Annotated in this window: 37 protein-coding genes, 8 tRNA genes and 1 other RNA gene; 24 read left to right on the top strand and 22 right to left on the bottom strand. The window is 72.5% G+C overall.

The annotated features are described in order from the left end of the window. Positions 1-140: 140 nt before the first annotated feature. Positions 141-764 (bottom strand): LytR C-terminal domain-containing protein, encoded by a 624-nt coding sequence (locus ACZ4NT_RS13180; protein WP_467725490.1) that lies wholly within the window; start codon positions 762-764, stop codon positions 141-143. A 122-nt stretch (positions 765-886) separates the two neighbouring features. Further along, positions 887-1,183: a type II toxin-antitoxin system VapB family antitoxin gene (locus ACZ4NT_RS13175; RefSeq protein ID WP_003999914.1), complete on the bottom strand. Its 297-nt coding sequence runs from the start codon at positions 1,181-1,183 to the stop codon at positions 887-889. Between the two features lie 161 nt (positions 1,184-1,344). On the opposite strand from ACZ4NT_RS13175, the gene ACZ4NT_RS13170 reads away from it, so the two are divergent. Continuing rightward, positions 1,345-2,913 carry a helicase HerA-like domain-containing protein gene (locus tag ACZ4NT_RS13170; protein ID WP_467725232.1) on the top strand — a complete coding sequence of 523 codons (1,569 nt, stop codon included), beginning with the start codon at positions 1,345-1,347 and terminating at the stop codon, positions 2,911-2,913. Between the two features lie 105 nt (positions 2,914-3,018). On the opposite strand, the gene ACZ4NT_RS13165 is transcribed toward ACZ4NT_RS13170, so the two are convergent. The 5 genes from ACZ4NT_RS13165 to ACZ4NT_RS13145 form a co-directional block, all read right to left on the bottom strand. Further along, a complete protein-coding gene (locus ACZ4NT_RS13165) occupies positions 3,019-3,162 on the bottom strand; it encodes a hypothetical protein (protein ID WP_183116955.1) in 144 nt (47 codons plus the stop codon). Between the two features lie 69 nt (positions 3,163-3,231). Further along, entirely contained in the window at positions 3,232-3,621 is a 390-nt protein-coding gene (locus ACZ4NT_RS13160) for a hypothetical protein (protein WP_121404882.1), read from the bottom strand. Positions 3,622-3,836: 215 nt separating this feature from the next. Beyond that, positions 3,837-4,523: an HdeD family acid-resistance protein gene (locus tag ACZ4NT_RS13155; protein WP_121404881.1), complete on the bottom strand. Its 687-nt coding sequence runs from the start codon at positions 4,521-4,523 to the stop codon at positions 3,837-3,839. Between the two features lie 114 nt (positions 4,524-4,637). Further along, the gene (locus tag ACZ4NT_RS13150) at positions 4,638-5,240 is read right to left on the bottom strand and encodes an HhH-GPD-type base excision DNA repair protein (protein ID WP_467725229.1); all 603 of its coding nucleotides are present in this window, start codon (positions 5,238-5,240) and stop codon (positions 4,638-4,640) included. A gap of 104 nt (positions 5,241-5,344) precedes the next feature. After that, the gene (locus ACZ4NT_RS13145; RefSeq protein ID WP_121404879.1) at positions 5,345-6,088 is read right to left on the bottom strand and encodes a siderophore-interacting protein; all 744 of its coding nucleotides are present in this window, start codon (positions 6,086-6,088) and stop codon (positions 5,345-5,347) included. Between the two features lie 85 nt (positions 6,089-6,173). Here ACZ4NT_RS13145 and ACZ4NT_RS13140 point away from each other — a divergent pair, with 85 nt between their 5' ends. The 5 genes from ACZ4NT_RS13140 to ACZ4NT_RS13120 all read left to right on the top strand — a co-directional run bounded on the left by ACZ4NT_RS13140 (position 6,174) and on the right by ACZ4NT_RS13120 (position 12,571). Continuing rightward, positions 6,174-8,285, top strand: a complete 2,112-nt coding sequence (locus tag ACZ4NT_RS13140; protein WP_467725227.1) for a penicillin acylase family protein — start codon at positions 6,174-6,176, stop codon at positions 8,283-8,285. Further along, on the top strand, positions 8,275-8,901 hold the full coding sequence (locus tag ACZ4NT_RS13135; protein WP_121404877.1) for a GNAT family N-acetyltransferase: 627 nt from the start codon (positions 8,275-8,277) through the stop codon (positions 8,899-8,901). Before ACZ4NT_RS13140 ends, ACZ4NT_RS13135 begins: the two co-directional genes overlap by 11 nt. A gap of 9 nt (positions 8,902-8,910) precedes the next feature. Further along, positions 8,911-9,390 (top strand): cupin domain-containing protein, encoded by a 480-nt coding sequence (locus tag ACZ4NT_RS13130; RefSeq protein ID WP_121404876.1) that lies wholly within the window; start codon positions 8,911-8,913, stop codon positions 9,388-9,390. Beyond that, complete coding sequence (locus ACZ4NT_RS13125) at positions 9,378-10,199, top strand: SDR family NAD(P)-dependent oxidoreductase (protein ID WP_467725225.1); 822 nt, start codon at positions 9,378-9,380, stop codon at positions 10,197-10,199. The genes ACZ4NT_RS13130 and ACZ4NT_RS13125 overlap by 13 nt, the downstream gene beginning before the upstream one ends. Positions 10,200-10,555: 356 nt before the next feature. Then, positions 10,556-12,571 (top strand): copper resistance CopC/CopD family protein, encoded by a 2,016-nt coding sequence (locus tag ACZ4NT_RS13120; protein WP_467725223.1) that lies wholly within the window; start codon positions 10,556-10,558, stop codon positions 12,569-12,571. Between the two features lie 21 nt (positions 12,572-12,592). Here ACZ4NT_RS13120 and ACZ4NT_RS13115 read toward each other — a convergent pair whose 3' ends face one another. Beyond that, complete coding sequence (locus ACZ4NT_RS13115; protein ID WP_121404873.1) at positions 12,593-13,468, bottom strand: DUF72 domain-containing protein; 876 nt, start codon at positions 13,466-13,468, stop codon at positions 12,593-12,595. An 81-nt stretch (positions 13,469-13,549) separates the two neighbouring features. Between ACZ4NT_RS13115 and ACZ4NT_RS13110 the strand changes: the two genes are divergently transcribed. Next, the gene (locus tag ACZ4NT_RS13110; RefSeq protein WP_121404872.1) at positions 13,550-14,386 is read left to right on the top strand and encodes a hypothetical protein; all 837 of its coding nucleotides are present in this window, start codon (positions 13,550-13,552) and stop codon (positions 14,384-14,386) included. 84 nt (positions 14,387-14,470) lie between these two features. Here ACZ4NT_RS13110 and ACZ4NT_RS13105 read toward each other — a convergent pair. Continuing rightward, positions 14,471-14,558 (bottom strand) — tRNA-Ser (locus tag ACZ4NT_RS13105). Between the two features lie 72 nt (positions 14,559-14,630). On the opposite strand from ACZ4NT_RS13105, the gene ffs reads away from it, so the two are divergent. The 6 genes from ffs to ACZ4NT_RS13075 all read left to right on the top strand — a co-directional run bounded on the left by ffs (position 14,631) and on the right by ACZ4NT_RS13075 (position 24,385). Continuing rightward, positions 14,631-14,725: signal recognition particle sRNA small type (ffs, locus tag ACZ4NT_RS13100), an RNA gene on the top strand. A 121-nt stretch (positions 14,726-14,846) separates the two neighbouring features. Then, positions 14,847-17,108 (top strand): DNA polymerase III subunit gamma and tau, encoded by a 2,262-nt coding sequence (locus tag ACZ4NT_RS13095; protein ID WP_467725220.1) that lies wholly within the window; start codon positions 14,847-14,849, stop codon positions 17,106-17,108. 204 nt (positions 17,109-17,312) lie between these two features. Beyond that, positions 17,313-18,566: a phosphoribosylamine--glycine ligase gene (purD, locus tag ACZ4NT_RS13090; protein ID WP_121404870.1), complete on the top strand. Its 1,254-nt coding sequence runs from the start codon at positions 17,313-17,315 to the stop codon at positions 18,564-18,566. Between the two features lie 354 nt (positions 18,567-18,920). After that, positions 18,921-20,708 carry a M48 family metalloprotease gene (locus tag ACZ4NT_RS13085; RefSeq protein ID WP_467725488.1) on the top strand — a complete coding sequence of 596 codons (1,788 nt, stop codon included), beginning with the start codon at positions 18,921-18,923 and terminating at the stop codon, positions 20,706-20,708. 1,079 nt (positions 20,709-21,787) lie between these two features. Continuing rightward, on the top strand, positions 21,788-23,311 hold the full coding sequence (locus ACZ4NT_RS13080; protein WP_467725218.1) for a N,N-dimethylformamidase beta subunit family domain-containing protein: 1,524 nt from the start codon (positions 21,788-21,790) through the stop codon (positions 23,309-23,311). Positions 23,312-23,485: 174 nt separating this feature from the next. Continuing rightward, positions 23,486-24,385: a phosphoribosylaminoimidazolesuccinocarboxamide synthase gene (locus ACZ4NT_RS13075; protein WP_467725217.1), complete on the top strand. Its 900-nt coding sequence runs from the start codon at positions 23,486-23,488 to the stop codon at positions 24,383-24,385. 45 nt (positions 24,386-24,430) lie between these two features. Here ACZ4NT_RS13075 and ACZ4NT_RS13070 read toward each other — a convergent pair. The 4 genes from ACZ4NT_RS13070 to ACZ4NT_RS13055 form a co-directional block, all read right to left on the bottom strand. Continuing rightward, a tRNA-Gly gene (locus ACZ4NT_RS13070) sits at positions 24,431-24,506 on the bottom strand. A gap of 151 nt (positions 24,507-24,657) precedes the next feature. Continuing rightward, a tRNA-Gly gene (locus tag ACZ4NT_RS13065) sits at positions 24,658-24,733 on the bottom strand. 79 nt (positions 24,734-24,812) lie between these two features. After that, positions 24,813-24,884 (bottom strand) — tRNA-Gly (locus ACZ4NT_RS13060). 167 nt (positions 24,885-25,051) lie between these two features. Next, positions 25,052-25,369 (bottom strand): histone-like nucleoid-structuring protein Lsr2, encoded by a 318-nt coding sequence (locus ACZ4NT_RS13055; RefSeq protein WP_121404866.1) that lies wholly within the window; start codon positions 25,367-25,369, stop codon positions 25,052-25,054. A 361-nt stretch (positions 25,370-25,730) separates the two neighbouring features. Between ACZ4NT_RS13055 and purS the strand changes: the two genes are divergently transcribed. The 7 genes from purS to purM all read left to right on the top strand — a co-directional run bounded on the left by purS (position 25,731) and on the right by purM (position 33,482). Further along, a complete protein-coding gene (purS, locus tag ACZ4NT_RS13050; RefSeq protein WP_121404865.1) occupies positions 25,731-25,982 on the top strand; it encodes a phosphoribosylformylglycinamidine synthase subunit PurS in 252 nt (83 codons plus the stop codon). Continuing rightward, positions 25,979-26,659: a phosphoribosylformylglycinamidine synthase subunit PurQ gene (gene purQ / locus ACZ4NT_RS13045; protein ID WP_121404864.1), complete on the top strand. Its 681-nt coding sequence runs from the start codon at positions 25,979-25,981 to the stop codon at positions 26,657-26,659. The genes purS and purQ overlap by 4 nt, the downstream gene beginning before the upstream one ends. Beyond that, on the top strand, positions 26,656-28,914 hold the full coding sequence (gene purL, locus ACZ4NT_RS13040) for a phosphoribosylformylglycinamidine synthase subunit PurL (protein WP_121404863.1): 2,259 nt from the start codon (positions 26,656-26,658) through the stop codon (positions 28,912-28,914). The genes purQ and purL overlap by 4 nt, the downstream gene beginning before the upstream one ends. A gap of 197 nt (positions 28,915-29,111) precedes the next feature. Beyond that, entirely contained in the window at positions 29,112-29,909 is a 798-nt protein-coding gene (locus tag ACZ4NT_RS13035) for a maleylpyruvate isomerase family mycothiol-dependent enzyme (protein ID WP_121404862.1), read from the top strand. 74 nt (positions 29,910-29,983) lie between these two features. Beyond that, entirely contained in the window at positions 29,984-30,781 is a 798-nt protein-coding gene (locus ACZ4NT_RS13030; RefSeq protein WP_467725213.1) for an META domain-containing protein, read from the top strand. A 61-nt stretch (positions 30,782-30,842) separates the two neighbouring features. Next, positions 30,843-32,369, top strand: a complete 1,527-nt coding sequence (gene purF / locus ACZ4NT_RS13025) for an amidophosphoribosyltransferase (protein WP_121404860.1) — start codon at positions 30,843-30,845, stop codon at positions 32,367-32,369. Between the two features lie 45 nt (positions 32,370-32,414). Further along, positions 32,415-33,482 carry a phosphoribosylformylglycinamidine cyclo-ligase gene (gene purM, locus ACZ4NT_RS13020; protein ID WP_121404859.1) on the top strand — a complete coding sequence of 356 codons (1,068 nt, stop codon included), beginning with the start codon at positions 32,415-32,417 and terminating at the stop codon, positions 33,480-33,482. A gap of 114 nt (positions 33,483-33,596) precedes the next feature. Here the strand turns inward: purM and ACZ4NT_RS13015 are convergent, their stop codons facing one another. Continuing rightward, the gene (locus ACZ4NT_RS13015) at positions 33,597-33,851 is read right to left on the bottom strand and encodes a DUF3073 domain-containing protein (RefSeq protein WP_121404858.1); all 255 of its coding nucleotides are present in this window, start codon (positions 33,849-33,851) and stop codon (positions 33,597-33,599) included. Between the two features lie 291 nt (positions 33,852-34,142). Continuing rightward, entirely contained in the window at positions 34,143-35,225 is a 1,083-nt protein-coding gene (locus ACZ4NT_RS13010) for a Glu/Leu/Phe/Val dehydrogenase dimerization domain-containing protein (RefSeq protein ID WP_121404857.1), read from the bottom strand. 245 nt (positions 35,226-35,470) lie between these two features. Here ACZ4NT_RS13010 and ACZ4NT_RS13005 point away from each other — a divergent pair, with 245 nt between their 5' ends. Then, positions 35,471-36,322: a DUF8083 family protein gene (locus ACZ4NT_RS13005; RefSeq protein ID WP_467725210.1), complete on the top strand. Its 852-nt coding sequence runs from the start codon at positions 35,471-35,473 to the stop codon at positions 36,320-36,322. Between the two features lie 547 nt (positions 36,323-36,869). Continuing rightward, a complete protein-coding gene (bldC, locus tag ACZ4NT_RS13000) occupies positions 36,870-37,076 on the top strand; it encodes a developmental transcriptional regulator BldC (RefSeq protein WP_003949541.1) in 207 nt (68 codons plus the stop codon). Positions 37,077-37,559: 483 nt separating this feature from the next. On the opposite strand, the gene ACZ4NT_RS12995 is transcribed toward bldC, so the two are convergent. The 3 genes from ACZ4NT_RS12995 to hrpA all read right to left on the bottom strand — a co-directional run bounded on the left by ACZ4NT_RS12995 (position 37,560) and on the right by hrpA (position 42,054). Beyond that, positions 37,560-37,751: a DUF6274 family protein gene (locus tag ACZ4NT_RS12995; protein WP_121404855.1), complete on the bottom strand. Its 192-nt coding sequence runs from the start codon at positions 37,749-37,751 to the stop codon at positions 37,560-37,562. Between the two features lie 166 nt (positions 37,752-37,917). After that, positions 37,918-37,992: transfer RNA gene (locus ACZ4NT_RS12990), tRNA-Asp, on the bottom strand. Positions 37,993-38,085: 93 nt separating this feature from the next. Beyond that, a complete protein-coding gene (hrpA, locus tag ACZ4NT_RS12985; RefSeq protein WP_467725208.1) occupies positions 38,086-42,054 on the bottom strand; it encodes an ATP-dependent RNA helicase HrpA in 3,969 nt (1,322 codons plus the stop codon). Positions 42,055-42,194: 140 nt separating this feature from the next. Here hrpA and ACZ4NT_RS12980 point away from each other — a divergent pair, with 140 nt between their 5' ends. Further along, positions 42,195-43,244: an ABC transporter permease gene (locus tag ACZ4NT_RS12980; RefSeq protein WP_121406309.1), complete on the top strand. Its 1,050-nt coding sequence runs from the start codon at positions 42,195-42,197 to the stop codon at positions 43,242-43,244. 61 nt (positions 43,245-43,305) lie between these two features. On the opposite strand, the gene ACZ4NT_RS12975 is transcribed toward ACZ4NT_RS12980, so the two are convergent. The 4 genes from ACZ4NT_RS12975 to ACZ4NT_RS12960 all read right to left on the bottom strand — a co-directional run bounded on the left by ACZ4NT_RS12975 (position 43,306) and on the right by ACZ4NT_RS12960 (position 45,317). Next, positions 43,306-43,382: transfer RNA gene (locus tag ACZ4NT_RS12975), tRNA-Phe, on the bottom strand. 24 nt (positions 43,383-43,406) lie between these two features. Further along, positions 43,407-43,481: transfer RNA gene (locus tag ACZ4NT_RS12970), tRNA-Asp, on the bottom strand. A gap of 47 nt (positions 43,482-43,528) precedes the next feature. Further along, positions 43,529-43,601: transfer RNA gene (locus tag ACZ4NT_RS12965), tRNA-Glu, on the bottom strand. Positions 43,602-43,727: 126 nt separating this feature from the next. After that, entirely contained in the window at positions 43,728-45,317 is a 1,590-nt protein-coding gene (locus ACZ4NT_RS12960) for a metallophosphoesterase (protein WP_121404853.1), read from the bottom strand. Positions 45,318-45,420: 103 nt separating this feature from the next. Here ACZ4NT_RS12960 and ACZ4NT_RS12955 point away from each other — a divergent pair, with 103 nt between their 5' ends. Beyond that, complete coding sequence (locus tag ACZ4NT_RS12955) at positions 45,421-45,771, top strand: metallopeptidase family protein (protein WP_121404852.1); 351 nt, start codon at positions 45,421-45,423, stop codon at positions 45,769-45,771. The last annotated feature ends 906 nt before the right edge of the window (positions 45,772-46,677 follow it).

The following is a 46,677-nucleotide window of genomic DNA, read 5'->3' as shown; positions in this document are numbered from 1 at the left end:
TAAAAACCCGGCCAACAAACCACGCCCCCCCTCTCCAATCCTGTGTGGGTACGTACGATCGGGGTGCGGGCGCAGGCGCGGCTCCTTCCCCTCCCCCCCCCCCCCCCCCCGGGACCGGGCTCCCGCGGGAGCCCGGGGCTTCAGCAGGCCTTCTTCGTGGCGGAGGGCGTCGGCTCGGGCCTGGCCAGGACGGCCAGCGCCTTGCCGGCGTCCTCCTTCTCGGTCAGCGCGGTGAAGCCGGTGCCGATGATGAGGTCGACCTCGGTGGCCTTGCTGCGGCCGTCGGTCTTCAGCTCGGCGCCGGAGAGCTGCGTGTTCAGCACCGGCAGCGCGGCGGCGGACGCGGCCTTGGCGCCGAGCAGCAGCCCGGGGCCCTCGACCTTCTTGTCGTACGCCTTCGTCGCGTTGCCGACGTCACCGATGCGGAACCCGCGCTTCTTCAGCTCGTCGGCGGTCTTCTTGGCGAGCCCGCTGCGGGGCGTGGCGTTGAAGACGTTGACGGTGATCGTGCCGGGCTCGGGCAGCGCGGCCGCCGCCGGGGACGCCTTGGCCGGGTGTGCCTTCGTGGCGCACTCCGCCTTGGATCCCGCCGCCGCGGCCTCGTCGCCGCCCCCGGTGAAGACGTCGATGAGCTGCAGTGTTCCCCAGCCGATCAACCCCAGCGCGGTGACGGACGCGATGACGAGGAACGCAAGCCTGCGGCGCCCCCGCGGTCGGCGCATCCGCGGGTACTTGTCCCCCGTGATGCGGTACCGGCGGCCCATGCCCGGGGGAGTCAGCATGCTCATGGGCGCAGCGTAGTGCGACTTGGCGACGATAACTACTAAATGATCATTGACGGGGGCTCAGTCCAACCCGAAAGGGTCAACCGGCGGGCCCCCGGCGCTCAGTCCAGCTCGAGAACGCGGGCGTGCAGCACCTGGCGCTGCTGCAGCGCGGCGCGGACCGCGCGGTGCAGCCCGTCCTCCAGATACAGGTCGCCCTGCCACTTCACGACGTGCGCGAAGAGGTCGCCGTAGAAGGTGGAGTCCTCGGCGAGGAGGGTTTCCAGATCCAGCTGGCCCTTGGTCGTCACGAGCTGATCGAGGCGGACCGGGCGCGGCGCGACGTCCGCCCACTGCCGGGTGCTTTCCCGGCCGTGGTCGGGGTACGGCCGGCCGTTTCCGATGCGCTTGAAGATCACACGGAAAGCCTACCGGTCAAGACCTTCCGGGCGCAGCCATGGCGACGGAGTGCAACGCTGGAAAAGACGCCGTATAACCGGGCAAACCGGTAACCGTTCGAGGTTCGCAGGAAGCTGCCGGCGGGGCACGGACCGGCGGGGACCGGGAACAGGGGCCTGACATGACCGACCGCGAGACCGGGCCGACGCTGCCGCCGGAGGCGCAGGAGATCGCCTCCGGGTACGCGTTCGACGGCCCCGCCCTCGACCTGGGCGCCGTGCTCTGGGACGGCCGGTGCCTGCCGGACGCGCAGGTCCGCGTCCCGCTGGCCGTGCTCAACCGGCACGGTCTGGTCGCCGGGGCCACCGGCACGGGCAAGACGAAGACCCTCCAGCTGATCGCCGAACAGCTGTCGGCGCAGGGCGTCCCGGTCTTCCTCGCGGACATGAAGGGCGACCTGTCCGGGATCTCCGTGCCCGGCGAGCCCGGTGGGAAGGTGCGGGAGCGGGCCGGGGACGTACGCCAGGCGTGGACGGCGACCGGGTTCCCGGCCGAGTTCTACGCGCTCGGCGGCCTCGGCCACGGCATCCCGGTCCGCGCCACGGTCACCGGCTTCGGTCCGGTGCTCCTGTCGAAGGTGCTCCAGCTCAACCGGACCCAGGAGCAGTCGCTCGCCCTGATCTTCCACTACGCCGACCAGAAGGGCCTGGAGCTGGTCGACCTGAAGGACCTGCGCGCGGTCGTCACCTTCCTGACCTCCGACGAGGGCCGGCCGGAGCTGAAGGGGATCGGCGGACTGTCGTCCGCGACGGCCGGCGTCATCCTCCGTTCCCTGACCGCCTTCGAGGCGCAGGGCATGAGCCCGTTCTTCGGCGAGCCCGAGTTCGACACCGGCGAGCTGCTGCGCACGGCTCACGACGGCCGCGGGACCGTCTCCGTGCTCGAACTGCCCGGGGTCCAGGACAAGCCGCAGCTCTTCTCGACGTTCCTGATGTGGCTGCTCGCCGACCTCTTCCACGACCTGCCCGAGGTGGGCGACGCCGACCGGCCCAAGCTGGTGTTCTTCTTCGACGAGGCGCATCTGCTCTTCGACGGCGCGTCGAAGGCGTTCCTGGACTCCGTCGCGCAGACCGTCCGGCTGATTCGCTCGAAAGGGGTCGGCGTCTTCTTCGTGACGCAGACGCCCAAGGACGTGCCGGCCGATGTCCTCGGCCAGCTCGGCAACCGGGTCCAGCACGCCCTGCGCGCCTTCACGCCCGACGACCAGAAGGCCCTGAAGGCCACGTCGAAGACGTTCCCGGACTCCCCGTACGACCTGGAGGAGCTGCTCACCCGGCTGGGCACGGGGGAGGCCGTCGTCACCGTGCTGAGCGAGAGGGGCGCCCCGACCCCGGTCGCGGCGACCCGGCTGCGGGCTCCGGAGTCGCTGATGGGCCCGGTGGACCCGGCGGCACTGGACCGTACGGTGCGGGCGTCCTCCCTGTACGGGCGGTACGCGCAGTCGGTGGACCGGGAGTCCGCGTACGAGAGGCTCACGGCCGCGCGGGAGACCGCCGCCGGGGAGGAGGCCGGGACGCGGGAGCCGCGGGCCGCGCGCCCGCAGGGGAGGCGGGGATCCGAGCAGGACACCTCGGTCGTCGGACAGGTCATGGGCAGCGGAGTCTTCCAGTCCCTGGCCCGCTCCCTCGGTACCCGGGTGGGACGCGAGATCACCCGGTCGATCTTCGGCACGGCCCGGCGCCGCCGCTGACCGGGGCGCGTCCACCGGACCGGGCCGGAGCCCGCCCGCGCACGCCCCGAGACCTGTCCCCGCACGCCCTGGGCGGCCGTCCGGGGGAGGACGGCCGCCCGTCGCTCAGTGTCGTCCGTGCTCCTTCCGGGACGTCTGCTCCCGCCGCCGGTCCGGCCCCGGCCGGGACTCGGCCTTGGCCTTGGGCGTGTTGCGCACGGCCTCCGCGCGCAGCAGGGCGTGCAGGATCGCGTAGGGATCGTGGGTCATGGCTGTGTCCTTCGCTCGGTGCTCGTGTTCGCTGATGAGGGATGCGGAACGGTCCGGAGACCGGGCGTCTCAGCAGCGCAGGACCACGCAGCGCAGGACGTGCAGCGCGAGGGCGTACGGGGGTGGCGACGGTACGGCCGGGGGGCCGGCCGCCGGGTCCCGGCGGGCGTCGTCGGCCAGCGGCGCGGGGCGCAGCGGGATCACCAGCCGGTGCCCGTACCGGGCGGGAGGGCGCAGTGCCGTGTCGAGGACGTCGTTCTCGGGGCCGCCCGTCTCCACGGCGGCGGTGGCGGGCGGCTCGGCCGCCGACCCGGGGTGCGGGCCGGCCGCGAGCATCGCGACGACCAGGAGGAGGAGGATCCGCAGCCAGGTGCGCCGGGCGGCGGCCGGGGGCCGCGGCGGGGGAGCGAGCGGTACGGCGGGCGGGTCCGCCCGGTCGGGAGCGCCCGCCGTGCCCACCCGAGTGCACGGCGGGGCGCTCGTGGGAGTTCCGGTGGGAGCCCCCGTGTGAGCCCCGCCCCGCGCTCGTACGCACCGGCGCAGCGGGTGCGGTGGCGGCGGGGTGGGGCTCATGAGAGGTGATGTCCCCCCGGGAGGCGGTGGCTTCATCGGTTCGGCGGCCGGAACCGCCCTCTTGGCCTACGGGGCCGGCGCCCGTCGGCGGGCGCCGGCCGTCAGAGGGCGCGGGGGACCAGGCGGGCCCGTGAGCGGATCCGGAACGCCGTGACGATCTCCGTGACGCCGACCGCGAGGAGCCAGCAGCCGCCGACGACGGCCAGGACGGCGACCGACTCGAACGGCGAGACGATCAGCACGATGCCGGCGAGAAGGCTGACGATCCCCAGGAAGATCTGCCAGCCGCGGGCCGGCACGGTCGGGTCCGAGGCGGCGGCCAGCGTCTGGGTGATCCCGCGGAACAGCCAGCCGATGCCGATCCACAGCGCCAGCAGCAGGATCGACTGCATCGCGCCGCGGAAGCAGAACAGGCCCAGCAGGATGGACAGCACGCCGCTGATGAACGCCATGACGCGCAGCGAGGTCGCCGCGTGCGTCCCGAAGGCGGCGACGAGCTGCAGGATCCCGCTGAGGACCAGGTAGATGCCGAAGAGCACACCGGCCGCGAACAGGGTCGCCTCCGGCCAGGCCAGCACCATGATGCCGAGGACCAGCGCGGCGATGCCCGCGACCAGGACGGCCTGCCAGGCGGCCCGCGACAGGAAGTGCAGGGGGCCTTCGGTGCTCTCGGGGCGGCCGGGGGTGTCGCCCGGGGGCAGGTGGTCGCCCCTCGGGTCACGGGCGGCGTGGACCCGGCGGTCGTCGTACTCCGGACCCCGTGGGGAGCCGTTGGGTGCCTCGGTCATGCCTCATGCTCCGGCCGGGTACGCGCGAGCCGCCACCGGACGCGGTCCAGGCGACTGACGCCGCCCCCGCGCCGGGGGTGCCTCGGCCGGGGAGGACGCCGGGACGGTCCCCGGTCACCGCCCGGTGGAGCCGGCCGCCTTCGCCGCCTTCGCCGCCGCCTTCATCTCCTGCTTGTGGGCCCGCACCTTGGTCAGCGACTCCGGGCCGGTGATGTCGGCGACCGACCGGAAGGCGTCCGGCTCCCCGTACGCGCCCGCGGCCTCGCGCCAGCCCTCGGGGCGCACGCCCAGCTGCTTGCCGAGCAGCGCGAGGAAGATCTGCGCCTTCTGGGTCCCGAAGCCCGGGAGTTCCTTCAGCCGCCGCAGGAGTTCCGCACCCGTGCCGACGCCCTCCCACACCGCGCTCGCCTCCCCGTCGTAGTGCTCCACGAGGTACTGGCACAGCTGTTGGATGCGCTTGGCCATCGAGCCGGGGTAGCGGTGCACGGCGGGCTTCTCCGAGAGCAGCGCGGCGAAGGCCTCGGGGTCGTGCGCGGCGATCTCGTGCGCGTCGAGGTCGTCCTTCTCCAGCCGCTGCGCGATCGTGTACGGGCCCGCGAACGCCCACTCCATCGGAACCTGCTGGTCCAGCAGCATCCCGACGAGGGCGGCGAGGGGGCTGCGCCCGAGCAGCTCGTCCGCTTCGGGCTGCTGGGCGAGGTGAAGAGTGGCGTCCATGCCTCGATGATCGCCCGCCCGCCCGCCGCACGCCTCTCCGGGTCGGGGCGGGGCGCCCTCCCGCCGATCCGTCCGCCGATCCGTCCGGTCCGCGGGTCCGCGGTTCAGACCGTGGCGCGCCAGTACCCCAGCGCGTTCACCCGTTGCTTGGGCACGGCCAGCTCTTTGCGCACGTACGCCGTGAGGGCGCGGGTGGTGGCCGTGTCGCAGGCGATCCAGACGTACGGCTCGGGCTCCTCCCGCAGGACTCCGGGGAGGTCCTCCTTGACCCGGTCGACCAGTCCGGCGCCCCCGTCGAGGCGCGGCACGGCGTGCAGTTCGTGACGCCCGGGCACGGTCCGCACCGGGAGCCCGCCCGTCCCGGCGGAGGGCTCCTCGTCCGTCTCGAACCAGATCGTCGCCGGGGTCCGGCCCATCGCGTCGAGCAGCGAGTTGAGGGCGGGCAGCGACGCCGGGTCGCCCACGGCGAAGACGCGCGAGGGCGTCGGCCGGGGTGCGGTGAAGCCCGTACCCTGCACGGTCGCCTCGATGGTGTCCCCGGGCTTCGCGGCCCGCGCCCAGTCGCTCGCGCGGCCCTCGTGCAGGGCGAACTCCAGGCTGAACGTCCCGGCCGCCGGATCCGGGTCGACCAGGGTGTACGCCCGCTGGTGCGGCTTGCCGGCGTTGTCGAACCACAGCCGGACCCACATGGTCGGATGGACGCCGGTCGCCGCGAGCAGGCCGCCGTCGGTGAGGTGCACCCTCCGGTACCGCGGGGTGACGTCCTCCGCCCCCGTCACCGTGCACTCGAAGTTCTTGGCGCCCAGCAGCCTGAGCACCGCACCCTCCCAGCCGTGCCCCTGCCCCATGGTGTCTCCGCTCTTCACGCTTCGCGTACGATTCCGCCGCAATCGCAGTTAGGTTAGCCTAACCTGAAGAGACTGGGGATGGACCGTGAGCAGCGAGATCTACCGTGACGCCTGGGGCATCCCCCATCTGCGTGCGGACAGCGCGCGCGAACTCGCCCGTCTCCAGGGGCGGGTCACCGCGAGGGACCGGGCCTGGCAGCTGGAGGTCGAGCGGCACCGTGCCCAGGGCACCTCCGCGGCGTTCCTCGGGCCCGAGTCCCTCGGCTGGGACCGCTTCGTCCGCCGGGCGCGCGTCGACGACACCGCACGCCGCTGCTTCGCCGCCCTGGCGGAACAGGACCCCGAGACCGCCGACTGGATCCGCGCGTACACCGACGGCGTCAACGAGGGCCTGCCCGAAGGCGCCCGCCGCGCACCGGAGTTCGCGGCCGCGGACCTCGCCCCCGGCCGGTGGGAGCCCTGGACCCCGCTGGGCGTCTGGCTCGGCGCACACATCCTCTTCGTCGGCTTCCCCGCCAAACTGTGGCGCGAGGAGGTCGTGCGGCGGCTCGGCGCCGACGCGGTCGGTCTCTTCGCCACCGACGGCCCCGCCACCGTCGGCAGCAACGGCTGGCTCCTCACCGGCGAACGCACCGCCACCGGCCGACCGCTCATCGCGGGCGACCCGCACCGCTTCATCGAGGAACCCGGGGTCTACCAGCAGATCCGCCTGGCCTGCCCGGAGTTCGACGTCGTAGGCCTCGCCGTGCCGGGCGTCCCGGGCATCGCCCACTTCGCCCACACCGGCACGGTCGCCTGGGCCATCACCAACGCGATGGCCGACTACCAGGACCTCTACCGCGAACGGCTGCGGCGCACCCCTTCCGGCGTCGAGGCCCTCGACCCGGACGGTGCGTGGCGCCCGGCGTCCCGCCACGTCGAGACCGTCGAGGTGGCCGGCGGGCAGCCGGTGGAGGTCGAGGTCGTGGAGACCCGGCGCGGCCCGGTGGTCATCGGGGGACCGGACGCCGAGGGTCCCGAACAGGCCGTCAGCCTCCGCTGCCCGCCGCGCGTGACCCGCGACCTGGGCTTCGGCGCGCTCCTTCCGCTGCTGCGCGCCCGCCGCGTCGCCGACGTGGACCGCGCCCTCGACCGCTGGGCCGAACCCGTCAACGTCGTCCAGGCCGCGGACACCGAGGGCGGCCTGCTGCACCGGGTCGCCGGAAAGGTGCCGGTGCGCGGCGCGGACAACCGCACACGACTCGTGCCCGCCTGGGAGCCCGGCCACGAGTGGCGGGGCTGGCACCCCATGCCCCGCGGCACCGTCGACGACGGCATCGCCGTCATGGCCAACCAGCGGGGCCCGGCGGCCCCCCTCGGCACCGAGTTCGCCGCGCCGCACCGCGCCGACCGCATCCGCTCCCTGCTCGGCGCCCGCAGCACCTGGTCCGCGCCGGACATGGCGGCCGTGCACACCGACACGCTGCTCCCCTCGGCCGCCCCGCTGCTGGCACGTCTCGCCGCCCTCGACGAGACCGCCCTGGGCCCGGGCGCCGCCGCCGTGCGCGAGCAACTCCTCTCCTGGGACCGGCACATGGACGCCGACAGCACCGGCGCGGCGGCCTACGCGGCGGTCCGGGGCGCGGTCGTACGGCGGCTGGCGGCCCACCCCGCCCTGGCCTGCCTGACCGATCCGCCGGCCTACCCGGAGATCTTCCGCCCCTGGCTCGCCCTCACGGTCCGCGTCGGCTACGCCCTGGAACACCTGCTCACCGCACCGGAGTTGTACGGGGTCGACCGTGCCGCGCTCGTCCGGCAGGCACTGGAGGAGACCGCCGCCCCGACGTCCCGGACGGACCCGGCCGGCAGCACGGCGGGTGCCCGGGACACCACCTGGGGCGACACGCACCGCCTCGCCCCGTGGCGTGCGCTCCCCACCGGCGCGGACGAGGAACCCGGCCTGTCCGGGGACCACGACTGCGTGCTGTGCACCTCCGCCGTGCCCGGCGTCACCGACCGCGCCGCGCGCGGGCCCGCCGCCCGTTACGTCTGGGACCTCGCGGACCGCGAGAACAGCCTCTGGGTCGTCCCCTTCGGCGCCTCGGGCGTCCCCGGAACACCCCATCACCGCGACCAACTCCCCTTGTGGCTCAAGGGAGATCTCGCCCCGGTCGTCACCGACTGGAACCGCCTGACGAAGGAGAACGATGACCACTGAGCCGTACGCGGCCTCCCGCGAAGCCGTCCACGAGCAGCACGTCGAGGGCTTCGGCACCGTCCGCATCCTGCCCCTCGACCCGCATGCCGACCTGGACGTGGTGCACGCCTGGGTGACCGAGGAACGGGCCGCGTTCTGGGGCATGACCGGGTTCACCGCCGAGCAGGTCCTGGAGACCTACGTCCACCTGGACTCGCTCGACACCCACCACGCCTTCCTCGCGGTCAAGGACGGCGAACCGGCCGCGCTGCTGCAGACGTACGAGCCGGACGCCGACCGGGTCGGCGAGTGCTACCGGGTCGAGCCCGGTGACATAGGCGTCCACGTGCTGATCGGCCCGGCCGGAGCCGACGGCGCCCGGCCGGGCCACTCCACCGGGCTGCTGGCCGCCTTCACCGCGTACGTGCTGACCGGCCTGGACCGCACGCGGATCGTGGTCGACCCCGACGAGCGCAACGAGAAGGCCATCGAGCGCTTCCTTCGCCAGGGCTTCGAGGCCGGACCGCTCGTCGTGCTGCCCGAGATCGACCTCCCCGACGTCCACCTGCCGCAGAAGCGCGCCCGGCTCGCCTTCCTCACGAGGGAGTCGGCCCTCGGCGCGGTCCGCGCTCAGTAGCCTGGCCGCATGACGCCCGAAGACCTCGTCCGGCACTACGGCCTGCAGCCGCTGCCCCGTGAGGGCGGCCGCTTCCGGCGGACCTGGGCGGGGCCCGACCGGCCCGACGGCCGCCCCGAAGGGACCGCGATAGTGGCCCTGTTCACCTCCGACGCCGGCGACTTCTCCGCCCTGCACCGGCTGCCCGCGGACGAGGTCTGGCACTTCTACCTGGGCGATCCGCTGGACATGCTGCTGCTCGCCCCGGACGGCGGCGCGCGGACCGTCGTCCTCGGGCCCGACGTGCTCGGCGGCCAGCATCCGCAGTACACCGTGCCCGCCGGCACGTGGATGGGTGCCCGGGTCGCCGCGGCCGGCGCCTGGTCGTTCCTCGGCTGCACGATGGCTCCCGGTTTCACCTACGAGGGCTACGAGCACGGCGACGCCGCCGAACTGACGGCCCGCTACCCCGCCGAGGCGGCGCGCATCACCGCGCTGTGCCGCCCGTGAGCGCCACCGGGGCGCACCCCGCGTCCGCGCTGCTCGCCGGTCAGGTGGCCCTCGTCACCGGCGCCGCGGGCGGGATCGGGCGGGGCATCGCGCTGCGGTTCGCCCGGGCCGGGGCGGCGGTCGCGGTGCACCACCGGACCCGCCGGGCGGACGACGTCGTCGCCCGGATCCGCGCGTCCGGCGCCGAGGCGATCGCGCTGCGGGCCGATCTCACCGACGAGGACGCCTGCCGGCGGCTGGTCCGGGAGGCGGCGGACTGGGGCAGGGAGCTGCAAACCGGTGCGGGCCGCGCGCCGGGCGGGCTGACCGCGCTGGTCAACAACGCGGGCGTGCAGCCCACCCAGGCGCTGCCGGGCATGTCCGGGGCCGACTGGCGGTCGGTCGTCGACACCAACCTGTCGAGCGTCTTCGCCTGCACCCAGGCGGCGGCGGAGCTGATGAGCGCGCACGGCGGCGGCACGATCACGCACATCGCCTCCATCGAGGCCGCCCACCCCGCCCCCCACCACGCCCACTACGCGGCCTCCAAGGCCGCCGTCGTCGTGCACGCCCGCTCCGCGGCCCTGGAGTACGGGCCGCACGGCATTCGGGTCAACTCCGTCTCGCCCGGCCTGATCGACCGCGAGGGACTCGCCGACGCCTGGCCCGACGGGGTGCGGCGCTGGCGGCGGGCGGCGCCCACCGGAAGGCTGGGCCGCCCCGAGGACGTCGGCGACGCCTGCGTGTTCCTCGCCTCGCCGCTGGCGTCCTGGATCACCGGCCACGACCTGGTGGTGGACGGCGGGGTGTCGGCCCGCCCCACGTGGTGAGCACACCGCGGCGGGCCCCCGTGCGGAAGGGGGCACGCGGACCTCGGCAAGCGCTGAGCGCCGGGCCGCGTGCCTCCGTATCTAGGGAGGACGCCGGTGTCCCCGCCACGGACTCCGGCGGACACGGACACCGGACACACGACAGGAACGACCCGGACGCCCGGCCGTCGGACGCCGGGCGCCGCATACGGAGACGTGACGTGGGCCTACGGCGAGCAGCTCGGCGGGCGGAAGGACGCGATGGCGGACGGGACGGAGGACGCGACGCGCGGTACGGCACGGGACGCCGCGGAGGTGCCGGAGCCGGGCGGGGACGGGACGGCGCCCGGCCCCGAGGGCGCGCCCTTCGCGGCCTGGTGCTGCTGGGCGCCGTGCTGGTCCTGCTCCTCCTCGGCGGGGCGGGTTCCGCGTCCGCGCACGCCGCCCTCAGTGAGACCGACCCCCGGGACGGAGCCGTCCTCGACTCCGCCCCCCGCCACCTCACCCTGACCTTCACCGAGCCGGTCGGGCTGCTCGACGACTCCGTCCGCGTGATCGACCCGGACAACCGGCGCGTCCGCACCGGCGAGCCGGGACACGCGGACGGCCGCTCCGAGACGGCCCGGGTGACCCTGCCGCGCAAGCTCGGCACCGGCACCTACACGGTGGCCTGGAGGTTCGTCTCGGCGGACAGCCACCCCGTCGTCGGAGCGTTCACCTTCTCGGTCGGCGAACCCTCGCCGACCAGCGCCGTCCTGCCGACCGAGGGGGCCGCCGGCACCGTCGCCGGCACGCTGTACGACGCCGCCCGCTACCTCGGCTACGCGGCGGTGGCCCTGCTCCTCGGCACGGTCGCGTTCACCGCGGTCACCCGCACCGGTCCGCAGCGGGCCCTGGTGACGGGCGGCTGGTGGGCCCTGCTCGTCTCCACCGTCGCGCTGCTGCTGCTGCGCGGCCCCTACGAGCGGGGAAGCGGCCCGGCCACCGCCTTCGACCCCGCCACCCTGGCCGCCACCCTGACGAGCCGGCCGGGGGCGGCGCTGCTGGCCCGGCTGGTGCTGCTGGCCGTCGCGGCCCTGCTTCCGCTGCGGATCCCGGGTCGGGACGCCCGGGCGGCCGGAAAGGGCACGCCGGCCGTGACGGGGCTCCTCGCCGTGGCTCTGGCGTCGACCTGGGCCGCCGCCGAACACGCCTCCGCGGGCATCCAGGTGCCGGTCGCCATGGTGTCCGCCGTCCTGCACCTGCTGGCGATGTCGGTCTGGCTGGGCGGTCTTGCGGCCCTGCTGACCGCGCTCCACCGGGAGCCCGAGGCGCTCCCCGGCGCTGCGGTGGCCCGCTTCTCCCGTCTCGCGTTCGCGGCCGTCTCCGTCCTGGCCGTCACCGGCGCCTACCAGTCCTGGCGCGGCCTGGGCTCCTGGAACGCCCTCACCACCACGTCGTACGGCAGGATCCTGTCGGCCAAACTGGTGGCGGTCCTCCTCGTGCTCGCCGTGGCGGCGTACTCGCGTCGCTGGACGGCACGGCTGATGACGTCCGGGGCTCCCACCGGGGCGGGTCGGCTCCCGGCGGAGCGGGCGGTGGCCGCGGACCGGCCGACGGCGGCCCCGGCACGCGTCCCGGAACCGGCGGTTTCGGCACGCGTCCCGGAACCGGTGGGCGGGCGCGCGCACGCCGGCACCGGTGCGGATCCGGCCCGTTCCCCGGCTGCCGACGGGCCGACCGGCGACGGCCCGGAGTCCGCTTCCGCCCGTGGCGCGGAGTCGCTTTCCGCCCGCGGCCAGGAGTCGCCTTCCGCCCCTGGCCCGGAGGCCACGTCCGCCGGCGGGGCGGAAGTCCCGTCCGGAGACGGGCCGGGAAGGCCGGAGGAACCCGCCGCACCGGACCCGGACCCGGACCCGGTGCCGGACCCGGGACCGCACCGCCGTGCCCTGCGCCGTTCCGTCCTGGCCGAGGTCACCATCGGCATCGTGGTGCTGGTGATCTCCACCGTGCTCACCGGGACCCAGCCCGGCCGCGCGGCCGAGGAGACGGCGCAGGCCGCGGCCGGACAGCCCGCCGACACCAGCACCGTGATCCCCTTCGACGTCGGCACGCGGGGCGGCCACGGCAAGGTCCAGCTCGACCTGGCGCCCGGCCGGGTGGGCGAGAACACCGTCCAGGCCGTGGTCTTCGGCCCCGACGGCGGCATCGCCACCGTCCCCGAACTGCGCCTGACCTTCACGCTGGCCGAGCGGAGGATCGGCCCGCTGGACGCCGGGCTCACCGACCGGGGCGGCTACTGGGGCACGGACGGCATCACCCTCCCGCTGCGCGGCACCTGGACGATGAAGGTGACGGTGCGCACGACCGACATCGACCAGGTCACCGTGTCCAAGAAGGTGCGGATCGGCTGACGGGAGCGGGGCCCGCCGGGCTCACCGCACCGGCAGGCCCTCCCGGGCGAGCAGCCCGCGCATGGCCTCGGCGGCCCGCACGGCGGCGTCGGCACAGCAGTTGTTGAACAGCACGTGGACCCGCTTGGCCCGGTCGGCAAGCCGGGACACCCGGGGCACCCACTCGGCCAGTTCACCGTCGGTGTACGCGTGGCGGAACCGGTCCTCCTTGCTGCCGGTCCCCCAGGCCTCGTTCCGGCCGTGCATGCGGACGAGGGCCAGTTCGGGCGAGGTGACGGGGGTGACGGGCGGGACCGACACGCTCAGCGTCTGCACCATGTCCACGGCGACGGCGGACATGCCGAGGTCCGTGAGCAGGCCCGCGGTGCTGTCGTGGCGTCCCTCCCGCCACCATCCCGGATGCCGGAACTCCACGGCGACGGGCCAGCCCGCCGTACGGACCGCGCACTCCCGGAGGAACGTCTCGGAGCGCTCCCCGGGCGCGAACCACGGCGGGAACTGGAACAGCACGCTCCCCAGCCGGTCGGTCCGCCGCAGCGGCCCGAGTGCGGCGGCGAACCGCGCCCACACCTCGTCGAGCAGCCCGGCGTCCGGCGTCCCCCGCCCCACGCGCCCCCGCAGGTCGGCGGGGAGCGCGCCGTCCCGCGTCGGGTGTCCGGTGAGCAGCGAGAACGCCTTCACGTCGAACACGAACCCCGCGGGGGTCCGCTCGCACCACAGCAGACTGTTCCGCTCGCCGGGCAGCGCGTAGTAGGAGGAGTCGACCTCCACCACGGGGAACCGGCCGGCGTAGTGCCGGAGCCGCCCCTCCGCGTCCCGCCACCCCGGGGGATACCAGCCGCTGCCCACGAGGGACCGGTCCGTCCACGAACAGGCCCCCACCAGAATCTCGCCCATGGACCACCGGCTACCCCGCCGTACCGACGGGAAGGCTGCGGCAAAAGGGATAAAACGCCATCAGGCGGCTACGGTCGACGGGTGAGCAACATCAAGGAGAGGGCGGAGGGCGCGGGGCCGTTCACGACCCGGCTGACCTGGAGTCCCCGGGGCGGCGGTATCGCGGTCTGGGAGTCGCGGCGGGCCCGCAAGCGGGGACTGCTCACCGTGCGGGCCGCGGGAGAGTCCGAGCCGCGCTCCCGGAAGGCCGACAGCGCCTCGGTGGTCCGTCTGCGCAGGCTGAACGTCATCGCCGCGAGCGCGTTCGTGGTCGGTGGCGGCCTGTTCGCCCTCGGGGCGGGCCTCGCGCAGTTCGGCCGGGGCGACCACACGGCAGTCTGGATCTACTTCGTCGGCGGTCTCTTCTTCAACACGGGCGGCTACGCGTCACTGCTCCAGGCCGTCAACACCCCCCGCCGGGACGGCGGAGCCGGGGCGCTCACCACCGGGCGCTGGGCATGGTGGAGCTACGAGCCCGGCCGGATCGACTGGCTCAGCACCTTCGTGCTGTTCGTGGGCACGCTCGTGTTCGGCGTCAACCTGCTGAGTTCCCTGCTGCAGGGGCTGTCGGTGCAGCAGGTGAACAGACTGGTCTGGGCCCCCGACGTGGTCGGGTGCATCCTCTTCCTGGTCTCGGGCCACCTCGCCCTGATGGAGGTCTGCCACGGCCGGTGGGGCGTCCGTCCCCGCGACCTCGGCTGGTGGATCGTCGCGGTCAACCAGGTCGGCTCGGTCCTCTTCATGGTCTCCGCGCTGGCCGACTTCACCCGCCCCGCGACGGGAAGCGCCGTGAACGTCGACATCGCCAACTGGGGCACCCTGGCCGGAGCCCTGTGCTTCTCCGTCGGCGGGGTGCTCCAGCTCTTCGAGCACCCCTGACCGGCCCGCGGCAGGAGAACCCCAACGTCGAAGGGCCCCGCTGCAAGCAGCGGGGCCCTTCGACGTTAGTGCCCGGTGAGGCACTGGCGGAGGATACGAGATTCGAACTCGTGAGGGGTTGCCCCCAACACGCTTTCCAAGCGTGCGCCCTAGGCCTCTAGGCGAATCCTCCGCGGCAAACAATACAAGACGTTGAGGAGTGCTCGCGAACTCGTTCTCCCCGCCAGGATCAGGTAACCTGTGCGGAGCCCCTCACGTGGCGCTATCTGACTGAACTCCCCCAGGGCCGGAAGGCAGCAAGGGTAGGTCGGCTCTGGCGGGTGCGTGGGGGGCGTCTGCGTTCCCGGGGCAGGGGCCCGGACCGGTGGGGACCGGGCGGTGCCGGAGGGGCGGGCGGGTCCGGAGCGAAGGCGCTTCCGGGCGGTCCGGGTTGTCGGTGGGCGCCTATAACCTCGTATGCGTGTCGTCTCTCGCGCTGTACCGCCGCTATCGCCCGGAGTCGTTCGCCGAGGTCATCGGGCAGGAGCATGTCACCGACCCGTTGTCGCAGGCGCTGCGGAACAACCGGGTCAATCACGCGTACCTGTTCAGCGGTCCGCGCGGGTGCGGTAAGACGACGAGCGCGCGCATCCTCGCCCGCTGTCTGAACTGCGAGCAGGGCCCCACCCCGACGCCGTGCGGCACGTGCCAGTCCTGCCGCGACCTGGCGAGGAACGGCCCGGGCTCCATCGACGTCATCGAGATCGACGCCGCGTCCCACGGAGGCGTCGACGACGCCCGTGACCTGCGGGAGAAGGCCTTCTTCGGCCCCGCGAGCAGCCGGTACAAGATCTACATCATCGACGAGGCCCACATGGTCACGCCGGCCGGCTTCAACGCACTGCTGAAGGTGGTCGAGGAGCCTCCGGAGCACCTCAAGTTCATCTTCGCCACGACCGAGCCCGAGAAGGTCATCGGCACGATCCGGTCGAGGACGCACCACTACCCCTTCCGGCTGGTGCCGCCCGGCACCCTGCGGAGCTACCTGGGCGAGGTCTGCGCCAGCGAGGGCATCCCCGTGGAGGACGGCGTCCTTCCGCTGGTCGTGCGGGCCGGTGCCGGTTCCGTGCGTGACTCCATGTCCGTCATGGACCAGCTGCTCGCCGGAGCGGGCGACGCGGGTGTGACATACGCCATGGCCACCTCCCTGCTCGGCTACACGGACGGGTCGCTGCTGGACTCCGTGGTCGAGGCCTTCGCCTCCGGTGACGGCGCCGCGGCCTTCGAGGTCGTCGACCGCGTCATCGAGGGCGGCAACGACCCCCGCCGCTTCGTGGCCGACCTGCTGGAGCGGCTGCGGGACCTGGTGATCCTGGCGGCCGTGCCGGACGCCGCGGAGAAGGGGCTCATCGACGCCCCCGCCGACGTCGTGGAGCGCATGCAGGCCCAGGCGGGTGTCTTCGGAGCCGCGGAGCTGAGCCGCGCCGCCGACCTCGTCAACGAGGGCCTGACGGAGATGCGCGGCGCCACCTCGCCGCGGCTCCAGCTCGAACTCATCTGCGCGCGCGTCCTGCTTCCCGCCGCCTACGGGGACGAGCGGTCCGTCATGGCCCGGCTCGACCGGATCGAGCGCGGCGTGCAGGTGTCCGGCGGCGGCCCGGGTCCGGCCATGGGCTACGTGCCCGCGCCCGGCCCCGACGCGCACGGCGCGGTCGCCGGGACCGGCGCGCCACTGCCGCACGGGACACCGGCCGGCGGCGCCGCCGTGCCGCCCGGCGCCGGTGCCGCGGCGGCCCGGGCCGCGGTGCGGTCGGCCGGGGCACCCGCACCCGCGACGGACACCGGCACCCCGGCCCCCGCCCCGGTCCAGCCGGATCCCGTACCCGCCCCGGCCCCCCAGCCCGCCCCGGCGCCCACGGCCCAGCAGCCGGCACCGGCCGCCCCCGCCCAGCAGCCCGCCGGACCCGCCCCCGGCGCCTGGCCCGCCGCGACCGCCGCGGGCGGCGGCGGACGGCGCCCCGGCGGCTGGCCGACGGCCACGCCCGCGGGCGGCGGACCGACCCCGCCGAGCCCGGCCGCGACCCCGCCCGCGCCGGCGGCCCCCACCGCACCGGCCGCCCCCGCGGCTCCCGCACCCGCCGCCGCGGCCCCGGCATCCGCTCCGGTGCCCGGCGGCCCCGACCCCCGCACCCTCTGGCCGAACATCCTGGAGGCGGTGAAGAACCGCCGCCGCTTCACCTGGATCCTGCTCAGCCAGAACGCGCAGGTGACGGGCTTCGACGGCACGACGCTCCAGATCGGCTTCGTGAACGCGGGCGCCCGGGACAACTTCGCGAGCAGCGGCAGCGAGGACGTCCTGCGGCAGGCACTGGCCGAGCAGTTCAACGTCCAGTGGAAGATCGACGCCATCGTCGATCCCTCCGGCGGTTCGGCACCGCCGCCCGCCCCGGGCCCCGGGCTCGGCGGCGGTGGATACGGCGGTGGACCGGCCGCCCCCCGCCCCGCACCGCAGCAGCCGTCGCCGGCGGCCCGCCCCGCCCCGGCCCAGGGCTCCGGATCCCCGGGCGCCCCGGCGTCCGCGAGACCCGCCCCGCCCTCCGCGGAGGTGCCCCCGCCCGTCTCCCCCGAGGACGACACCCCCGAGGACGACGACCCCGACATCGACGAGTCCGCCCTCTCGGGGCACGACCTGATCGTCCGCGAGCTCGGGGCGACGGTCGTCGAGGAGTTCTCGCACGAATAGGCCCGTCCCGCGGGCCCGTCGGGGCGCCGGGGCCGGTGTCCGCACGGCACCAAGCGTGCCGGAGCCGCCGTGCCGGGAGCGCCCGCGGCCCGTGCCCGGGGCGGCCCGCCCCCTCGCCTCTCGGAGGATCCCACCAACGCCGGCGGGTCCGCGCCTCGGAATCCTCTACAAGGTCACCCGCCGGGGACGGCTAGGCTGACCCCCGTGAAGGTCCTTGTCATCGGTAGCGGCGCCCGCGAACACGCCCTGTGCCACTCCCTGTCCCTCGACCCCGACGTCACCGCCCTGCACTGCGCTCCCGGGAACGCAGGCATCGCGGAGGTGGCCGAGTTGCACCCGGTCGACGCCCTCGACGGCGCCGCCGTGGCCGCGCTGGCCACCCGGCTCGGTGCCGAGCTGGTGATCGTGGGCCCGGAGGCCCCGCTCGTCGCGGGCGTCGCCGACGCCGTGCGCGAGGCGGGCATCCCCTGCTTCGGTCCCTCGAAGGAGGCGGCCCGGCTGGAGGGCTCCAAGGCCTTCGCCAAGGACGTCATGGCGGGCGCGGGAGTCCCCACGGCGCGCTCCTACGTGTGCACGACGCCCGACGAGGTCGAGGAGGCGCTCGACGCCTTCGGCCCCCCGTACGTCGTGAAGGACGACGGCCTCGCCGCGGGGAAGGGCGTCGTCGTGACCGACGACCTCGAAGCCGCCCGGGCGCACGCGAACGCCTGCGACCGGGTCGTCATCGAGGAGTTCCTCGACGGCCCCGAGGTCTCCCTCTTCGCGGTCACCGACGGCGAAGCCGTCGTCCCGCTCCAGCCGGCCCAGGACTTCAAGCGCGCCCTGGACGGCGACGAGGGTCCGAACACCGGCGGCATGGGCGCGTACTCCCCCCTGCCCTGGGCGGACCCGAAGCTGGTCGACGAGGTCATGGAGACGGTCCTCCAGCCGACGGTCGACGAGCTGCGCCGCCGCGGCACCCCGTTCTCCGGCCTGCTCTACGCCGGTCTGGCGATCACCAGCCGCGGCGTGCGGGTCATCGAGTTCAACGCCCGCTTCGGCGACCCGGAGACCCAGGTGGTCCTGGCCCGCCTGAAGACCCCGCTCGCCGGGCTCCTGATCGCCGCCGCCACCGGCAACCTCGCCTTCCTCCCGCCGCTGCGCTGGAGTGACGACGCGGCGGTCACGGTCGTCGTGGCCTCGCACAACTACCCGGACACCCCGCGCACCGGCGATCCGATCACCGGCCTCGACGAGGTCGCCGCCCAGGACGCCCCGCACGCCTACGTCCTGCACGCCGGGACGAAGCGCGACGGCGACGCCGTGGTGAGCGCCGGGGGCCGCGTGCTGTCGGTCACGGCCGTCGGCGGCGATCTCACCCAGGCCCGGGACCGCGCCTACGCGGCGGTCGCCCGCATCGGCCTCGACGGATCGCAGCACCGCACGGACATCGCGGCCAAGGCGGCCGCGGAGGCGTAACCGCGGCCGACGGCCGGCCACCACCGCCACTCTCCGTCACGCGCGACCGATGTGACCAGGCCCTGGATCCCCCTTGGGATCCGGGGCCTGATCGTTGCCCACTGTCATCCACCTCTCCCCAAAGCCATTCCATCGAGTGACCGATGCCCCATCCGGCTGACTGGGGCCGAGGCCCCAACTAGGGTGCGGCGCAAGCGTTCCGGCACTTGGCCCACCGGCATTGCGATGTCGGTGGCGGGTGCCACAGTGGGGGGATGAGCAACGTCAGCGCATGCCCCGGCGCCGACCGTGACAGCCAGTGTCACGGCGGGCCCCGGGCGAGACGGTAGGGGGTGGCATCCGGTCGTGACCGGTATGGGTGTGGAGGTGGGCGTGCAAGCAGCGCGCTCCCGGGCTCTCGCCGTGCTGCGGGTCCGCAGCCGGGCGCTGGCCGTCGCCCTGCTGCCCGCGGCCGTCGCCGTCGTGCTGCTCGTCGGCGGGACCACCGACCGGCTCACCGGCTCGGGCTGGGGAACCGCCCGCTGGATCGTCTCGGTCCTCGCCGTCACCGTGCTCCTGGCGGCCGCCGCCATCGCGCTGATGGTCTCCCGGGCCCGCCCGGCGATGAGCCCCACGGTCGACATCGCCGAGAGCTCCGCGCCCGACCTGTACCGGATGGTGCGCGACCTGGCCGACCGGCTCGACGTCCCGGTCCCCTCCGCGATAGCGCTCACCCCGGACTGCGACAGCTGGCTGGAGGACCGCACCCACCCGGCCCACGGCAACCGCCTGCCGGCCCTGAGCGGCGGCTTCGGCACGGCCCGCAGGTACGCGTACCGGCGCGGTACCGCCACCCCCGTCCTGGTCATCGGCTCGCCGTTCCTGTGGTGGATGCGCGTGGGGGAGTTGCGCGCGGTCCTCGCCCCGGTCGTCGCGGGCACGGGTCCCTCCGCCCACCCGGACATAGCCGCGGCCCGCCGTTTCGTACGGGGCCTGGACGCGGCCGTGGCCGAGACCTCCGCGCCGACCCGCGGCCCCCTGGTCCGTCCGGTGCTCGGCGGCGCCGGCTGGGTGGCGCGCCTGCTCCTGCGCAGCTGCCGCGGCCATGCGGCGGAGATGGAGCGGGGGGTGGCGGCAGCCGCCGCCGAGCGCGCCCAGGCCGTGGACTACGGCCTGCGGATCGTCGCCCAGGAACAGGTGGGGCTGGCGTACGCGGGCTGGGACCGGCTGCTGACCCGGGTCGCGCTGCCCGCCTGGCGGATGGGCCGCTGGCCCTCCCGACTGGACGCGGGCGTCGTCGCGGCCCTCACCGAACTCTCGCGGCGCGACCGCCTCGCGGAGGGCTTCACCTCGCGGCTGGGCGAGCGCCCCGCCTGCGACCTGCTCGAGGAGCCCGGCACCGTCGACGAGGCGGCCTCCCTGCTCGCCGCCCGCCTCTTCCACGGCGGGCCCGCCGAGCGCGGACCCGACTGGGCGCCGGTGAACTGGCAGGAGTATCCGGAGGAGGTCGTCGACCGCAAGTGGCGGACCGACGCCGCCCGCCTGCACCGCGTCCTGGACGCCCAGGGCGTCCGGCCCTCCACGTCCCCGGCCGCACCCGACGCCGGGCCCACCCTGTCCCGGGTCATGGACCACCTGACGACCGCACCGGCCGAGGGGACCGGCCCCGCCACCGCCGTGACGGCCCCGCCGCACCAGGAAGCGGACGAGGACGCCGGCGACGACGGGGGCACAGTCGTCGACGACGAGGACGAGGACCCCCTGGGCAACGAGCGGACGGCCGCGCTGGCGGCGGCGCTCGGCGCGGAGGTCGCGCGCGAGGAGGCCGCGGTGGAGCCCGTCCCCGCCGGCCAGAGCGGCCCCGACAGCGCGCTGTGGGAGGACGGAATGCTTCCCCTCTTCCCGCTGCAACCGCCGCGTACGGGGCGGGAGCTGCTGGCCGACCATGTCACCGCGATGGTCTGCTGCGCCGCGATGGACACGGCGGGTGCGGTGCCGGGGCTCGACTGGCTGGACGGGCCGGCCCTCCTCGTCGAGGGCGAGCGGGCCGCCGACCTGGCTCCCCGCGTCCTGGCCCTCATCGAGTCCGGCGACCCTGCCCCGCTCACCACCTGGCTCCACCAGACAGGCGTCCGCCCGGAAAAACCGGTCCGCCTGGTCTGACCCCGCCCCACCGCCCGGTCGGGCCCACGTTCCGCCACTTCACGTCCACCCCCGGGCCGGCGAACCCTTCACCAACGGGACGGACCCGACGCCCACCAGCGCCCTTGTTCCGGCGGGCGCCGGGCCGGGACGGCGAACCCGGCGCCGACGGGGTGCCGCCCGGGTGGGCCCACTCCCCCGCGCCCACCAGCACCCCTTATCCCGGCTGGCGCCGGGGTGGGACGGCGAACCCGGCGCCGACGGGGTGCCGCCTGCGCCCACCCGTGCCGCCCCTTGCGGCACGCCTGCCCGCAGCTAGGGCCGACCGGCCCCCACCCCGCGCCGCCTGCCCGCAGCTAGGGCCGACCGGGCCCCACCCCGCGCCGCCTGCCCGCAGCTATGGCCGACCGGGCCCCACCCCGCGCCGCCTGCCCGCAGCTAGGGCCGACCGGGCCCCACCCCGCGCCGCCTGCCCGCAGCTAGGGCCGACCGGGCCCCACCCCGCGCCGCCTGCCCGCAGCCAGGGCTGACCGGGCCCCACCCCGTGCCGCCTGCCCGCAGCCGGAGCGGCGCGCGCCCGCAGCCAGAGCCGACCGGGCGCCACCCCACTCCCCGCACGCCCACCCGCAGCTGATGACGCACCGCGTGCCCGCAGCGCAATCCGTACGCGCCCGCAGCCGCCAGTGCACGGAAGGGGCCGTGCCGGTACATCAGATGCCCGTCGAGACGGGGTCACACCCCACCGAGGAACGCTGGTGACGGACGGAGGTGCCAACCGGCGACGGGCGGATGTACCGGCACGGCCCCGACCCACCCACCACCCGCAGCGCACCCGCACCGACAGCGCACCCCCACCGACCACGCACCCGCACCGACCACGCACCCGCACCGACCACGCACCCCCACCGACCACGCACCCGCACCGACCACGCACCCGCACCGACCCCGCCCCCACGCACCCCAGCCGGAGGCCCCCGCTCCGTTAACGCCAATTCGCGACGAACGGTGACGGAGTGCGCGCGTTATGTGATGTGCTGGGACCGATCGCGCACAAGGCAGGAACCGCAACGGTGACGGGGGCACGGAGGAGGGGAGCAGCCATGGGTTCGGAGCAGATCCGCCGCTGGGAGTCCGGAGCCCTGGCGCACGCCGTGACGGACCCCTTCGGCCAGGGCCCGGTCCCCTGGCTCCGCGGCGACGAGCAGTACTTCGGCGACACCGGCCAGGTCGTCCCCTGGTACATCGACCCCGCCGACGACCTCGCCCTGCGCGAGACCGACCCCCGGCACTCCGGCAAGGCCACCACCGTCCCGCACCCCCGCCGCGCCTCCGCCTCCGGCCCCCGCTCCGCCGACGACGTCCGCCGCCAGATCAAGGGGTTCACCTCCACCGGCGCGGCCACCCCCGGCGAGGCCATCGACTTCCACATCACGGTCGACCCACCGCAGGAATTCAGCGTCGACATCTACCGCATCGGCCACTACGGCGGTGACGGCGCCGCGAAGATCACCACCAGCCCCCGCCTCTCCGGCATCGTCCAGCCACCCCCGCTCACCGCCGACCGCACGGTCTCCTGCCACCACTGGTGGCTGTCCTGGCGACTGCAGATCCCGTCCTACTGGACGGTCGGCGCCTACGTCGCCGTACTCACCACGGCCGACGGCTACCGCTCCCACGTACCCTTCACGGTCCGCGACGACCAGCCCGCCGACCTGCTGCTCCTCCTCCCGGACATCACCTGGCAGGCGTACAACCTCTATCCGGAGGACGGCCGCACCGGCGCGAGCCTGTACCACGCGTGGGACGAGAACGGCCGCCTGCTCGGCGAGGCCGACGCCGCGACGACGATCTCCTTCGACCGGCCGTACGCCGGTGCCGGCCTCCCGCTCCACGTGGGCCACGCCTACGACTTCATCCGCTGGGCGGAGCGCTACGGCTACGACCTCGCCTACGCGGACGCCCGCGATCTGCACGCCGGCCGGGTGGACCCCACCCGCTACCGGGGCCTGGTCTTCCCCGGCCACGACGAGTACTGGTCGACGGCCATGCGCCGCACGGCGGAGCGCGCCCGCGACCACGGCACCTCCCTCGTCTTCCTCTCCGCCAACACCATGTACTGGCAGGTGGAGTTGGGCCCGTCCCCGTCCGGTGTCCCCGACCGCCTGCTGACCTGCCGCAAGCGCCGGGGCCCCGGCAAACCGGCGCTCTGGCGCGAGATCGACCGCCCGGAGCAGCAGTTGATCGGCATCCAGTACGCGGGCCGGGTCCCGGAACCACACCCGCTCGTCGTCCGGAACGCCGACCACTGGCTGTGGGAGGCGACCGGCGCGCACGAGGGCGACGAACTCCCGGGCCTGGTCGCCGGCGAGGCGGACCGGTACTTTCCGCGCACCCCGCTCCCCGAGCACCAGGGCCGGATCCTGCTGGCGCACTCCCCGTACGCGGACGGCGAGGGGGTCACCCGCCACCAGGAGACCTCCGTCTACCGCGCGGCGTCCGGCGCCCTGGTCTTCGCGTCCGGGACGTTCGCGTGGTCGCCGGCCCTGGACCGCCCGGGGCACGTGGACGCCCGTGTCCAGCGCGCCACGGCGAACCTCCTCGACCGCATCTGCAAACGCGACTGAGCGGTACCGCCGCACGCCGGTGGCCGCACCGGGCCCGGTCCCCTGTCGTCCACCCGGTGGCCGGAGCCGCCTCCCGCATACGGGAGAATCGAGCCACCTGGGCCCACCCGTCGCCCACCGCCAGCCTCTTCGGGCCCCGCGGGCGCCCCTTTTCTTCAACCACGGGGAGGAACCGTGTCCGGATTCGTCGACAAGCCCGAGCCCCTGCAGGTGCCGGGCCTGGTGCACCTGCACACCGGCAAGGTGCGCGACCTGTACCAGAACGAGGCGGGCGACCTCGTGATGGTCGCCAGCGACCGCATCTCCGCCTACGACTGGGTGCTCCCGGCCGAGATCCCCGACAAGGGCCGCGTGCTGACCCGGTTGTCGCTGTGGTGGTTCGACCAGCTCGCCGACCTGGCCCCCAACCACGTCCTGAGCACCGACCTGCCGCCGGGCGCCCCGGCCGACTGGGCGGGCCGCACCCTGATCTGCAAGTCGCTGCGGATGGTCCCGGTCGAGTGTGTGGCGCGCGGCTATCTGACCGGCTCGGGCCTCGTCGAGTACAACGACTCCCGTACGGTCTGCGGCCTCGCTCTGCCGGAGGGCCTCGTCGACGGCTCGGAGCTGCCCGCCCCGATCTTCACCCCGGCCACCAAGGCGGCGGTCGGCGAGCACGACGAGAACGTCTCGTACGAGGAGGTGGCCCGTCAGGTCGGCGCCGAGACCGCGGCCCAGCTCCGTCAGACGACCCTCGCCGTGTACGCCCGGGCCCGCGACATCGCCCGTGAGCGCGGCATCATCCTGGCGGACACCAAGTTCGAGTTCGGCTACGACGCTGAGACGCTCGTCCTGGCCGACGAGGTGCTCACCCCGGACTCCTCCCGCTTCTGGCCGGCCGACGAGTGGGAGCCGGGCCGTGCCCAGCCGTCGTACGACAAGCAGTTCGTCCGCGACTGGCTGACCTCGCCGGACTCCGGCTGGGACCGCAAGAGCGAGCAGCCCCCGCCCGCGCCGCCCGCGCAGGTCGTGGCGGCGACGCGCGCCAAGTACATCGAGGCGTACGAGCGCCTGACGGGGACGAGCTGGTCCTGAACGCACGAAGAAGCCCCCGGCCTCAGGGCCGGGGGCTTCTTCATGTGGAGCGGACGACGAGGCTCGAACTCGCGACCTCAACCTTGGCAAGGTTGCGCTCTACCAACTGAGCTACGTCCGCACTGCGCCGTGGCGCGACAGCTACTATACCCAACCTTTTCGGTGCCCGGGACGCACCGTCGCACGCAGGTTCGCCCCCGGAACGGCCGACGCGCATCCCGTACGTTCCGGGCATGACGAAAGGCCCCGGTCGTGGACCGGGGCCTTTCATGTGGAGCGAACGACGAGGTTCGAACTCGCGACCTCAACCTTGGCAAGGTTGCGCTCTACCAACTGAGCTACGTTCGCATTGCCTCCGACCGGCTTTCACCGATCGGCGCGGGCACCACCTTACCTGATCCACAAGAGTGGTGGGTAAGCGATGCAGAGCGGGTGACAGGAATTGCACACTGCGCCTTCCCCCTGGAAGGGGGATGTTCTACTACTGAACTACACCCGCGCGGCCTCGTGAGCTGCGGCCTTTCGGCCTTGCCCGTCGGCGTGCTCCAGACTCTAGCTGACCAGCAGGGGGGCAGCGCAAGTCGGCTGCCCCCAGGGCCGGCTGACGGGCCCTTGCCGCACCCCCCGAGCGAGGCGGAGAGCCCGGGCCCCCGAACGGGCGCGGCCTCAGTGGGCCTCGGCGAAGGCGTCGTAGACCTTCTTCGGGATCCGGCCGCGCGGCGGCACGTCCAGCTTGTTGGAGCGCGCCCAGGCGCGGACGGCGGCCGGGTCGGGCGTCAACGCGGTGTGCGTGTACGCCTTGCCGGACCTGGCGCGCTTGCGGCCGGCCTCGACGTAGGGGGCGAGCACCTTACGCAGTTTCTTGGCATTGGCTGGATTGAGGTCGATCTCGTACGACTTGCCGTCGAGTCCGAAGGCGATCGTCTCCGCCGCTTCCGAGCCGTCGATGTCGTCAAAGAGAGTGACCACGACACGCTGCGCCACGAATATCGGTCCCTTCGTGCGACTCCTCCGCGATCACGCGCCATGACGTGCACAGACGTCGTGAAGTAGGCGGAGAGATGTCGACTGTCCGGCTGTTATTGGGCAAAGTATCGGCTATTGCCAATTCCTTTGTACAGTGCCCGGCATTGCATTGTGAAGCCCGACTAAATCCCCCCGCGTGTCCAGAGGCAATGGGGTGCCGCCGCTCTTCTGCGGTTTTTCCCAGGATTTTCCGTGGTCGCCCTCGCGTCGATGCGTGATCGTGATCGGGCTCACGTAGGATTCTACGAATCTACGCGAGTAGAAATTTTGTGCGGGTAGTCTGAAGCGACCTGCTCAGCACCACACACCGGGAGTGCCAGTGGCACGCGTCGTAGTCGACGTCATGCTCAAGCCGGAGATCCTCGACCCCCAGGGCCAGGCGGTGCAGCGTGCACTGCCGCGCCTCGGTTTCGACGGTGTCTCCGACGTACGTCAGGGAAAGCGATTCGAACTCGAAGTGGACGGACCGGTGGACGACGCCGCTCTCGCCCGCATCCACGAACTCGCGGAATCCTTCCTCGCCAACACCGTGATCGAGGACTTCACCGTGAAGGTGGAGGAAGAGAAGTGACCGCTCGTATTGGAGTCGTCACCTTTCCGGGCAGCCTCGACGACCGGGACACGCAGCGTGCGATCCGGCTCGCCGGTGCCGAGCCCGTCGCCCTCTGGCACAAGGACAAGGACCTCAAGCAGGTCGACGCCGTGGTGCTGTGCGGCGGTTTCTCGTACGGCGACTATCTGCGGGCCGGCGCCATCGCCCGCTTCTCGCCGGTGATGGAGCCCCTGATCGAGCAGGCGAAGTCGGGAATGCCGGTCCTCGGCATCTGCAACGGCTTCCAGATCCTCACCGAGGCGCACCTGCTGCCGGGCGCCATGCTCGGCAACGACCACCTGCACTTCATCTGCCGTGACCAGAAGCTGCGGGTGGAGAACGCGGACACCTCCTGGACCACCGACTACGAGTCCGGCCAGGAGATCCACATCCCGCTGAAGAACATGGACGGGCGGTACGTCGCCGACGAGCGCACGCTCGACCAGCTGGAGGCCGAGGGCCGGGTCGCGTTCCGCTACGTCGACTTCAACCCGAACGGCTCGCTGCGGGACATCGCCGGGATCACCAACGAGGCCGGGAACGTGGTCGGCCTCATGCCGCACCCCGAGCACGCCGTCGAGCCCCTCATCGGGTCCGGTCGCACCGACGGTCTCCCCTTCTTCACCTCGATCCTCAAGAAGCTGGTCAACGCATGAGCCGCACGCCTCTGGACACGGTCGAGAACGCGGCCGCTACCCCTGACGTCGAGCTGCCCTGGGCCGAACTTGGCCTGAAGAAGGACGAGTACGAGCGGGTCGTGGAGATCCTCGGCCGCCGGCCCACCGGCGCCGAGCTCGCCATGTACTCGGTCATGTGGTCCGAGCACTGCTCGTACAAGTCCTCCAAGGTCCACCTGCGCCAGTTCGGCGAGAAGGCCCCGCAGTCCGACGCGCTGCTCGTCGGCATCGGCGAGAACGCCGGCGTCGTCGACGTCGGCCAGGGCTATGCCGTCACCTTCAAGGTCGAATCGCACAACCACCCCTCGTACGTCGAGCCCTACCAGGGCGCGGCCACGGGTGTCGGCGGCATCGTGCGCGACATCATCGCGATGGGCGCCCGCCCGGTCGCGGTCGTGGACCCCCTCCGCTTCGGTGCGGCGGACCACCCCGACACCAAGCGCGTCCTGCCCGGCGTCGTCGCCGGCATCGGCGGCTACGGCAACTGCCTGGGCCTGCCCAACATCGGCGGCGAGGTCGTCTTCGACGCCTGCTACCAGGGCAACCCGCTGGTCAACGCCGGTGCCATCGGCGTGATGAAGCACGAGGACATCCACCTCGCGAAGGCGTCCGGCGCCGGCAACAAGGTCATCCTCTACGGGGCCCGTACCGGCGGTGACGGCATCGGCGGCGCCTCGATCCTGGCCTCGGAGACCTTCGACGACGCGAAGCCGTCGAAGCGGCCCGCCGTCCAGGTCGGCGACCCCTTCCAGGAGAAGCTCCTCATCGAGTGCACCCTGGAGGCCTTCGCCGAGAAGCTGGTCGTCGGCATCCAGGACCTCGGCGCGGCCGGCCTGTCCTGCGCCACCTCCGAGCTGGCCTCGAACGGCTCGGGCGGCATGCGGGTCACCCTGGACGACGTACCGCTGCGCGACTCCACGCTCTCGCCCGAGGAGATCCTCATGAGCGAGTCGCAGGAGCGGATGTGCGCCGTGGTCGAGCCGGAGAAGGTCGACCGCTTCCTGGAGATCTGCGACAAGTGGGACGTCATCGCGACGGTCATCGGTGAGGTCACCGACGGCGACCGCCTGGAGATCTACTGGCACGGCGGCAAGATCGTCGACGTCGACCCGCGCACGGTCGCGCACGACGGCCCGGTCTACGAGCGCCCCTACGCCCGCCCGTCCTGGCAGGACGCCCTCCAGGCCGACGACGCGAACAAGCTGCCCCGCCCGGCGACGAGCGAGGAGCTGAAGGACCAGGTCCTGCGGCTCGTCTCCTCCCCGAACCAGGCCTCCAAGTCCTGGATCACCTCCCAGTACGACCACTTCGTGCAGGGCAACACCGTGCTGGCGCAGCCCGAGGACTCGGGCATGATCCGCATCGACGAGGAGACCGGCCTCGGCGTCGCCATCGCCACCGACGGCAACGGCCGCTTCGCCAAGCTCGACCCGTACACGGGCGCGCAGCTCGCGCTGGCCGAGGCGTACCGCAACGTGGCGACGACCGGCGCCAAGCCGCTGGCCGTCTCCGACTGCCTCAACTTCGGCTCGCCCGAGGACCCCGCGGTCATGTGGCAGTTCGCCGAGGCGATCCGCGGACTCGCCGACGGCTGCCAGCAGCTGGGCACCCCGGTGACCGGCGGCAACGTCTCGCTCTACAACCAGACGGGCGAGGCGGCCATCCACCCGACGCCGGTCGTCGCCGTGCTCGGTGTCATCGACGACGTCGCCCGCCGCACCCCGGTCGCCTTCCAGGAAGAGGGCCAGCTCCTCTACCTGCTCGGCGACACCCGCGAGGAGTTCGGCGGCTCGGCCTGGTCCCAGGTCGTCCACGACCACCTGGGCGGGCTTCCGCCGCAGGTCGACCTGGAGCGCGAGCGGCTGCTCGGCGAGATCCTCATCTCGGCGTCCCGCGACGGCATGATCGACTCCGCGCACGACCTGTCCGACGGCGGTCTGATCCAGGCCGTGGTCGAGTCGGCGCTGCAGGGGAACAAGGGCGCGCGGCTGATCGTGCCCGACGGTCTCGACGCGTTCACCCTGCTGTTCTCGGAGTCGGCGGGCCGCGCGGTCGTCGCCGTCCCGCGCTCGGAAGAGGTCCGCTTCAACGACATGTGCGGTGCGCGGGGTCTGCCCGTCACCCGTATCGGCGTCGTCGACGGGGACGCGGTCGAGGTCCAGGGCGAGTTCGCCCTCTCCCTGGACGAGCTGCGCTCGGCCCACGAGGCCACGATCCCGGCGCTGCTGGCGTAGCCGCCCGCCGTCCGCGGCGGCTTGCCGCCGCACGTGCGTGAAGGCCCCGCCCGGTCTGCTTCCGGGCGGGGCCTTCGGCTGTGGTGCGGACACCGCGAGGTCCCCGGAGCGAGCGCCGCGCTCCCCGCCCGGCCCCGGGCCGGAGGACGGTGGGAACTCCCGGTCCGCGCGGCCGCCCAGGATCTAGGCTGAGGATCATGCCACCGGCCAGGAAACGCACCCGCACGTACGACCCCGCCAAGATCCGCGCCGCCGTCTCGGCCCAGTTCCGGAACGTACGGGACGCCGTACGCGGCCTCGACGACGAGCAGTTGGCGCGGCCGTCGGGACTCGGCGACTGGACCGTGCGCGACCTGGCCGTCCACGTCGCCATGACCGTGGAGTCCGTCAGCCTCGCCCTTGACCGGGACGAACCGGCCCGGGCGGAACTCTCCCTGATCGACATGCTGTCCGTCAGCGCCGGGTTCGCGGAGGCCATCGCCGACGGCGTACGGCAGCTCGCCGCCCGCACCCCGGACCTCGACGCACTGTTCGCCCGCACCGAGGAGCGCCTCGCCGACCGCCTGGCCGCCGCCCCCGCGGGCCGCGTCGTCGACATCCGCGCGGGTGCCATGACGCTCGCCGACCACCTGGTCACCCGTACCGTCGAACTCGTCGTGCACACCGACGACCTCAACCGCGCCCTGCCCGGCCTCGACATCCCCTGCGACCGCCAGGCCCTCGCCGCCTGCACCCGCCTGCTCGCGGACGCCCTCGCGGTGAAGGCGCCGGGAGCGTCGACCGAGGTGCGCGTCCCGCCGTACGCCGTCGTGCAGTGCGTGCCGGGCCCCCGGCACACCCGCGGCACCCCGCCGAACGTCGTCGAGACCGATCCGCTGACCTGGATCAGGCTCGCGACGGGGCGGACCACCTGGCACACCGCCCTGGCCGAGGCCAGGGTCAGTGCGAGCGGCGAGCGGGCGGACCTCTCGGGACTGCTGCCCCTGATGAGCTGACCCGTCGTCGGTCGACGCTCCCGGCCGGTGCCGCGGCGGGGAACCGATCACCCCACCCGCCCCGTCACACCGGCATGTACAGGCAGCGACTGACCCTCACCGCACTGACACTGCTCCCGCTCGCCGTGGCCTGTGGCAACGAGACAGGCAGCGGCTCGGTCGGCCCGGACCCGGAAACCGCCGTCGCCGGCACCCACTGGACGATCGACGACGTCACGGTGGACGGCACGACCCGTACCGCACCCTCCGGGGCGCACCTGCGGATCGGCCACGACGGCCGGGTCCGGGGCGACTACGGCTGCAACCACTTCACCGCACGGGCCGCCTTCAAGGGCGACCGCATCGACCTCGGCAGGACGACGTCGACCGAGATGGCCTGCGAGAAGGGCGCGATGAAGTTCGAGGACACCCTGGCCCGCACCCTCGCCGACGGCGCCCTCACCCCCCGGGCCGAGGGCGACCGGCTCACCCTCACCACCGGGGACGGGGACCGCGTCCGCCTCACCAGGGAGAAGGACGCGCCCCTCCACGGCACGACGTGGCGGGTCACCAGGCTCGGGGACGGTGACACCGCGCAGCCCCTGCCGAAGGCCGCCCGGGACAAGGTCCGCCTCACCCTGGACCGGAAACACGGCACGTTCGGCGGCCGGCTCGGATGCAACAGGGGCGGCGCCGACGCCACCGTCCGCGACGGACATATCACCCTCGGCACCCCCACCACCACCAAAATGATGTGCGACGGCTCACTCATGGCCACCGAGGAGAGCCTCCTCGCGCTCTTCGACGGACGGGTCGCGTACCGGATCGACCACCGCACCCTCACTCTGACCAGCGAAAACGGCGCGAGCGTGACGGCCGTCGCCGCCAAGTGACGCACGGTGGGCCGCCGTACCCAATTCGGACCAGTACTCGATCTCGCCTACACTCGGAGGCGTGCCACGTGGTGACGGTCGACTCAATCATGATCTGCTCCCCGGTGAGAAAGGCCCCCAGGACGCTTGCGGCGTCTTCGGTGTCTGGGCTCCGGGCGAAGAGGTCGCCAAGCTCACTTACTTCGGGCTCTACGCCCTTCAGCATCGAGGTCAGGAATCCGCGGGGATCGCGGTCAGCAACGGCTCCCAGATCCTCGTCTTCAAGGACATGGGCCTCGTGTCCCAGGTCTTCGACGAGACCTCTCTCGGTTCGCTCCAAGGTCACATCGCGGTCGGTCACGCCCGCTACTCGACCACCGGTGCCTCCGTCTGGGAGAACGCCCAGCCGACGTTCCGTGCCACCGCGCACGGCTCGATCGCGCTCGGCCACAACGGCAACCTGGTCAACACGGCGCAGCTCGCCGAGATGGTCGCCGACCTCCCCAAGCAGGACGGCCGGACCACTCGTGTCGCGGCCACCAACGACACCGACCTCCTGACGGCGCTCCTCGCGGCCCAGGTGGACGACGACGGCAAGCCGCTGACCATCGAGGAGGCGTCCGCCAGGATCCTCCCGCAGGTCAAGGGCGCCTTCAGCCTCGTCTTCATGGACGAGCACACCCTGTACGCGGCCCGCGACCCGCAGGGCATCCGCCCGCTGGTCCTCGGCCGCCTGGAGCGCGGCTGGGTGGTGGCCTCCGAGTCCGCCGCCCTGGACATCTGCGGCGCCGCCTACGTCCGTGAGATCGAGCCGGGCGAGTTCGTCGCCATCGACGAGAACGGCCTGCGGACCTCGCGATTCGCGGAGGCAAAGCCCAAGGGCTGTGTCTTCGAGTACGTGTATCTGGCCCGTCCCGACACGGACATCGCCGGCCGGAACGTCTATCTCTCGCGCGTCGAGATGGGCCGGAAACTCGCCAAGGAAGCTCCGGTCGACGCGGATCTCGTCATAGCGACTCCGGAGTCCGGGACGCCCGCCGCGATCGGTTACGCGGAGGCCTCCGGCATTCCCTTCGGTGCGGGTCTCGTGAAGAACGCCTATGTCGGGCGGACCTTCATCCAGCCCTCGCAGACGATCCGCCAGCTCGGCATCCGGCTGAAGCTGAACCCGCTCAAGGAAGTCATCAAGGGCAAGCGCCTGGTCGTCGTCGACGACTCGATCGTGCGCGGCAACACCCAGCGTGCCCTGGTCCGCATGCTCCGTGAGGCGGGCGCCGCCGAGGTCCACATCCGGATCTCCTCGCCGCCCGTGAAGTGGCCCTGCTTCTTCGGCATCGACTTCGCCACCCGCGCCGAGCTGATCGCCAACGGCATGTCGATCGACGAGATCGGCACGTCCCTGGGCGCCGACTCCCTCTCCTACATCTCCATCGACGGCATGATCGAGGCGACCACCATCGCCAAGCCGAACCTCTGCCGCGCCTGCTTCGACGGCGAGTACCCGATGGATCTGCCCGACCCGGAACTGCTGGGCAAGCAGCTTCTGGAGACCGAGCTCGCGGCGGGTCCCGCCGCGACGGCCGCGGCCGACGCGATCCGTCGCCCGTAAGACTCCGCAGCACTACAGCTGTACGACACGAAAGTTCTCACAGCCATGTCTGAGACCACAGGTGCCAGCTACGCAGCCGCGGGCGTCGACATCGAGGCGGGCGACCGCGCCGTCGAGCTGATGAAGGAGTGGGTGAAGAAGACGCAGCGCCCCGAGGTCCTCGGCGGCCTCGGCGGATTCGCCGGCCTCTTCGACGCCTCCGCCCTCAAGCGCTTCGAGCGCCCGCTGCTCGCCTCCGCCACGGACGGCGTCGGCACGAAGGTCGACCTCGCCCGGCAGCTCGGCGTGTACGACACCATCGGCCACGACCTCGTCGCGATGGTCATGGACGACATCGTGGTGTGCGGCGCCGAGCCGCTCTTCATGACGGACTACATCTGCGTCGGCAAGGTCCACCCGGAGCGGGTCGCCGCCATCGTGAAGGGCATCGCCGAGGGCTGTGTCCTCGCCGGCTGCGCCCTGGTGGGCGGCGAGACGGCCGAGCACCCCGGTCTGCTCGGTCCGGACGACTTCGACGTCGCCGGCGCGGGCACGGGCGTGGTCGAGGCGGACCGGCTGCTCGGCGCCGATCGCATCCGTAAGGGTGACGCGGTGATCGCCATGGCGGCCTCCGGCCTTCACTCGAACGGGTACTCGCTGGTCCGGCACGTGCTCTTCGAGCGCGGGAACCTGAGCCTCGACCAGCGCATCGAGGAGTTCGGCCGGACGCTCGGCGAGGAGCTTCTGGAGCCCACCAAGATCTACTCGCTGGACTGCCTGGCGCTCACCCGCACCACCGAGGTGCACGCCTTCTCGCACATCACGGGCGGCGGTCTCGCGGCCAACCTGGCGCGGGTCGTCCCGGACGGCCTGCACGCGATCGTGGACCGCGAGACCTGGACCCCGGCCCCGGTCTTCGACCTGGTCGGCCGGACGGGCCAGGTGGAGCGGCTGGAGCTGGAGAAGACGCTGAACATGGGCGTCGGCATGATCGCGGTCGTCCCGGGCGAGTCGGCGGACGTCGCTCTCGCCACCCTCGCGGACCGGGGCGTGGACGCCTGGATCGCGGGCGAGATCACCGACCGCGGCGAGCACCCGACGGGCGCGGCGCTCGTGGGTGACTACGCGAGCTGAGGCAAGGCCGGGACAGCACTGAACCCGGTCCGGCGCTGTGGCCCCGGACCGGGTGAAGTGCAGTGCTGAGAGTTCCTACGAAGTGCCGTGGAACCTGCTGAGCCCGCTTAAGCGCTACGCGCCACGACGGTGCGACTGGGGGCCGGACTGGTCGTCCTCGTCCTCGTCGTCGTCGTTGTAGAGATCCGCGTACTGGGCGTACGGGTCGTCTTCCTCGTCGTCGTCCTCGAACGGCTCGCCATTCGGCGGCTGGCTCGAAGTCGAAGCGCCCAGCTCATTGGCCAGGCGCGAGAGGTCAGTCCCGCCGCTGCTGTACTTCAGCTGGCGGGCGACCTTCGTCTGCTTGGCCTTTGCCCGGCCGCGCCCCATGGCTCGACCCCCTCGGATACGGGGCTCGGTGGCCCCAGAGTCTTGACACGCGTTCATGATCTGGAACGGGCTCTCCGTGGAGAGACCGGTCCGTAGGGCTTCCACGGTACCTGAGCCCGCGGCCATACGGTACGTCGCCCGCAGGACGCGCCTTCGCCCAGAACCCGCGAGGTGCCCTGTCCCCGCTGGTCAACGGCGATTTTAACCTCTTCTGGGCGCCCGACCCGCCGACGGACGTGAGAGTTCTCTCGAAGAACGCGTCGGCGGGTCCCTGACAAGCGGCTCCGCGTGTCAGCGGCCGCGTGCCTCGGCGATGCGCTGCTCGGCGATCCGGTCGGCCGCGGCGGCCGGCGGAATGCCATCGGTCTTCGCACGTGCGAATATTCCGAGCGTGGTGTCGAAGATCTTCGTCGCCTTCGCCTTGCACCGGTCGAAGTCGAAGCCGTGGAGCTCGTCGGCGACCTGGATGACCCCGCCGGCGTTCACCACGTAGTCGGGGGCGTAGAGGATCCCGCGGTCCGCGAGGTCCTTCTCCACTCCCGGGTGGGCGAGCTGGTTGTTGGCGGCGCCGCAGACCACCTTCGCGGTGAGCACCGGCACGGACTGGTCGTCCAGCGCTCCGCCCAGCGCGCACGGGGCGTAGATGTCGAGCCCCTCGACCCTGATCAGGGCCTCGGTGTCCGGCACGGCCCGCACGGACGGGTGCCGGTGGACGATCCGGCCCACCGCGTCCTCCCGCACGTCGGTGATGACGACCTCGGCGCCGTCCTCCAGCAGGTGCTCCACCAGGTGGTGGCCGACCTTGCCGACGCCGGCGATGCCGACCCTGCGCCCGCGCAGCGTCGGGTCGCCCCACAGGTGCTGGGCGCTGGCCCGCATGCCCTGGTAGACGCCGAACGCGGTCAGCACGGAGGAGTCGCCCGCACCGCCGTTCTCCGGGGAGCGGCCGGTGGTCCAGCGGCACTCGCGCGCCACGACGTCCATGTCGGCGACGTAGGTGCCCACGTCGCACGCGGTGACGTAGCGGCCGCCGAGGGAGGCCACGAAGCGGCCGTACGCGAGGAGCAGGTCCTCGGTCTTGATCCGGTCGGGGTCACCGATGATGACGGCCTTGCCTCCGCCGTGGTCGAGACCGGCCATGGCGTTCTTGTACGACATCCCGCGCGAGAGGTTCAGGGCGTCGGCGACGGCCTCCGCCTCGTTCGCGTAGGGGTAGAAGCGCGTACCGCCCAGGGCGGGGCCCAGAGCGGTGGAGTGGATGGCGATGACGGCCTTGAGGCCGGTGGCCCGGTCCTGGCACAGCACGACTTGCTCGTGGCCCCCCTGATCCGACTGGAACAGGGTGTGCAGGACGCCGTTGGTTACGTCGGTCACGGTGGTGACTCCCAGCTACGTAGCGGCGGTTGGAGGCGGTGCCCGTGCGGGTGGCGGGCTTCCGTTGGCATGAGATTAGAGCCTGGGCCCGGCCGCCATCCGCGCAGTGTTCAGGATCACCCTCTCCCGGAGTACGTTCCCTCACGGCCGTGGGACGATTTGAGTGTTTTCCGGGTCGCTCGCGCGCGGGTCGAGCGGCTTTCGCGCCCGGGTTTCGCGTCCGGTCCGTTGGGGAGGGAGCAGGCGTGCCCAAGGTGTCCTCGGTGATCGTCCCGTACGCGTCCTATCTGCGTGTGTACGAACCGCTGGACGCCTTCGCGGAGCCGGAGCGCGGCCACTGGGCCCGTTACGCCCGGCGCCCGGACCGCCCCTCGTACCAGGACGAACTGCGCCGGTCCCTCGCCGATTTGCTGCCGGTCCCGCCGGTTCCGGTGCCCGTGCACGAGAGCGGGGACGCCTTCGTCGCGGAGGTCGACGGGGTGCTCTGCGTCTGTCCCTGGCGCACGCGGCTGCGCGGCTGGCAGGCCCTGGGCGAGCTGGCCGAGGACTTCCCGGCGCCGGTCCTGGACGCGCTGCTGCCCCCGCTCGTGCGCCACCAGGCCACGCAGGACTACGAGCGCTGGCTGGCCCGCAACCCCGACGCCCGCCCGTGGATCCGCACCTCGACGTGGCAGGTGCCGCTGAACTGGTTCGTGCTGGTCTCCGACGAGGAGCGGGAGTACGACAAGGGCTCGGGGGAGTCGGGACAGGAGCCGCCGCTGCTGCGCTACCGGACGCCGATGGTGCAGGCCAGGCGACGGGTGGCGCGGGCGCTGCGGACGCTGAAGGACGCCATCGACCAAGGACCGCTGATCGACGGACTGCTGGACGTCGGCCGGTGGCTGGAGGAGTTCCACCCCCGGTCGCTCGTCGAGCTGGACTACGGCGGTCTCGTGCACGTGCTGCCGGCCGGGGAGCTGGAGGGCGACCACTCGGCGGCCGACGTCGCCGAGGGCATCGAGGCGCTGCGGACCGGTGACGGGGTCACCGCGGGCGAGGCGTACGGCCGGCTCGTGGAGCGCTGGCGCGCGGTCCGGGACCGGCGCTCGGCGAACTGAGGGGCTGACAGAAGCCCGCCGTCGTGGTGGACTGAGCACCCTTGGCCCAGGGTTCACAACCGCCCCCCGGCTCTCTCCTGACGCAGCGGAGTCCTCCTGGTACGGGACGTAGGTCCCGATACGGGCTTTTGCCGTAAGCGTGACGGACCGCACTTACTTGACCCTTGCGCCGCTTGCCCCTCCTCATGCCAAAATAGGACAAGGAGTCCGGGGAGGACTCCGTCCGTCCGACTTTGGGTGGAATCTCAGCATTGCACGCTATGGGGGGTCTGGTGTCCCCTGATCACCCCTGTGACTGATCGTCACAGGGGTGTGACTGTCCGCTATGGCATGGTCCATCGGCTTCCGTCGCTGATGAACACCTGGGAGGGCAATTCCATCGGTTTGGCCGACGCGGCTGGACAGATGGTGTAGTTGTAGTGCCGAGGACAAGCCGTTCGTCCTATAACCGACTCGACTCGCGTCCGCCATTTCGGGCAACGCGGGTCAAGGTGCAGAATTTAGAGGAAAGAACCGAGAAGGTTCGGTTCTCCCGAGGAGGCCGCTCATGACCGCTCGCACCCCTGATGCCGAGCCGCTGCTGACCCCGGCTGAGGTTGCCACCATGTTCCGTGTCGACCCCAAGACGGTCACGCGGTGGGCGAAGGCCGGCAAGCTCACGTCGATCCGCACGCTCGGCGGGCATCGCCGCTACCGCGAGGCGGAGGTCCGCGCATTGCTCGCGGGCATCCCCCAGCAGCGCAGCGAGGCCTGAACAACCGCATAGCCGGGCATGTCGGCAGGTCCCCCAACCTGTCGGACGCCCGGGCAACAGCTCCAAGCGACGCGGGTTCCGCCCCAACGGAGCCCACGCCCCAGCTGAACAAGCATGCGTCAAGGGTGTGTCGTCGATCGCGCTGGACTCCGCCGGGTCCAGCGCGATCTTTTTTTATGCCCTGGTTCCTCCCGGGATGGGCTCTGGATGTGCCCTGCTTCTGACCGGGATGTGCGCTGAACGGACCGACTGTGAGCACCCTTGTCGGAGTCTGGGGAGGGCTGTCGGAACTCCTGTGGGGCACCTCTGGGACCGGTGCAATGGCACATATAAAATTGACCAGTTGTAGGCGGGGCGTAAGTACCGCCGTTCTGAAAACTTATGCGGTGACACCCGTCACACGTCGGGGTTCTTGTTGCCCCTGTGAGGTCTGCGCTAGGGGGGAATGCGTGCCGGCGTGGCGCCGGCCCGGCGCGGCACGGGTCAGGCCGGGGAAGGGCTCTCGTCCTCGGCGGCCCCTTCGGGGCTCTCCTCGCCGTGCGGGGCGGGTTCCATGGCCAGGCGCAGGAGTTGATGGCAGATCGGGCAGTGTCGCGTCAGGTGGCGGTACCGGGTCGCGGCGGACAGATGGGCCCGCAGCAGGGCCCGCGTCTCGTGCCTGGCGGTCGCTGCCATACGCCACCTCCGAGAGGTCGAGGGCCCTGGTTTCTGGGTACCGGCGGATCGAGGCGGCGTCAAGACGCCCTCGGGCGCCCGGGGTTGCCGGAAGGGCCCCCCGGGTCCGGGGGGCGGGCACACGCACGAGAGCCCGGGTCCGAAGACCCGGGCTCTCGATTTCATGCGGTCCTGACGGGATTTGAACCCGCGGCCTCCACCTTGACAGGGTGGCGAGCACTCCAAACTGCTCCACAGGACCAGGTTTCGCAGTCACTTTCCTTCGCTGTGCTGCGAGAAGGACTGTACAGGAGGGTGAGCCCGGTGGTCGAACTCACCCACCGTACGGGCGCGATTACGGGACGGCCGCGTCGATCGCCTTCACGATCCGCTTGTCGGAGACGGGGTACGCCGTGCCCAGCGCATGCGCGAAGTAGCTGACCCGCAACTCCTCCAGCATCCAGCGGATGTCCAGGACCTGCTGGGGGACCGGGCGGCCCTGGGGCAGCTGCTCCAGCAACCACGCGTACTCGTCCTGCATCTCGTGGACCTTCTCCATGCGGGTGGTGTCCCGCTGGACGCCGGTCGGCATCTGCTGCAGGCGCCGGTCGGCGGCCACCAGGTAGCGCATCAGGTCCGGGAGGCGGCGCAGACCGGTCTGCGTCACGAAACCGGGCTTCACGAGGGCGTCCAGCTGCGTCCGTACGTCCGCCAGGTTGGCGAGCAGCGCGGTGCTCCTGGTGCCCTTCAGGCGGCGCTCACAGGCCTGCCAGGCGGCCAGCACCTGCTGCACCTGGCCGACCGTGCGGACGGTGGTGTCCACGATCTCGGCGCGCACCCGGTCGTACAGCTTCCGGTACGACTCCTCGTCCCAGGCGGGACCGCCGAAGTCGCCGATCAGCTTGTCCGCCGCGGCCATCGCGCAGTCGTCGAAGAGGGCCTGGACGGTGCCGTGCGGATTGGCGGAGAGCGCGAGCTTCTGGGCGTTCGTCAGCTTGTCCGAGGCGAACTTGGCCGGATTCACCGGGATGTTGCGCAGGATCAGGCGCCGGGTGCCCTTCCACATGGCCTCCTGCTGCTCCGCCTCGGTGTCGAAGAGGCGCACGGAGACGGTGTCCCCGTCGTCGACGAGCGCGGGATAGGCCTTCACCGGCTGTCCCGCGCGCCGCGTCTCGAAAACGCGGGCCAGCGAGCCGATGGTCCAGTCCGTGAGGCCGGAGCGCTCCAGGGACTGGCCGCCCTCGCGCTCGGCGGTGGCCGCCGCGGCCTGGGAGATCGCCTTGCGCGCCTTCGGCTTCAGCCGGACCTGGAGGGCCTCCAGGTCCTTGTCCTCGGCCAGCTTGCGGCGCCTTTCGTCGACGATCCGGAACGTGATCTTGAGGTGGTCCGGGACGCGGGACCAGTCGAAGTCGTCGGCGGTGAGCGGGACGCCCACCATGCGCTTGAGCTCGCGGGCCATCGTCGTCGTCAGGGGCTCCTGGAGGGGGACCGCCTGCTCCAGGAACCGCCCGGCGAAGTTGGGGGCCGGCACGTAGTTCCGGCGGATCGGCTTCGGCAGGGACCGGATCAGCTCGGTCACGACCTCCTCCCGCAGTCCCGGGATCTGCCAGTCGAAGCCCTCGTCCGTGACCTGGTTGAGGACCTGGAGCGGGATGTGGACGGTCACGCCGTCCGCGTCCGCACCCGGCTCGAACTGGTAGGTGACCCGGAACTTGAGCCGCCCCTGGCGCCACGAGTCCGGATAGTCGTCCTTGCTGACGTCGCCGGCGCGCTCGTTGATGAGCATCGAGCGCTCGAAGTCGAGGAACTCCGGCTCCTCGTGGCGCTTGTGCTTCCACCACGAGTCGAAGTGCGCGCCCGACACGACGTGTTCGGGCACCCGCTGGTCGTAGAAGTCGAAAAGAGTCTCGTCGTCGACCAGGATGTCCCGGCGCCGCGCCCGGTGCTCCAGCTCCTCGACCTCGGTGAGGAGCTTGCGGTTGTCGGCGAAGAACTTGTGGTGCGTGCGCCAGTCGCCCTCGACGAGGGCGTTGCGGATGAACAGCTCGCGGGAGGCCTCGGGGTCGATGCGCCCGTAGTTCACCTTGCGCTGCGCGACGATCGGGACGCCGTACAGCGTGACCTTCTCGTACGCCATCACCGCGGCCTGGTCCTTCTCCCAGTGCGGTTCGCTGTACGTGCGCTTGAGGAGGTGCCCGGCCAGCGGCTCCACCCACTCCGGCTCGATCTTCGCGTTGACCCGCGCCCAGAGACGGGACGTCTCGACCAGTTCGGCGGACATCACGAACCGCGGGGGCTTCTTGAAGAGCGCCGACCCCGGGAAGATCGCGAACTTGGCGTTGCGGGCGCCCAGGTACTCGTTCCTGCCGGTGCTCCGGCCGCTCTCGCCGCCGGTCTCCTTCACGTCCTTCATGCCGACGTGGGAGAGCAGGCCGGCGAGCAGCGAGACGTGGACGCTCTGGTCGGCGGCGTCGTCCTCGTTCGGCTGGATGCCCATCTGCTTGGCGACCGTGCGCAGCTGGCTGTAGATGTCCTGCCACTCGCGGATGCGCAGGAAGTTCAGGTACTCCTGTTTGCACATGCGGCGGAACGAGGACGAGCCCCGCTCCTTCTGCTGCTCGCGCACGTACCGCCACAGGTTGAGGAACGCGAGGAAGTCGCTGGTCTCGTCCTTGAAGCGGGCGTGCTGCTGGTCGGCCTGGGCCTGCTTGTCCGCGGGCCGCTCGCGCGGGTCCTGGATGGAGAGCGCGGCGGCGATCACCATCACCTCGCGCACGCAGCCGTTCCGGTCGGCCTCCAGGACCATCCGGGCCAGCCGGGGGTCCACGGGCAGCTGGGCGAGCTTGCGGCCGGTCTCGGTGAGCCGCTTGCGCGGGTCCTTCTGGGCCGGGTCGAGAGCGCCCAGCTCCTGCAGCAGCTGCACGCCGTCCCGGATGTTGCGGTGGTCCGGCGGGTCGATGAAGGGGAACTTCTCGATGTCGCCGAGGCCGGCCGCGGTCATCTGGAGGATGACGGAGGCGAGGTTCGTCCGCAGGATCTCCGCGTCCGTGAACTCCGGGCGGGAGAGGAAGTCGTCCTCGCTGTAGAGCCGGATGCAGATGCCGTCGCTGGTGCGGCCGCAGCGGCCCTTGCGCTGGTTGGCGCTGGCCTGCGAGACCGGCTCGATGGGCAGGCGCTGCACCTTCGTGCGGTGGCTGTAGCGCGAGATGCGGGCCGTGCCGGGGTCGATGACGTACTTGATGCCCGGGACGGTGAGGGAGGTCTCGGCGACGTTGGTCGCCAGAACGATCCTGCGCCCGGTGTGCTGCTGGAAGACGCGGTGCTGCTCGGCGTGCGAGAGGCGCGCGTAGAGAGGGAGGACCTCGGTGAAGCGGTAGTTCTTCTTGGTGAGCGCGTCGGCGGTGTCCCGGATCTCCCGCTCACCGGAGAGGAAGACGAGGATGTCTCCCTTGCCCTCCGCCATCAGTTCCTCGACGGCGTCGGTGATCGCGGTGATCTGGTCGCGGTCGGCGTCGTCGGAGTCCTCCTCCAGGAGGGGGCGGTAGCGGACCTCCACCGGATACGTGCGTCCGCTGACCTCGACGATCGGGGCGTCTCCGAAGTGCCGGGAGAAGCGCTCCGGGTCGATGGTGGCGGAGGTGATGACGACCTTGAGGTCCGGCCGCTTGGGCAGGAGCTGCGCCAGGTAGCCGAGCAGGAAGTCGATGTTCAGCGACCGCTCGTGGGCCTCGTCGATGATGATCGTGTCGTACGCGCGCAGTTCGCGGTCCGTCTGGATCTCGGCGAGCAGGATGCCGTCCGTCATGAGCTTGACGAAGGTGCCGTCCGGATTCACCTGGTCGGTGAAGCGGACCTTCCAGCCGACGGCCTCGCCGAGGGGCGTGCCGAGCTCGTCGGCGACGCGCTCGGCGACGGTGCGGGCGGCGATCCGGCGGGGCTGCGTGTGCCCGATCATGCCGCGGACGCCGCGGCCGAGTTCCATACAGATCTTCGGGATCTGCGTCGTCTTGCCGGAGCCGGTCTCGCCGGCGACGATCACGACCTGATGGTCCCGGATGGCCGCCGCGATCGCGTCCTTCTCCTGGCTGACCGGGAGCTGCTCGGGATAGGTGACGGCCGGGACGCGGCTGCGGCGCTCGGCCATGCGGGTCTCGGCCCGGGTGACCTCCGCGTCGATCTCGGCGAGCACGGCGGACCGGGCCTCGGGCTTGCGGATCTTGCGCGCGCCTTCGAGCCTGCGCCCGAGCCGGTGCGCGTCGCGCAGGGACAGCTCGGCCAGGCGGGCGGCGAGATCGCCGAGAACGGGGGCAGGGTGCGTAGACATACGCGATCCAGGATCTCACCTCGGCGAAAAGACTGGCGAACGCTTTTGCGCGGGCCCCGCCGGACCAGGCAAGGCGGATGAATATTCCCTTACGCTGAGAAATATCCTTTATGCGCCTTTAGCGTGGCCGTATGTCCGAGATGCCGCACGGTGCCCACGGCAGAGCACCCACCCGGGGCGAACGCTGGGCGTCCTTCAAGGAGTCCCCCTTCCTGCCCGCTTCCGTCCTGGTGCTGATCCTCGCCGCTGCGGCCGGCCTCTTCGCGGGCTCGTACACCTACTCCATGGCGAATCCGACGCCGCGCCATGTGCCGACGGCGGTGATCGGGGCCTACGAGCAAGGGCGGGGGAAGGCGTTCATCGACGGCATGGAGAAGGCGCTCGCCGCCTCCCTGAAGATCCACCCCTACGACAGCCGGGCGGCGGCCGTCGAGGCGGTGGACGACCAGGAGGTCTTCGCCGTCCTGGAGGTGAAGGACGCGGGAGACCGCGTCACCCTGGACGTCTCCGGGGCATCCGGGGCTTCGGTCGCGGAGATCCTCGCGGAGGCGGCACCGGCCGTCGGCAGGGAGACCGGGACCGCGGTCACCGTCCGGGACATCAAGCCCCTCCAGGAGGGCGACCCCCGCGGACTCGCGATCTTCTACGTCTCCCTGGCGGCCGTGATCATCGGATTCGTCGGGGCCATCCAGCTCAGCGTGCACGCCAAGGGGCTGAACCCGCTGGAGCGCATCGCGTTCACCCTCGTGTACGCCCTGCTCGGCGGGTTCGTGATCGCCGCGGTGGTGGACTGGCTCCTGGGGGCGCTGGATCTGCCGTTCGTGGAGTCCTGGCTGATCCTCGCCCTGACGATGTTCGCCTCCGGCATGGTCTTCACGATGTTCAACACCCTCTTCGGACGCTGGGCGATGCTGCCCACCTGGGGGCTGATGGTCCTGCTCGGCAACCCGTCGTCGGGCGGCGCGGTGTCCTGGCCCCTGCTGCCGTCCCCGCTCGGCGTCATCGGCCGGTGGCTGCCCCCGGGCGGCTCGGTCAACGCCCAGCACACGGCGGTGTACTTCGCCGGCCACCAGCACGTCTTCCCGTTCCTGGTGCTCGCCGGCTGGGCCCTGGTCTCCTGCGCGGTGTTCTGGACCTGGCGCCACCGGCACCCGGGCGGCCGGGCGACGGGACCGGCGCACGCGGCCTGAACGGGCCCCGGCCCGACGCGCGTACGACGAAGGCCCCGTCCTGGCGGACGGGGCCTTCGGGTGGTGGCTGGGGCCGGGGTCGAACCGGCGACCTATCGCTTTTCAGGCGATCGCTCGTACCAACTGAGCTACCCAGCCACGAGATTCCTTGCGGAATCTCAGCGGTCCTGACGGGATTTGAACCCGCGGCCTCCACCTTGACAGGGTGGCGAGCACTCCAAACTGCTCCACAGGACCAAGCTTTGTGTGCGGCTGCGTAAGACAGTGTCGCACACGGTTTTGCGTGCCCCCAACGGGATTCGAACCCGTGCTACCGCCTTGAAAGGGCGGCGTCCTAGGCCGCTAGACGATGAGGGCTATCGGCCCGCCTGGGCGCTTCTCAGCGCGTCGGGGACGTGAGAAGCATATGGGATGGCGGGAGGTATCGCCAAAACGGTTTCCCGCGGGGTTCCGCGGGCGTGGGGCCGCCGTCGTCCGGCGGGCTCAGGGGGCCGATTCCGTGGGGCTGGGGGACCGGGGCGCGCCCGGCCGGTTCTCCTCCGGCAGATGGCGGCTGACCTCCGCCGTCGTCAGACCGAGACCGCCCAGCGCGATCTCGTCCCAGGCCTGCAGGTGGCGGGTGTCGCGGTCCAGATAGAGCACCGAGGCCTCGATCGGGTCCGGGTACCTGCCCTCCACGGCCCGCAGGCCGCTGCCGCCCGTGGAGCCCTCGACGCGGAGCCGGGTGCCGTACTTCATGACCTCCATCTCCTCGTGGTGCACGTGGCCGGCGAGCACGAGCGGCACGTCGCCGTCCGTCTGGCGGGCGGCGTCCGGGTTGTGGGCGACGGCGATGTCGACCGGGGTGCCCGCCGTCTTCTGGTCGACGAGGGCCGAGGCCAGGCGCCAGCCCGCCATCCGTTCCGCCGCGTCGCCGCCCGCGCGCACCGCCCGGTCGGGGGTGAACTGCGGGTCGCCGATCCCGGCGAAGCGCAGCCCGGCCACGGAGACCGCCCTTCCGTCGTCGAGGACGTGCACGTTCTTCATCCGCTCCAGATACCGCTGGGTGTCCGCGGAGTCGTGGTTGCCGCGCACCCAGACGTACGGGGCGCCGAGGTCCGGGATCGGGTCCAGGAAGCCGTTCTCGGCCGCCGATCCGTGGTCCATGGTGTCGCCGGAGTCGACGATCACATCGATGTCGTACTGCTTCACCAGCGAGGCGATGATCTTCCAGCTCGCCGGGTTGAGGTGGATGTCGGAGACGTGCAGGACCCGGATCGTGGCGGGGTCCGGTTCGTAGGCCGGAAGGGTCGACGTGGCGTCGTACAGCTTCGTCACGTTCGTCACCAGGCGCGCCAACTCCTTCTGGTAGACGTCGAATTCGGTCACGATGCTGCGGGCGTCGCCGACGACGGAGGGTGCCGAGGAGAGCAGTCCGGAGAACTTCGGCTCCAGGACCGACTTGGGGTTCCAGGTGGCGTAGGCCGTCGCGCCGGACGCGGCCAGGAGCGCCAGTGCGAGGCCGCCGGCGGCCAGCGCGCGGCGGGGGCGGCGGTAGACCGCGAGGCCCAGTGCCGTGGCGCCCGAGACGACGGCGATGCAGGAGCGGACGGCCAGGTCGAGGGTGCCGTGCTCGACGTCCCGCGTGACCTCGTCCTGGAGGCCGGAGAGCCGCTCGGGGTGGTCCACGAGGGCCTGGGAGCGGACCGGGTCGAGCTGGTCGACGTCCACGTCCAGGCGGATCGGGGCCTGGTGGCTGCGGAGTTCCAGCGCGCCGAGCGGCGAGATGTTGATCTTCGTGCCGCCGGTGAGGGAGGGGCGCAGCGTCATCGTCGTGTCCATCGGGCCGACCGGGGCGCGGACGTTGCCGACGATCAGCAGGCCCAGCCAGGCGCCCAGCAGGACGACGGCTATGAGGCCGAGAGCACGGGTGTAGGGGTGCGGTTGCTGGACCAGTTCGACCACCGGCCGGCCGCGGCCGGAGCGGTAGTGCCGGAGCAGGGCGCGGGGTGCGTTCCGGACGGGGGCGAGGGTGCGGGTCAGGGCGCTGGTGAGCGTGCGGAGGCGGTGCGGGGTGGTGGCGGCGCTGGCCATTGGTGCCGTATGCCCAGGGGCGGCGGGGGATATGCGGGGGCGGGTCCGCGGCGGGCTTTCGCGCCGGCTCTCCTGTCGGGGCCCCGTACCGGACAATGGCCGTGTGCTGGAGATGACGCGCGAGGAGTTCGAGGAACTGGTGTCCGAGGCGTTGGACCGGATTCCGCCGGAGCTGACGCGGCTGATGGACAACGTGGCGGTGTTCGTCGAGGACGAACCGCCCGCCGACGACCCCGGGCTGCTCGGGCTGTACGAGGGCACGCCGCTGACCGACCGCGGCGAGTGGTACGCCGGGGTGCTGCCGGACCGGATCACGATCTACCGGGGGCCGACGCTGCGGATGTGCGACACGCGTGAGGACGTGGTCGCGGAGACCGAGGTGACCGTCGTCCACGAGATCGCGCATCACTTCGGGATCGACGACGCGCGGCTGCATGCGTTGGGGTACGGGTGAGCTCCCGGTGACGTGAGCGGCCGTCCGGACTCGTGTGCTTCGTCCTCACCGTTCGCTGTGGCTCGTTCGGCTGTGCGGGTGCGGGTGCGGGTGCGGGTGCGGGTGCCGGTGCGCTTGGCCTGATGGGGCGGGTGGCTCGTGGGGGCGCGTGTCCTCGGGCGGGCGCGGGGAGTTGGGCAGGTGGACTCCCGACCCGCCCCCGGAGGTGGCTGCCCGTGCGCGCCTTGTACGTACCTGTCCGTCTGGCCGCCACGGTCGTCGCCGTCGCCGCGGCGGCCGGTTGCATGAGCGTGGGCGACGACGGGGCCGGGCCCGGGCCGTCGCACTCCGCGGGGCAGCGGGGCGGGGAGGAGCCGGGCGGGGACTCGGCGGGGTCCGGTGGTGCGGCGGGGTTCCCCCGGGGGTCCGGGGGGCGGGGCGGCCCGGGCGAGCCGGGGGGTTCCGCGTCGGGAAAGGCGTCCTCGTCCGCGTCCGCGTCGGGGGGCAGGTCCGCGAAGCCCTCCGCCGAGGTGACGTCGAAGGACGGCAAGGGGGGCAAGGGGGGTTCCGGCGGTACGGGGGGTGGGCCGGGGGAGCCTCGGCCCACGAAGGGGGAGCCGAGTCCTACGCGTACGGGGGAACCGACTCCTACGGAGACGGCGCAACCGTCCGCGGATCCGACCGCCGAGCCGTCGTCCTCGGCGCATGAGCAGACCACGCAACTGGTGCAGCGGGAGCCGGCGCCTCGGGCGGGGGTGGGGTTCTCGGGGGCGTCTTGAGGTGGGCGTGGTGCGGGGTCGGTGCGGGTGCGGGTGCGCTGCGGGTGGTGGGTGGGTCGGGGCCGTGCCGGTACATCCGCCCGTCGCTGGTCGGGCACCTCCGTCCGTCACCAGCGTTCCTCGGTGGGGTGTGGCCCCGTCTCGACGG

The organism is Streptomyces sp. NPDC026417 (assembly GCF_055567695.1).
This window is presented reverse-complemented; position numbering and strand designations above follow the sequence as displayed.

Bases quoted from the DNA above. Each gene is read 5' to 3' on its own strand.
- bldC (WP_003949541.1), top strand. From the start codon at position 36,870: ATGACCGCTCGCACCCCTGATGCCGAGCCGCTGCTGACCCCGGCTGAG.
- ACZ4NT_RS13015 (WP_121404858.1), bottom strand. From the start codon at position 33,851: ATGGGGCGCGGCCGGGCAAAGGCCAAGCAGACGAAGGTCGCCCGCCAG.
- ACZ4NT_RS13035 (WP_121404862.1), top strand. From the start codon at position 29,112: ATGCCACCGGCCAGGAAACGCACCCGCACGTACGACCCCGCCAAGATC.
- ACZ4NT_RS13030 (WP_467725213.1), top strand. From the start codon at position 29,984: ATGTACAGGCAGCGACTGACCCTCACCGCACTGACACTGCTCCCGCTC.
- purL (WP_121404863.1), top strand. From the start codon at position 26,656: ATGAGCCGCACGCCTCTGGACACGGTCGAGAACGCGGCCGCTACCCCT.
- purM (WP_121404859.1), top strand. From the start codon at position 32,415: ATGTCTGAGACCACAGGTGCCAGCTACGCAGCCGCGGGCGTCGACATC.
- ACZ4NT_RS13150 (WP_467725229.1), bottom strand. From the start codon at position 5,240: ATGGACGCCACTCTTCACCTCGCCCAGCAGCCCGAAGCGGACGAGCTG.
- ACZ4NT_RS13085 (WP_467725488.1), top strand. From the start codon at position 18,921: ATGGGTGTGGAGGTGGGCGTGCAAGCAGCGCGCTCCCGGGCTCTCGCC.
- hrpA (WP_467725208.1), bottom strand. From the start codon at position 42,054: ATGTCTACGCACCCTGCCCCCGTTCTCGGCGATCTCGCCGCCCGCCTG.
- ACZ4NT_RS13080 (WP_467725218.1), top strand. From the start codon at position 21,788: ATGGGTTCGGAGCAGATCCGCCGCTGGGAGTCCGGAGCCCTGGCGCAC.
- ACZ4NT_RS13145 (WP_121404879.1), bottom strand. From the start codon at position 6,088: ATGGGGCAGGGGCACGGCTGGGAGGGTGCGGTGCTCAGGCTGCTGGGC.
- ACZ4NT_RS13130 (WP_121404876.1), top strand. From the start codon at position 8,911: ATGACGCCCGAAGACCTCGTCCGGCACTACGGCCTGCAGCCGCTGCCC.
- ACZ4NT_RS13115 (WP_121404873.1), bottom strand. From the start codon at position 13,468: ATGGGCGAGATTCTGGTGGGGGCCTGTTCGTGGACGGACCGGTCCCTC.
- ACZ4NT_RS13135 (WP_121404877.1), top strand. From the start codon at position 8,275: ATGACCACTGAGCCGTACGCGGCCTCCCGCGAAGCCGTCCACGAGCAG.
- ACZ4NT_RS13155 (WP_121404881.1), bottom strand. From the start codon at position 4,523: ATGACCGAGGCACCCAACGGCTCCCCACGGGGTCCGGAGTACGACGAC.
- ACZ4NT_RS13180 (WP_467725490.1), bottom strand. From the start codon at position 764: ATGGGCCGCCGGTACCGCATCACGGGGGACAAGTACCCGCGGATGCGC.
- ACZ4NT_RS12995 (WP_121404855.1), bottom strand. From the start codon at position 37,751: ATGGCAGCGACCGCCAGGCACGAGACGCGGGCCCTGCTGCGGGCCCAT.
- ACZ4NT_RS12980 (WP_121406309.1), top strand. From the start codon at position 42,195: ATGCCGCACGGTGCCCACGGCAGAGCACCCACCCGGGGCGAACGCTGG.
- ACZ4NT_RS13170 (WP_467725232.1), top strand. From the start codon at position 1,345: ATGACCGACCGCGAGACCGGGCCGACGCTGCCGCCGGAGGCGCAGGAG.
- ACZ4NT_RS13165 (WP_183116955.1), bottom strand. From the start codon at position 3,162: ATGACCCACGATCCCTACGCGATCCTGCACGCCCTGCTGCGCGCGGAG.
- ACZ4NT_RS12960 (WP_121404853.1), bottom strand. From the start codon at position 45,317: ATGGCCAGCGCCGCCACCACCCCGCACCGCCTCCGCACGCTCACCAGC.